Origin of the sequence: Mesorhizobium sp. M8A.F.Ca.ET.202.01.1.1 (genome assembly GCF_004791595.1) — a bacterium.
Taxonomy (GTDB): domain Bacteria; phylum Pseudomonadota; class Alphaproteobacteria; order Rhizobiales; family Rhizobiaceae; genus Mesorhizobium.
Map to the genome: position 1 here is coordinate 1 of NZ_SRUN01000011.1, position 56,690 is coordinate 56,690.

Annotated in this window: 54 protein-coding genes, 1 tRNA gene and 1 pseudogene (1 of these 56 running past the window's edge); 23 read left to right on the plus strand and 33 right to left on the minus strand. The window is 64.2% G+C overall.

Annotated elements, in window-relative coordinates:
- A pseudogene (locus tag EN845_RS22415) lies at positions 1-115 on the plus strand (IS630 family transposase); the annotation flags it as partial.
- 247 nt (positions 116-362) lie between these two features.
- Here the strand turns inward: EN845_RS22415 and EN845_RS22420 are convergent.
- Positions 363-1,742 (minus strand): MFS transporter, encoded by a 1,380-nt coding sequence (locus EN845_RS22420; RefSeq protein WP_127872902.1) that lies wholly within the window; start codon positions 1,740-1,742, stop codon positions 363-365.
- Positions 1,743-2,016: 274 nt separating this feature from the next.
- On the minus strand, positions 2,017-6,804 hold the full coding sequence (locus EN845_RS22430) for an NAD-glutamate dehydrogenase (protein ID WP_127872901.1): 4,788 nt from the start codon (positions 6,802-6,804) through the stop codon (positions 2,017-2,019).
- Between the two features lie 137 nt (positions 6,805-6,941).
- Here EN845_RS22430 and EN845_RS22435 point away from each other — a divergent pair, with 137 nt between their 5' ends.
- The 3 genes from EN845_RS22435 (at position 6,942) to EN845_RS22445 (ending at position 9,990) form a co-directional block, all read left to right on the plus strand.
- Positions 6,942-7,505 carry a peroxidase-related enzyme gene (locus EN845_RS22435; RefSeq protein ID WP_127872900.1) on the plus strand — a complete coding sequence of 188 codons (564 nt, stop codon included), beginning with the start codon at positions 6,942-6,944 and terminating at the stop codon, positions 7,503-7,505.
- Between the two features lie 139 nt (positions 7,506-7,644).
- Positions 7,645-9,465, plus strand: coding sequence for an aromatic amino acid ammonia-lyase (locus tag EN845_RS22440; protein WP_127872899.1), 1,821 nt, complete (start codon positions 7,645-7,647; stop codon positions 9,463-9,465).
- 198 nt (positions 9,466-9,663) lie between these two features.
- A complete protein-coding gene (locus EN845_RS22445) occupies positions 9,664-9,990 on the plus strand; it encodes a YciI family protein (protein ID WP_127872898.1) in 327 nt (108 codons plus the stop codon).
- A 9-nt stretch (positions 9,991-9,999) separates the two neighbouring features.
- On the opposite strand, the gene EN845_RS22450 is transcribed toward EN845_RS22445, so the two are convergent.
- Positions 10,000-10,614, minus strand: a complete 615-nt coding sequence (locus EN845_RS22450; RefSeq protein ID WP_127872897.1) for a LysE family translocator — start codon at positions 10,612-10,614, stop codon at positions 10,000-10,002.
- A gap of 400 nt (positions 10,615-11,014) precedes the next feature.
- On the opposite strand from EN845_RS22450, the gene EN845_RS22455 reads away from it, so the two are divergent.
- On the plus strand, positions 11,015-11,641 hold the full coding sequence (locus EN845_RS22455) for a DUF1062 domain-containing protein (protein ID WP_127872896.1): 627 nt from the start codon (positions 11,015-11,017) through the stop codon (positions 11,639-11,641).
- A 58-nt stretch (positions 11,642-11,699) separates the two neighbouring features.
- On the opposite strand, the gene typA is transcribed toward EN845_RS22455, so the two are convergent.
- Positions 11,700-13,529, minus strand: a complete 1,830-nt coding sequence (gene typA / locus EN845_RS22460) for a translational GTPase TypA (protein WP_027145159.1) — start codon at positions 13,527-13,529, stop codon at positions 11,700-11,702.
- 197 nt (positions 13,530-13,726) lie between these two features.
- Here typA and EN845_RS22465 point away from each other — a divergent pair, with 197 nt between their 5' ends.
- Positions 13,727-14,008 carry a hypothetical protein gene (locus EN845_RS22465; protein ID WP_245464393.1) on the plus strand — a complete coding sequence of 94 codons (282 nt, stop codon included), beginning with the start codon at positions 13,727-13,729 and terminating at the stop codon, positions 14,006-14,008.
- A gap of 69 nt (positions 14,009-14,077) precedes the next feature.
- Here the strand turns inward: EN845_RS22465 and EN845_RS22470 are convergent, their stop codons facing one another.
- Positions 14,078-15,361 (minus strand): MFS transporter, encoded by a 1,284-nt coding sequence (locus EN845_RS22470; RefSeq protein WP_167531439.1) that lies wholly within the window; start codon positions 15,359-15,361, stop codon positions 14,078-14,080.
- 74 nt (positions 15,362-15,435) lie between these two features.
- On the opposite strand from EN845_RS22470, the gene EN845_RS22475 reads away from it, so the two are divergent.
- The gene (locus EN845_RS22475; protein ID WP_127278722.1) at positions 15,436-16,053 is read left to right on the plus strand and encodes a TetR/AcrR family transcriptional regulator; all 618 of its coding nucleotides are present in this window, start codon (positions 15,436-15,438) and stop codon (positions 16,051-16,053) included.
- Between the two features lie 44 nt (positions 16,054-16,097).
- Positions 16,098-16,691, plus strand: coding sequence for a hypothetical protein (locus tag EN845_RS22480; protein WP_127278723.1), 594 nt, complete (start codon positions 16,098-16,100; stop codon positions 16,689-16,691).
- Positions 16,692-16,700: 9 nt separating this feature from the next.
- On the opposite strand, the gene ppa is transcribed toward EN845_RS22480, so the two are convergent.
- From ppa to EN845_RS22515, 6 genes are all read right to left on the minus strand, one after another.
- Positions 16,701-17,234 (minus strand): inorganic diphosphatase, encoded by a 534-nt coding sequence (ppa, locus tag EN845_RS22485; protein ID WP_127278724.1) that lies wholly within the window; start codon positions 17,232-17,234, stop codon positions 16,701-16,703.
- Positions 17,235-17,423: 189 nt separating this feature from the next.
- On the minus strand, positions 17,424-17,930 hold the full coding sequence (locus EN845_RS22490) for a GNAT family N-acetyltransferase (protein WP_127278725.1): 507 nt from the start codon (positions 17,928-17,930) through the stop codon (positions 17,424-17,426).
- A gap of 150 nt (positions 17,931-18,080) precedes the next feature.
- On the minus strand, positions 18,081-18,719 hold the full coding sequence (locus EN845_RS22495) for a TPM domain-containing protein (RefSeq protein WP_127278726.1): 639 nt from the start codon (positions 18,717-18,719) through the stop codon (positions 18,081-18,083).
- Between the two features lie 9 nt (positions 18,720-18,728).
- Positions 18,729-19,622, minus strand: coding sequence for a YgcG family protein (locus tag EN845_RS22500; RefSeq protein ID WP_127872895.1), 894 nt, complete (start codon positions 19,620-19,622; stop codon positions 18,729-18,731).
- Positions 19,623-19,625: 3 nt separating this feature from the next.
- The gene (locus EN845_RS22505) at positions 19,626-20,363 is read right to left on the minus strand and encodes a YgcG family protein (protein WP_335930843.1); all 738 of its coding nucleotides are present in this window, start codon (positions 20,361-20,363) and stop codon (positions 19,626-19,628) included.
- Between the two features lie 277 nt (positions 20,364-20,640).
- On the minus strand, positions 20,641-21,279 hold the full coding sequence (locus EN845_RS22515; protein WP_127872894.1) for a LemA family protein: 639 nt from the start codon (positions 21,277-21,279) through the stop codon (positions 20,641-20,643).
- 164 nt (positions 21,280-21,443) lie between these two features.
- Here EN845_RS22515 and EN845_RS22520 point away from each other — a divergent pair, with 164 nt between their 5' ends.
- From EN845_RS22520 to EN845_RS22545, 6 genes are all read left to right on the plus strand, one after another.
- Entirely contained in the window at positions 21,444-21,695 is a 252-nt protein-coding gene (locus EN845_RS22520; RefSeq protein ID WP_127280911.1) for a hypothetical protein, read from the plus strand.
- A 13-nt stretch (positions 21,696-21,708) separates the two neighbouring features.
- Positions 21,709-22,593, plus strand: a complete 885-nt coding sequence (pdxY, locus tag EN845_RS22525; protein ID WP_127872893.1) for a pyridoxal kinase PdxY — start codon at positions 21,709-21,711, stop codon at positions 22,591-22,593.
- Positions 22,590-23,378 carry a DUF429 domain-containing protein gene (locus tag EN845_RS22530; protein ID WP_127281197.1) on the plus strand — a complete coding sequence of 263 codons (789 nt, stop codon included), beginning with the start codon at positions 22,590-22,592 and terminating at the stop codon, positions 23,376-23,378. The genes pdxY and EN845_RS22530 overlap by 4 nt, the downstream gene beginning before the upstream one ends.
- Positions 23,379-23,585: 207 nt before the next feature.
- On the plus strand, positions 23,586-24,230 hold the full coding sequence (locus EN845_RS22535) for a carbonic anhydrase (protein ID WP_127872892.1): 645 nt from the start codon (positions 23,586-23,588) through the stop codon (positions 24,228-24,230).
- Positions 24,227-24,661 carry a nuclear transport factor 2 family protein gene (locus EN845_RS22540; RefSeq protein ID WP_127872891.1) on the plus strand — a complete coding sequence of 145 codons (435 nt, stop codon included), beginning with the start codon at positions 24,227-24,229 and terminating at the stop codon, positions 24,659-24,661. Before EN845_RS22535 ends, EN845_RS22540 begins: the two co-directional genes overlap by 4 nt.
- A gap of 89 nt (positions 24,662-24,750) precedes the next feature.
- A complete protein-coding gene (locus EN845_RS22545; RefSeq protein ID WP_127277068.1) occupies positions 24,751-26,805 on the plus strand; it encodes a M3 family metallopeptidase in 2,055 nt (684 codons plus the stop codon).
- 167 nt (positions 26,806-26,972) lie between these two features.
- On the opposite strand, the gene EN845_RS22550 is transcribed toward EN845_RS22545, so the two are convergent.
- The 4 genes from EN845_RS22550 to EN845_RS22570 all read right to left on the minus strand — a co-directional run bounded on the left by EN845_RS22550 (position 26,973) and on the right by EN845_RS22570 (position 31,828).
- Positions 26,973-28,448 (minus strand): M81 family metallopeptidase, encoded by a 1,476-nt coding sequence (locus EN845_RS22550; RefSeq protein WP_127277070.1) that lies wholly within the window; start codon positions 28,446-28,448, stop codon positions 26,973-26,975.
- A 78-nt stretch (positions 28,449-28,526) separates the two neighbouring features.
- The gene (locus EN845_RS22555; RefSeq protein WP_127277072.1) at positions 28,527-29,351 is read right to left on the minus strand and encodes a carbohydrate ABC transporter permease; all 825 of its coding nucleotides are present in this window, start codon (positions 29,349-29,351) and stop codon (positions 28,527-28,529) included.
- The gene (locus EN845_RS22560) at positions 29,348-30,217 is read right to left on the minus strand and encodes a sugar ABC transporter permease (protein ID WP_127277074.1); all 870 of its coding nucleotides are present in this window, start codon (positions 30,215-30,217) and stop codon (positions 29,348-29,350) included. The genes EN845_RS22555 and EN845_RS22560 overlap by 4 nt, the downstream gene beginning before the upstream one ends.
- A gap of 384 nt (positions 30,218-30,601) precedes the next feature.
- Positions 30,602-31,828, minus strand: coding sequence for a sugar ABC transporter substrate-binding protein (locus EN845_RS22570; protein WP_127872890.1), 1,227 nt, complete (start codon positions 31,826-31,828; stop codon positions 30,602-30,604).
- A 181-nt stretch (positions 31,829-32,009) separates the two neighbouring features.
- Between EN845_RS22570 and EN845_RS22575 the strand changes: the two genes are divergently transcribed.
- Genes EN845_RS22575 through EN845_RS22585 form a run of 3 tightly spaced genes read left to right on the plus strand, consistent with a single transcriptional unit; the run spans position 32,010 to position 34,751 of the window.
- Positions 32,010-32,780, plus strand: a complete 771-nt coding sequence (locus tag EN845_RS22575; protein ID WP_127872889.1) for an SDR family oxidoreductase — start codon at positions 32,010-32,012, stop codon at positions 32,778-32,780.
- Positions 32,781-32,782: 2 nt separating this feature from the next.
- Positions 32,783-33,853 (plus strand): ABC transporter ATP-binding protein, encoded by a 1,071-nt coding sequence (locus EN845_RS22580; RefSeq protein ID WP_127872888.1) that lies wholly within the window; start codon positions 32,783-32,785, stop codon positions 33,851-33,853.
- A 16-nt stretch (positions 33,854-33,869) separates the two neighbouring features.
- Positions 33,870-34,751 carry a MurR/RpiR family transcriptional regulator gene (locus tag EN845_RS22585; RefSeq protein ID WP_127277082.1) on the plus strand — a complete coding sequence of 294 codons (882 nt, stop codon included), beginning with the start codon at positions 33,870-33,872 and terminating at the stop codon, positions 34,749-34,751.
- Between the two features lie 3 nt (positions 34,752-34,754).
- On the opposite strand, the gene EN845_RS22590 is transcribed toward EN845_RS22585, so the two are convergent.
- Together EN845_RS22590 and EN845_RS22595 are read right to left on the minus strand one after the other, a co-directional pair.
- Entirely contained in the window at positions 34,755-35,078 is a 324-nt protein-coding gene (locus EN845_RS22590) for a DUF167 domain-containing protein (protein ID WP_127872887.1), read from the minus strand.
- A 7-nt stretch (positions 35,079-35,085) separates the two neighbouring features.
- The gene (locus EN845_RS22595; protein WP_015315112.1) at positions 35,086-35,379 is read right to left on the minus strand and encodes a YggT family protein; all 294 of its coding nucleotides are present in this window, start codon (positions 35,377-35,379) and stop codon (positions 35,086-35,088) included.
- A gap of 148 nt (positions 35,380-35,527) precedes the next feature.
- On the opposite strand from EN845_RS22595, the gene EN845_RS22600 reads away from it, so the two are divergent.
- The 3 genes from EN845_RS22600 to EN845_RS22610 all read left to right on the plus strand — a co-directional run bounded on the left by EN845_RS22600 (position 35,528) and on the right by EN845_RS22610 (position 37,213).
- Positions 35,528-35,603, plus strand: a tRNA-Ala gene (locus EN845_RS22600).
- A 310-nt stretch (positions 35,604-35,913) separates the two neighbouring features.
- On the plus strand, positions 35,914-36,663 hold the full coding sequence (locus tag EN845_RS22605; protein WP_127872886.1) for a helix-turn-helix transcriptional regulator: 750 nt from the start codon (positions 35,914-35,916) through the stop codon (positions 36,661-36,663).
- A gap of 298 nt (positions 36,664-36,961) precedes the next feature.
- Positions 36,962-37,213 (plus strand): hypothetical protein, encoded by a 252-nt coding sequence (locus EN845_RS22610; RefSeq protein WP_127277088.1) that lies wholly within the window; start codon positions 36,962-36,964, stop codon positions 37,211-37,213.
- Positions 37,214-37,228: 15 nt separating this feature from the next.
- Here the strand turns inward: EN845_RS22610 and EN845_RS22615 are convergent, their stop codons facing one another.
- The 3 genes from EN845_RS22615 to exbB are packed head-to-tail and all read right to left on the minus strand — an operon-like array spanning position 37,229 to position 39,592.
- Complete coding sequence (locus EN845_RS22615) at positions 37,229-38,167, minus strand: energy transducer TonB (protein WP_127872885.1); 939 nt, start codon at positions 38,165-38,167, stop codon at positions 37,229-37,231.
- Entirely contained in the window at positions 38,164-38,631 is a 468-nt protein-coding gene (gene exbD / locus EN845_RS22620) for a TonB system transport protein ExbD (protein WP_127872884.1), read from the minus strand. Before exbD ends, EN845_RS22615 begins: the two co-directional genes overlap by 4 nt.
- Before the next feature lie 13 nt (positions 38,632-38,644).
- Positions 38,645-39,592 (minus strand): tonB-system energizer ExbB, encoded by a 948-nt coding sequence (gene exbB, locus EN845_RS22625; protein WP_127872883.1) that lies wholly within the window; start codon positions 39,590-39,592, stop codon positions 38,645-38,647.
- A gap of 342 nt (positions 39,593-39,934) precedes the next feature.
- Between exbB and EN845_RS22630 the strand changes: the two genes are divergently transcribed.
- Positions 39,935-40,621: an isochorismatase family cysteine hydrolase gene (locus tag EN845_RS22630; protein WP_127872882.1), complete on the plus strand. Its 687-nt coding sequence runs from the start codon at positions 39,935-39,937 to the stop codon at positions 40,619-40,621.
- Between the two features lie 6 nt (positions 40,622-40,627).
- Here the strand turns inward: EN845_RS22630 and EN845_RS22635 are convergent, their stop codons facing one another.
- From EN845_RS22635 to EN845_RS22690, 9 genes are all read right to left on the minus strand, one after another.
- Entirely contained in the window at positions 40,628-41,569 is a 942-nt protein-coding gene (locus tag EN845_RS22635) for an LLM class flavin-dependent oxidoreductase (protein WP_127872881.1), read from the minus strand.
- 136 nt (positions 41,570-41,705) lie between these two features.
- Positions 41,706-41,861 carry a hypothetical protein gene (locus tag EN845_RS22640; protein WP_127279725.1) on the minus strand — a complete coding sequence of 52 codons (156 nt, stop codon included), beginning with the start codon at positions 41,859-41,861 and terminating at the stop codon, positions 41,706-41,708.
- Positions 41,862-42,048: 187 nt separating this feature from the next.
- Positions 42,049-42,993 carry an ABC transporter permease gene (locus EN845_RS22645; protein ID WP_127279726.1) on the minus strand — a complete coding sequence of 315 codons (945 nt, stop codon included), beginning with the start codon at positions 42,991-42,993 and terminating at the stop codon, positions 42,049-42,051.
- Positions 42,990-44,045, minus strand: a complete 1,056-nt coding sequence (locus EN845_RS22650) for an ABC transporter permease (protein ID WP_127872880.1) — start codon at positions 44,043-44,045, stop codon at positions 42,990-42,992. The genes EN845_RS22645 and EN845_RS22650 overlap by 4 nt, the downstream gene beginning before the upstream one ends.
- 258 nt (positions 44,046-44,303) lie before the next feature.
- Positions 44,304-45,815, minus strand: a complete 1,512-nt coding sequence (locus EN845_RS22660) for an ABC transporter ATP-binding protein (RefSeq protein ID WP_127872879.1) — start codon at positions 45,813-45,815, stop codon at positions 44,304-44,306.
- Positions 45,816-46,047: 232 nt separating this feature from the next.
- On the minus strand, positions 46,048-47,079 hold the full coding sequence (locus tag EN845_RS22670; RefSeq protein WP_127872878.1) for a BMP family protein: 1,032 nt from the start codon (positions 47,077-47,079) through the stop codon (positions 46,048-46,050).
- Positions 47,080-47,416: 337 nt separating this feature from the next.
- Positions 47,417-48,622, minus strand: a complete 1,206-nt coding sequence (gene pcaF / locus EN845_RS22680; RefSeq protein WP_127281051.1) for a 3-oxoadipyl-CoA thiolase — start codon at positions 48,620-48,622, stop codon at positions 47,417-47,419.
- A 1-nt stretch (position 48,623) separates the two neighbouring features.
- Complete coding sequence (locus tag EN845_RS22685; RefSeq protein WP_127872877.1) at positions 48,624-49,430, minus strand: CoA-transferase subunit beta; 807 nt, start codon at positions 49,428-49,430, stop codon at positions 48,624-48,626.
- Positions 49,427-50,284, minus strand: a complete 858-nt coding sequence (locus EN845_RS22690) for a CoA transferase subunit A (protein WP_127872876.1) — start codon at positions 50,282-50,284, stop codon at positions 49,427-49,429. The genes EN845_RS22685 and EN845_RS22690 overlap by 4 nt, the downstream gene beginning before the upstream one ends.
- Positions 50,285-50,406: 122 nt before the next feature.
- Between EN845_RS22690 and EN845_RS22695 the strand changes: the two genes are divergently transcribed.
- Positions 50,407-51,177, plus strand: a complete 771-nt coding sequence (locus tag EN845_RS22695) for an IclR family transcriptional regulator C-terminal domain-containing protein (RefSeq protein WP_127872875.1) — start codon at positions 50,407-50,409, stop codon at positions 51,175-51,177.
- 60 nt (positions 51,178-51,237) lie between these two features.
- On the opposite strand, the gene EN845_RS22700 is transcribed toward EN845_RS22695, so the two are convergent.
- From EN845_RS22700 to EN845_RS22715, 4 genes are read right to left on the minus strand one after another with little or no spacing between them, the layout of a single operon-like run.
- Entirely contained in the window at positions 51,238-52,536 is a 1,299-nt protein-coding gene (locus tag EN845_RS22700) for an FAD-binding oxidoreductase (RefSeq protein WP_167531441.1), read from the minus strand.
- A gap of 2 nt (positions 52,537-52,538) precedes the next feature.
- Complete coding sequence (locus EN845_RS22705) at positions 52,539-53,921, minus strand: glutamine synthetase family protein (RefSeq protein ID WP_127872874.1); 1,383 nt, start codon at positions 53,919-53,921, stop codon at positions 52,539-52,541.
- 5 nt (positions 53,922-53,926) lie between these two features.
- Positions 53,927-55,210, minus strand: coding sequence for a glycosyltransferase (locus tag EN845_RS22710; protein ID WP_127872873.1), 1,284 nt, complete (start codon positions 55,208-55,210; stop codon positions 53,927-53,929).
- Positions 55,211-55,221: 11 nt separating this feature from the next.
- Positions 55,222-56,160 carry a GntR family transcriptional regulator gene (locus tag EN845_RS22715; protein WP_127872872.1) on the minus strand — a complete coding sequence of 313 codons (939 nt, stop codon included), beginning with the start codon at positions 56,158-56,160 and terminating at the stop codon, positions 55,222-55,224.
- Between the two features lie 231 nt (positions 56,161-56,391).
- On the opposite strand from EN845_RS22715, the gene EN845_RS22720 reads away from it, so the two are divergent.
- Positions 56,392-56,690, plus strand: the 5' end (the start) of a protein-coding gene (locus EN845_RS22720; protein WP_127872871.1) for a spermidine/putrescine ABC transporter substrate-binding protein. It continues 766 nt past the right edge of the window; 299 of the gene's 1,065 nt are visible here — the first part of the coding sequence; it begins with the start codon at positions 56,392-56,394; its stop codon lies off the right edge, out of view.

Genomic DNA, 56,690 nt, shown 5'->3' on the forward strand with positions numbered 1-56,690 from the left:
GAAACGCACCGTCGAGGAAACTTGGCGCCACATCGGCCACCTCGTCGAAACCATCGAGGCAGCCGAATGCAAGAACTACTTCGAAAACGCCGGATACGCTTCCGTCAAAACATGAAACGCTCTAACGCACCAACTTGGACCGCCCATTCAGCATGTTCTAACAGTTTAAATGCAGCGATCAGAAAACAGTGCCGATTCACTTCAAACGTTCGTCGCGAGGTCTGAAGATTTTCTGGCGAGCCAGACAGGTCGACTAGAAATCGGTCACATTCGGCCGCGAAATGCACAGTTCCTGACGCCCAGGTACGTGTCCCTTCGAGGGCCATAAATCGCTGATCATCGATCTCCATCTATCTATCAGCTTATTCGCTTGCTCGATCCGCCGGATATGGCGTTCCAACCAGGATCGCCATGCCGATGCCGAGGAACAGGATGATCGCGGCCATGCCGAGCCGTGGCGAATCGCTGAGCGTGGTGATGGTCGCCACCATGAACGGCGCCAGGAAGCTGGTGGCCCGCCCGGCCAGCGCGTAGATGCCGAAATAGCGCCCGGATTCGGCGGCGGTGACGCTGCGCGCCATGTAGGAGCGCGACGAGGCCTGCACCGGACCGAAAGCCAGGCCGATCAGCAGGCCGTACAGGATGTAGGCCTTCTCGGCCGCCGTGCCGAACAGGCCTCCCGAGTCGGCGGTCGAAAGCTGGACCAGGCCAAGCAGTGTGAAGCCCGGTCCGGTCGAGACGACGCCGACGGTGGCGACCGAAAGCATGACCAGCGCAACCATCACGACGTGCTTCGAGCCGAGCGCGGTATCGAGCCGCGCCGCGATCCAGCAGCCGAAGATGGCGACGACGTTGAGGATGATGCCGAACAGGCCGATCTCGGTGATCGACCAGTGGAACATGCCGGCCGCGAACGTGCCGCCCAGCGCCAGCAGCGCGTTGACGCCGTCCTGATAGATCATCCGCGCCGCGAGGAAGCGCAGGATGCCGCTGCGGTTGCGCACTTCGGCGAGTGTCGACTTGAGTTCCGACAGGCCCTCGCGCACCGCCGGCCCGATCGGGATGCCCTTGACGGCGTCGGGCGTGAAGAAAAACATCGGCAGGATGAACAGGAAATACCAGCCGGCCGACATCGGTCCGGTGAAGCGCGCGTCCTCGCCAAGCTTCGGATCGAGCCCGAACAGCGGGTCGATGCCGATAAGCGTCTTGCCGGTCTCCAGATTGCCTGCCAGGAACAGGACGACGAAGATCAGCGCGATCATACCGCCGAGATAGCCAAGTCCCCAGGCCATGTTGGAGATCCTGCCGATCTCGGCCTTCGGCACCAGGCGCGGCATCATGGAATCGTTGAACACGGTCGAGAACTCGGCCGCCACCGAAGCCAGCGAGAACAACAGCACGACCAGGAACAGGTTCGAACCGGGCGCGGCGAACCACAGCAGGGTGAGGCTGACGATCTTGATCGTCGCGAAGAAGGCGATCCACGGCTTGCGCGGCCCGGTCTGGTCGGCGATCGAACCGAGGATGGGCGACAGGATCGCGATGACCAGCCCCGCCGCGGCGATACCATAACCCCAGGCCGCCTGTCCGGCGGTCGGGTCGCTCGCCATGCGCGAGACGAAATAGGGTCCGAAAATGAAGGTGGTGACGACGGTGAAGAACGGCTGCGCCGCCCAGTCGAAGAACATCCACCCCCAGATGCCGCGCCCCGACGCCCGCTGCACTGTCTCTACCGCCGCCATGCTGATTCCCCCGGCCCGCCCGCGTCGGGCGTCATGTCTGCATGTTTTTCATGGGCATGCAAACTGGCAAATGTTCGTGCCGCCCCTCACCTGCCTGCCGGCATCCTCTCCCCGTATAGAGACGGGGAGAGGGGCGCCGTCACTGCGGATTTCGCCAATCACCAGCGTCCCAAAAGAAGGCGCCGAGGCCGCGGCCAGCCCTTTCTCCCCGTCACTATGCGGGGAGAAATGCCCGGCAGGGCAATGAGGGGCGGCGCCGGCGTTTCGGAGATGCTCACATCCCGGTCAGATCGCTCATCAGTCCCGACGCGACCGACAGCCGGGACACGGTGATGTCGCCGCCTTCGGTCAGCGCCTGCAGCCGCTCGCGGATGCGCGCCACCCGCTCGCCGCCCGCTTCCAGCCAGGCCGCCACCGGATCCGCGGCCTTGGCATGGCCGGTGAGCGCGGCCACCGCGATGCCGCGCCGCGCCGCGCCGATCGTGTCGGTGGCGCGGGACAGAGCGAGTTGATCATAATAGTCCGATGGCGTGATCGAACGCGCCGCATCCTCGACGCGTGGGATGCGGAAGGCATCGCTGACGGCGAAGAATGCCTTGGCGGCCGCGACGATATCGGCACCGGCGGTGCGCGCTGTCAGCGCGATGTCCGGGATGAGCTCCGCCGCCTCGCTCATCGCCAGCTGCTCGGCGAGCTTTTCCGGAGCGCCCGCCTTGAACAGTCCGTGCCGCTTCTCCTCGATCCGCTCGCGCGAAAAAGCCGGCAGCAGCGATACCAGTTTGGGCTCCAGCGCCTTGCGTGCATCCTGCAACTCGGCGATGCGTTGGCCAAGCGATGCCGTGCCGGCATCGTTTTTCAGATACCAGCCGCTGCTCATATAGATAAGCCGGCTCACCATCTGGTAGAGATCGAGCTGCACCTGGCCGTCGATCTGGTTATCGAGCGCGTCGATCTCGCGATAGAGCGCCGGCAGCGCAAAGCCGTCGCGCACCAAGGCGAAGGTGCGCACCACGTCGGCGGCGGTGCGCCCCGTCGCTTCCTGCAGCCGGTTGACGAAGGATGGGCCGCCGCGATTGACCAGATCGTTGGCGACGACTCGGGCGATGATCTCGCGGCGCAGCCGATGGCCATGAATCTCGGAAGCGTATTTCTTCGCCATCCGGTCCGGGAAATAGCCCATCAGGTCGCGGTCGAAATGGGCATCATCCGGCACGTCGCTGGCGACGATGTCGGAAAACAGCACGATCTTGGCATAGGCGAGCAGCACGCCGAGTTCGGCCCGGGTCAGCGGCTCGCCGCGCGCCTCGCGCTCGGCAAGGGCCGCCGGCGACGGCAGCGTCTCGACCACGCGGTCGAGCAGGCCACGCGCCTCCAGCGCGGTCATGAAGCGGCTTTGATGCGCGATGTCGGCGAGGCCGCGCTTGCGGGCGATCGAAAGCGCCAGCGTCTGCTGGTAGTTGTTGGACAGCACCAGGCCGCCGACCTCGTCGGTCATCTCGGCCAGCAGCTTGTTGCGCGCCGGGCGCGTCAGCGATCCCCTGCGCATGGCCGACGCCAGCGCGATCTTGATGTTGACCTCGACGTCGGAGCAGTTGACGCCGCCCGAATTGTCGATAGCGTCGGAATTGCAGCGGCCGCCATTCATGCCGAACTCGATGCGTGCCCGCTGGGTGACGCCGAGATTGGCACCCTCGCCGATCACCTTGGCGCGGACGTCGAGCGCCGTGATGCGGATGGCATCGTTGGCGCGGTCGCCGACCTCGGCATTGGTTTCGGTCGATGCCCTGAGATAGGTGCCGATGCCGCCGAACCACAGGAGATCGACGGGCGCCTTGAGGATGGCGGTCATGATCTCGACCGGCGTGGCGGTCGTCTTGGCGAGGCCGATCGCGGTCGCCGCGGCAGCCGGCAAGGTGATCGACTTCTGGCTGCGCGAGACGATGACGCCGCCTTCCGACAGCTTGGTCTTGTCATAGTCCTGCCAGCTCGAACGCGGCAACGCGAACATCCGCTCGCGCTCGGCCATCGAGGCAGCCATGTCAGGATCGGGATCGATGAAGATGTCTCGATGGTCGAAAGCGGCGATCAGGCGCGTCTTCGGCGACAACAGCATGCCGTTGCCGAACACGTCGCCCGACATGTCGCCGACACCGACGACGGTGAAAGGCGAGGTCTGGATGTCGCGGTTCATCTCGCGGAAGTGCCGCTTGACCGCTTCCCAGGCGCCCTTGGCGGTGATGCCCATCTTCTTGTGGTCGTAGCCGGCCGAACCGCCGCTCGCGAAGGCATCATCGAGCCAGAAGCCATGCTTTTCCGAGATGGCGTTGGCGGTGTCGGAGAAGGTTGCCGTGCCCTTGTCGGCGGCGACGACGAAATAGGGATCGTCCTGGTCGCGGCGCACGACACCGGCCGGCGGAATGACACCGTCCAGCCCGATATTGTCGGTGATCGACAAAAGGCTGGAGACGAAGTTCTTGTAGGCGGAGGTGCCGGCCTCGAAGATGGCGTCGCGTCCGGCGCTCATCGGCAGTTTCTTGGGATAGAAGCCGCCCTTGGCACCGACCGGCACGATGACGGCGTTCTTGACCTGCTGCGCCTTGACCAGGCCGAGCACTTCGGTGCGATAGTCCTGCGCGCGGTCCGACCACCGCAGGCCGCCACGCGCGACCGGGCCGAAGCGCAGATGCAGGCCTTCGACCTCGGAGCCGTAGACGAAGATTTCCCGCCATGGCCGCGGCGCCGGCAATCCCTCGACCGCTTGCGACTCGAGCTTGATCGCCAGCGACTGGCCTTTCTCTTTCGTATCGGCAACGAAATGATTGGTGCGCAGCGAGGCTTCGATCAGGTTCAGGTAGCGCCGTATGATCGTGTCGTCGTCGATGTTGGGGACATCTTCGAGCGCATCCTTGATCTTGGCCTTGAGGTGCTTGGCCGCCACCACGCCTTCCGTTTCCGCCGTCGGGCCGAGGCGGGCGATGAACAGGTCATGCAGGCCGCGCGCGATTTCGGGATAGCGGTTGAGGGCGGCGGCGATGAAATCCTGGCTCTGCGGGATGCCGACCTGCTGCAAATAGCGGCCATAGGCCCGCAGGATGGTAATCTCGCCCGACCACAGGCCGGCGGTTTGCGCAAGGCCATTATAGCCATCATTGTCGACGTCGCCGCGCCACACCGACAGGAACGCGTCCTCGAACAGCGCGCCGCCATCGGCGAGGTCTATTCGCGCGCCGTAGCTGTTCTCCAGCTCCATGTCGTGGATGAAGACCATCCCGGAGGCCTCGTCGCCGACTGCGAAAGTCCGCTCGCTGATGACGCGGAAGCCGATGTTCTCCAGCACCGGAACGCGCCGCGACAACGCCACCGGACTGCCATGGTGATAGATTTTCAGCGCCGCCTGCTGCGGTTTCTGCCCGGTATGGCGGTAATAGTCGATGGCGATCGGATTGCTGGCGCTGATCTTGGCGATGCGCCCGGCATCGGCCAGCGCCACCGCCGCGCTGAACGAATCCCGGTAGCTTTCCGGCAGCCGCGCGGCGATGGCCTTCAACGCCGGATCGCTGCCGTCGGCTTCCGCGGCATCGGCAAGCGCATCTTCCCAGGTGCGCACGATGTCGCGTATCGCCGCTTCGATCGTCGCCTGCTCGACCTTCGGCGTCTTGCCGCCGGAGCGGCCGATGATGAAGTGCACACGCGCCAGCCCACCTTCCGGGAAGGCCGGGTAATAGGCCGACAGCCGGCCCTCGAACACGGTTTTCAGATAGGCGCCGATCTTCTCGCGCACGACGCTGTCGTAACGGTCGCGCGGCACGAAGACGAGGATCGATACGAAACGGTCGAACTGGTCGGCACGCACCAGCGCCCGCACGCGTGGCCGCTCGATCAGGCCGAGAATGGCAGCGGCATGCTTGCGCAGGATCGGCACCGGCACCTGGAACAGCTCGTCGCGCGGATAGCTTTCCAGCACGTTGATCAGCGCCTTGCCGGAGTGATCGTGCCGGTCGAAGCCCGACTTGGCGATGATGGTTTCGGCCTTGGACCTGAGATACGGGATCTTCATCACCGAGCGCGTGTAGGCGGTCGAGGTGAACAGGCCGACGATGCGCAGTTCGCCCGCCAAGGTGCCCTTGGCGGTGTAGGTCTTGACGCCGATATAGTCGAGATAGATGCGCCGGTGCACCAAGGACTTGGCATTGGCCTTGGTGACGATCAGCGGCTCCGGTCCGTGCAGGAAAGCACGGATTTCAGGCGTCGTCGTCACCGCCTCGGTGCCGCGCCTCAGCACCAGCACGTCCGGGTCGGTCAGGATGCCGAGGCCGGGTTTTTCGGAGCGCTCCAGATTGCCGCTTTCCTCGCCGCCGGTGTACTTGAATTCACGCATGCCGAGGAAGGTGAAATTGTCGTCGCGCAGCCACTCCAGGAAGGCGATGGCCTCGGCGACGCTCTTCTTGTCGAGCGGCACCGCAGAATAGCGGAATTCGGAGATGGCCTGATCGAGCCGGGCGAGCATCGGCCGCCAGTCCTTGACCGCGGCGTGGACCTGGCCAAGCATCTTGCGCAACCGCTCGGTCAAGCCATTTGCCTGTGCTGACGTCAACCGGGGAATGTGCACATGGATCACGCTCAGCCGGTCGTGGCTGCCGTCGTCCTTGGCGAAATTGCCGTCGCCGAGGATTTCGTCGACTCCCGTTTTGCCATGGCGAACCGTGATCACCGGATGGGTGACCAGGGTCGGTCCCCCTGATGTCTCCGTGACTTCGCCGAGGATGGAATCGAACAGGAACGGCATGTTGTCGTTGACGACCGTGATGACCGTCACCGGGCGGCCTTCGCGAACGACGCCCGAATCGGCTTCGACGGCGACGACGCACTCACCCTTTTTGTGGCCGGCGACCGCCTTGCCGGCGAGATCGGCGGCGCGCTCGAGGTCGGCCACGTCATAGGCGGCGATATCCTCAGCCGGCGCGCGGGCGAGCAGATAGTCGGCAAGCCTGGCCGGTCTGTCCTCCGTCTTCGCCGCAGTTGCCTTCTTCTTCGACTTAGCTGCGGACTTCACGCTGGCCATGACGCTTCTTCCCTCCCGTCGCATGCTTTTGCGACTATGGTAGCAGATGACCGCTGTTTGGCGACAAAGGTTTGACGGCTTGCCAAGAATTATCGGAATTCGGCGGCAAGGCATCGCCTGACGAGGAGGAATGATCCATGACCGGCAAAATCACCGCGCTTGACCTGGGCTCGGCAGAGCTGAGCGAACCGACAAAAACCTATTTCGCCAAATGCGAGGAGAAGCTCGGCCTCGTCCCCAACGTGCTCAGGGCCTATGCCTTCGACGACAAGAAGCTGCGCGCCTTTACCGACATGTACAATGATTTGATGCTGGGCGAATCCGGCCTGTCGAAACTGGAACGCGAGATGATCGCGGTCGCCGTCTCCTCCATCAACCACTGCTACTATTGCCTGACCGCGCATGGCGCGGCGGTGCGCCAGCTCTCGGGCGACCCCTTGCTTGGCGAGACGATGGTGATGAATTTCCGCGCCGCCGACCTTTCGCCGAAGCAAACGGCGATGCTCGAATTCGCCGTCAAGCTGACCGAAGAACCGGCCAGGATCGTCGAGGGCGACCGTGCGGCGCTGCGCCAGGCCGGATTCAGCGACCGCGACATCTGGGACATCGCCTCGACCGCGGCCTTCTTCAACATGTCGAACCGCGTCGCGGCGGCAATCGACATGCGGCCCAACGACGAATACCACGCCATGGCGCGATAGGGCCACGCGCGCTGCACCGTCAGTCCTGCTCTCATCAAGCGTTGACAGGCGAATGCAGCCAGTTAGTTTTCCGGGAAACAAAATTTCCGAGGGGTGAAACTTCGTGCCCGAGGCTAACGCTTCGAGAATAGGAGCCCTTATGCTTGAGCGAATTGCCCAACCCCGGATTCTTCTCTGCGCCCTGACCATGACGCTGGCGCTCGCCACCCCACCCGCTCATGCCTTCGAGGCAGCGACCACCTATCAGCCCATTTTCGAGACCGCGGCAGCCAAGACAGTAACGTTGACCGGGCATGACCTGACTATCGATCAGGTCATCGACATCGCCCGCAACGGCGCCAAGGTCGAGCTTAGCCCGGAAGCGCTGCAGCGCTCGGCGGATGCCTATGGCCTGCTGCTCGAGGGTGCGGCCGAAGGTATCGCGATCTACTGGTTCAACCGTGGCGCCGGCGATCAGCGCGAAACGGTGATCTTCTCCGGCGATCCGACGACGCCGGAAAACAGCAAGCTCCTCAAGGAGCAGCAGCTCGCCCGCTTCAAGGGCGGGGTCGACAGAGGCTACGGGCCGGAGCTGCAGGAAGAAGCGCTGGTGCGCGCGATCATGGCGATCCGCGCCAACACCATGTCCTACGAAGCCGCCAGCCCGCAGCTGACGCATATGCTTGTCGACATGCTGAACAAGCGGGTGACGCCGGTGGTGCAATCGCGCGGCACGCTCGGCGAAGGCGACCTCGCGACACTCGGCAATATCGGCGCGACGATGGTCGGCGAGGGCGAGGCCTATTTCAACGGCACACGCATGCCCGCCTCCCAGGCCCTCTCCCAGGCCGGCCTGAAGCCGCTCGAACCCTTCGCCGCCGACCAGGCCGCGCTGATCAGCACCAATGCCTATGCCCAGGCGCAAGCCGTGCTCTTGCTCGAGGACGCGCGAAAACTGCTGGAATGGACCGACCTCAGCTACGCCATGGGGCTCAACGGCATGAACTCCAGCGTGACGCCGATATCGGTGCCGGTGCAATCCATGCGGCCTTACCCGTGGCTGACATGGGACGCGGCGAGGATCATGGACATGATCAAGGGCAGCTATCTCTTCGACGAGGATCCGGCCCGCATCATCCAGGACCCGGAAAGCATGCGCGCCTCCAGCCAGCGCCAGGGCTCGGCCTGGCATGCCTGGGCGGATCTGCGCCAATCCGTGCTGCTTTCGATCAATTCGTCGGATCACAATCCGGCCATCCTGCCGGGCCTGACGCCGCAGAGCTCGCCGGAGCTGAGCACGCCGCAATTCATGAAATATTACATCAAGGGCGGGCCGCTGAGTAACGGCAAGTCCGGCTATATCTTCTCCAACGCCAACTGGGATCCCTATCCCATGGCCAATCAGGTCGAGGCTTTCACCATCTCGCTGACCAATCTTGGCGTCGCGGTGGCGCAGCGCATCGAGCGCTTCCGCAACCCCTTCTTCACCGTGGTCAAGCCGGCCGATGTGCTGAAGCCCGAAGAGCGCAAGGACATCCCGACCTTCGACGGCTATCTGCCGACCGATCTCTGGCAGGAGCTGGCCGACCTCGGCACCCCGGTGACGCCGAATGGCCAAGCGATCGTCGCCACCGTCGAGGACCTGGAAGCGCAAACCCGCATCAAGACGCAACGCGCCCGTGAGGCGGTCGACGTGTCGTTCCACCTGCTGGCGCAGGACCTGTTGACGGCAAGCTATTGGATGGAAATCCGCAAGGCGCAGAACCCGCAGCGGAAATTCGGCGCAGCGCCAACCGCGGCACTCGAGGCGCTGCGCCAGGTAATCCCCTGGCATCAGGCGGCATCGGAACGGCAAAAGCGGCCGCTCGGCATGGTCGCCTACGATTTCATGCAGGAGAACCCGGCTTCGAAATTCTATTCCGGCGGGCCGCTGGCCCCGAAGAGTGCTTCACTTCCGGCGGCCGGCGTTCTGCCCAACTGATGAGCTTGCCGCAAGGCGGTATTCCAGGAGCCGGCGCGCCACCCTTCAGAATGGCAGGAGGGCGCAAGGCGATCACCTCGCGGCAGCACGAATATTAGCGATTGCGTATTTTCGTTGCCCACTCGTCATTTTGGTCCGATGATCGGCATGCGGCATGACCGCATGCCGGTTCGATGCCGCTCATCAAGGGAGGAGAACATGGCGAAGTTTCTCTACGTCTATCACGGCTCCGGCAAGATGCCGACGAGCGACTCCGAGCGAAAGGCGATGACCGGCGCCTGGACAGACTGGTTCGGAAAACTCGGCTCGGCCGTGGTCGAGCGCGGCAATCCTGTCGGCATGTCGAAGACGGTGCTGCCCGGCGGCAAGGTCGAAAACAATGGCGGCAGCAACCCGACCGGCGGCTACTCGATCATCGAGGCCAGGGATATCGACGAAGCCGCCGAGAAGGCCAAGGGCTGCCCGATGCTGGCCATGCCAAACTGCAACGTCGAGATCGCACCCATCATCAACATGATGGGCTGACGGGTCGCCTCAAGAGCGCGCCGCGATGGCCGCCGCGGCACCGGCCATCGTCGTGGCGCTGACGCGGTTGGCGATCTTCATGGCGCGCTTGCTCCTGAGCAGTTTGCGTGCCTGCGAGGCGGCGAGCACCCAGGCGAGATCGATGGCGATCAGCACCACCGCCATGGTCGCCGTCAGTTCGACCCAGCCGACGAGACTGACCGAAGCGAGGTCGATGATGGTCGGCAACAGCGCCAGGTAGAACATCATGATCTTGGGATTGCCGAGCGTGACAGCCATGCCGGCGAAGAAAAGCTTCGCCGGCGAGTCTTCACGCGGCATCTCGCCCTCCTTGGCGTCGACGGGCGCCATCCACATCTTCCAGGCGAGGTAGGCCAGATAGGCGACGCCAGCCCATTTCACCGCGACGAAAGCGAGATGGAAGGTCTGCGCCACCACGGCGAGCCCGAACACCGCCAGCGAAAGCCAGATGCCTTCGCCGATCCACATGGCAAGCAGGAACGGGAACACGTCGCGAAAGCCCTTCGAAATGACGCGTGCGACGAGCGCCGCGATCGATGGACCGGGCGAACCGGCGGCCACGAACAAGGCGGCGGCGAAGATCAGGAGCGAGGCGAGGTGCATGGCGAGGGTCTCTGTCTGGCAACCTTTGAAACCTGACACTAGCGCAAGCGATCGAGCCGCGGTAGCGCCAACAAAATGACGCTTGTCCGCGCGGCGCCACGCCGCTAGAAGGGCCGCCGCGAAACAACTTCGAGCTTCACTTTGCCTCAGTAACCGCCGGTCTCGCCAACTCCCCCGACACACCTGCATGGCGCCGCATCAGCAGTGCCTGTTTCATTTTTCATGTGTTCCTCTGGGCGGCGGTTCGAGACCGGTTTGGCACTGCTGAACCGCTGTCGCGCGCTTTTCGCCCAGCGACACCTGACTTCACGATCTCCGCAGCCACCCGCCACGCCGCGCCCGCACGGGCATCTCGACATCGCCGACCGGATGAACTTCCCGACGGGAAGGACTTACCGGCATGTCTTCTATCCTGCGCATCCACTGGACGATCGCGCCTGAAATCGCACCGCGCCCATTGATCAACTGCAATCGCTGCGGCGGCGTGAAAGCCTATCACTGCAGCGGGAAATTCCGCGTCAACGCCAATGGCAAGCGCATCGACGTCTGGCTGATCTATCGTTGCGTCGACTGCGACAATTCCTGGAATTTCGGCATTTTCGAACGCTGCAACCGCCGTGACATCGAGCCGGCGCTGCTCGCGGCGCTCGAGAGCAACGATCCGGAGCTGGCACGTCGCCATGCCTTCGACATCGTCGCCCTGCGCGACCAGGTTGGGCGCGTCGAGGAATTCCCTGATGCCGCCGTGCGCAAACAGGTGATCGGCGGGATGAAGCAGGGCGCGACGGCGCTGGAACTCCGGCTGGGTTTGGAAGTGCCGATATCGCTGAGGCTCGACCGCTTGCTGGCCAGCGAATTCGGCATCTCGCGATCGCGGCTCCAGGCGCTGGAGGAGCGACGGCTGCTGGTCGTTGATCCCGAGGGGAGCAAAGCCCTTCGCAAGCCAGCCCGCGAGGGGACGACGATCCGCGTCAATCTTGCCAGCGAACCAGATCGGCAGGCCATCATCCTGGCCGCTGGGGGATGAAAAAGGGGTGAGGCACCGATGTGCCTCACCCCTTCCGTCAGTTCCGTAAAATGGAAAATTACGCCGCGCCGACCGCCTTCGACGACTTCTCGAAGCGCTTGCGCTCGTTCGGGTCGAGATAGAGCTTGCGCAGGCGAATAGTCTTCGGCGTCACCTCGACCAGCTCGTCGTCCTGGATCCAGGCCAGCGCGCGCTCCAGCGTCATGCGGATCGGCGGGGTGAGCTTGACCGCTTCATCCTTGCCGGCGGCGCGGATGTTGGTCAGCTTCTTGCCCTTCAGCACGTTCACTTCGAGGTCGTTGTCCCTGCTGTGGATGCCGATGATCATGCCCTGATAGACCTTGACGCCCGGATCGATGACCATCGGGCCACGGTCTTCCAGGTTCCACATGGCGTAGGCGACCGACTCGCCCTGCTCGTTGGAGATCAGCACGCCGTTGGTGCGGCCGGGCAATTCGCCCTTGTAGGGCTCGTAGGCATGGAACAGCCGGTTCATCACGGCGGTGCCGCGCGTGTCGGTCAACAATTCCGACTGGTAACCGATCAGGCCGCGCGTCGGCGCGTGGAAGACGATGCGCTGGCGGTTGCCGCCCGAGGGCCGCAGCTCGACCATTTCGGCCTTGCGCTCCGACATCTTCTGCACGACGACGCCGGCATGCTCCTCGTCGACGTCGATGACGACTTCCTCGACCGGCTCCAGCAATTCGCCGTTCTCGCCCTTCTGCATGACGACGCGTGGACGCGAGACGGCGATTTCGAAGCCTTCGCGGCGCATGGTCTCGATCAGCACGGCGAGCTGCAATTCGCCACGTCCGGAGACGAAGAACGAATCCTTGTCGGGCGATTCCTCGATCTTCAGCGCGACATTGCCTTCGGCCTCGCGCAGCAGCCGGTCGCGGATGACGCGGCTGGTCACCTTGTCGCCTTCGGTACCGGCGAGCGGGCTGTCGTTGACGAGGAAGGACATGGTCACGGTCGGCGGGTCGATCGGCTGCGCATGCAGCGCCTCGGTCACCGCCAGGTCGCAGAACGTGTCGGCGACGGTCCCCTTGGACAGGCCGGCAATGGCAACGATGTCACCTGCCTGCGCCTCTTCGATCGGCTGGCGCTCGAGGCCCCGGAAAGCAAGGATCTTCGAAATGCGGCCGGTTTCGATCTGGGTGCCATCATTGTGCAGCACCTTGACCGCCTGGTTCGACTTCAGCGTGCCGCTCTCGATGCGGCCGGTGATGATGCGGCCGAGGAACGGGTTGGCTTCCAGGATGGTGCCGATCATGCGGAACGGGCCGGGATGAACGGTCGGCGCCGGGACATGCTTGATGACGAGGTCGAACAGCGGCGCAAGCTGCTGGTCCTTCGGGCCTTCGGGATTTTCCGACACCCAGCCGTCGCGGCCCGAACCATAGAGGATCGGGAAGTCGAGCTGCTCGTCGGTGGCATCGAGCGCGGCGAACAGGTCGAACACCTCGTTGACCACCTCGACATGGCGGGCGTCGGGACGGTCGATCTTGTTGATGACGACGATCGGCTTCAAACCGACCTTCAGCGCCTTGCCGACGACGAACTTGGTCTGCGGCATCGGCCCTTCGGCGGCGTCGACCAGCACGATGGCCGAATCCACCATCGAGAGGATGCGCTCGACCTCACCGCCGAAATCGGCGTGGCCGGGGGTGTCGACGATGTTGATGCGGGTGTCCTTCCAGTCGACCGAGGTCGCCTTGGCCAGGATGGTGATGCCGCGTTCCTTTTCGAGGTCGTTGGAATCCATGGCGCGCTCGGCGACGCGCTGGTTGTCTCGGAAAGACCCGGATTGCTTCAAAAGCTGGTCGACCAGGGTGGTCTTTCCATGGTCGACGTGCGCGATGATCGCGATATTACGGAGGTTCATGATTCTGGTCTCGGAAGCGTTGCAGGCAGCAGGCCAAAGGCGCTGCCTCTTTCGGTTGCGCGGCTCATACAGGGTTTTTCGCAGTTGCGAAAGGGGAAGCGCGACGCCAAATACTCATCAAATCTTAAGCATCTGCGTGTGAAATGATTTTGTTAACCAAGGCGGGAACCTTTGAGGGCCCGGACAGTTCGAACGTCATGACCGATAAACTCAACCGATTTTGGCCGCTGATCGCGTCCGCCGCCTTTGCCGTCCTGCTGGCGGCCAATGCCGCGCAATCAGCCGCGACGCTGAAGGAAGCGCGTGCCGTCCTGCCGGCTGACGCGCCTTCCGCGCAACAGGCCTTTGCCGACGCACCCGATGGCGTCGACCCGGTGGTGACCGGCCCGGTCAGCGCCGCCTTCAAGCAGAGACAGGCCAGCGCCAATTGTGATGCGGCGGTTTGGCCCAACATTCCGATGGTCTGCTATCCCGACTGAAAGTTCGCGCCGTTCCGCGAAGCTGGCGATCTCCCCCTCGTGGGAAGATCGGCCATTCTGCCTGCCGCCTCAAGCCGGCTGCGGTTCCGGATCGAAAGCCGGCCGGCTGGTGTTGATCAGGAGCGAAATACAGGCGGCGGCGATCGCCGTCATGCCGGCAATCAGGAACGCCAGTTCGTAATTGCCCTGCAGTTCGCGCATCGTACCGCCGAAGGCGGCGGCGGTGGCGGCACCCACCTGGTGACCGGCGACGATCCAGCCGAACACGATCGGCCCGCTACGGTCGCCGAAGGCTTCGTTGGCGAGCCGCAGCGTCGGCGGCACGGTGGCGATCCAGTCGAGACCGTAGAGCACCGCGAAGATGATCAGGCTGGTCGCCGAGAAGCCGGAATAGGGCAGGTAGATGAGCGAGAGACCACGCACCGCGTAGTAGACGCCAAGCAGTTTGCGCGGGTCGTAACGGTCGGTGAGCCATCCTGACAGCGTCGTGCCGATCAGGTCGAAAATGCCCATCATCGACAACAGGCCGGCCGCTTGCACCTCCCCGATGCCCATGTCGCCGCAGAACGCGATCAGATGTGTGCCGACGAGACCGTTGGTGGTGAAGCCACAGACGAAGAAGGTGGCGAACAGGTACCAGAACACCCGCGTGCCGGCGGCCCGGCGCAACGTGTTGAGCGTATGCGCCAGGAAGTTGCCTTGTGACGCGGGCGAAGTCGGCGGCACATCATCCGCCTCTGCGCCATAACGCACCATGCCGATCGAGGCCGGGCGCTCCGGCACCAGCAGCCAGACCAGAGGGATCAACGCCGCGGTCGCGATCGCGACGGCGATGACGACAGGCTGCCAGCCGCCTGCCTGCGCAAGCGAGGCGATCAGCGGCAGGAAAATCAGCATGCCGGTGGCACTGGAGGCCGACATCAGCCCCATGACAAGGCCGCGATTGGTCTTGAACCAGCGGTTGACGATGGTGGCACCCAGCACGCTGGCGACGGCGCCGGATCCGATGCCGGAAAAAACGCCCCAGGTGATGAACAGATGCCAGGGCTTGGTCATCAGCAGGCTGAGCCCGGTCGAAGCCGACATCACCACCAGCGACGCAAGCAGCGTGCGGCGCAGCCCGATGCGTTCCATCAGCGCCGCGGCGAACGGACCGGTCAGCCCATAGAGCAGGATGCCTACGCCTGCGGCCAATGAAATGACGTCGCGCCGCCAGCCGAAGCTGTTTTCCAGCGGCAGCATCATGACGGACGGCGCGGAGCGCAGGCCGGCCGCGATCAGCAGGCAGAGGAAGATGACGCCAACCACGACGAAAGCGTAGCGCTGGCCAAACGGACGGGATTGAGCTATCATGTTACTGACCGGTACGTTGCAAGGTGGGAGTATGTATACGTACCGATCGGTAACATTGTCAATCGAGTCCCATGATGCCAAGCGACAAAAATATTGAACTGACCATCAGCGACGGTCATGCGTCGGCGCCACCCAAGGCCGCCAAGAAGATCCTCGACGTGGCCTATGACCTGTTCTACCGGCGAGGTATCAGGGCGATCGGTGTCGACGAGATCGTCAAGCGCGCCGGCGTCACCAAGCCGAGCCTCTATCGCAGCTTTCCCTCCAAGGACGAACTGGCCGCCTCCTACCTCAGGCAATACGATCTTGAATACTGGGAGCGTTTCGATGAGGCGGTTGCCGCCAATCCCGGGGACCCTCGTGCGCAGATCAAGGCTTTCCTGACCCGCATCGGCAAGCGAACGCAGGTGGCGGACTATCGCGGCTGCGGCATGACCAATGCGGCGGTCGAATATCCCGACCACAGCCATCCGGCCCGCGTCGTCAGCGAGGCCAACAAGCAGGAATTGCGCCGCCGCCTGCGCGCCATGGCGGCTGCGATGGGCGCGCATGATCCTGACACGCTGGGCGACGGGCTGCTGCTGCTCATCGAAGGCGCCTATATCAGCGGCCAGCTGTTCGGCCTCGGCGGACCGGCACAGTCGGTCGCCCGCAACGCCGACCTGCTGATCGAGGCGAGCTTGAAGAAATAGCGATTGGCGATACGCTGGGACGACCGCCAACGGAGATCCCCGCGATGCGCAGCCTGTTGATCCCGCTCATCCTCGCCGGCCTCTGCCAGGCGGCACAAGCCGGCGAGATATCCAGCGCCTACACCGACCTCGACTGGAAGAAGGACTGCGTGACCTATGCGCAGGCCGAGCAGGGCGACGGCGATTGGGCCGACCTCGCCTGCTCCGGCTATCGCGGCTATTCCGTGCTGATCGGATATGACGACGCCCGCGAATCGCTGTTCTACGGTTTTCCGCCCGGCGGCGACATGACGTCCGCCTGGGAAAGTTTTTCGGCCTTCAATTCGTCCGGGGCCAAGGTCGAGTGGCGCATCGAAACCAATGGCGACAAGGCGGTGCCATTCGCGGTCATCCACCGCCGCTCGATCAGCAATCCCGAGGACGAGACCAGGAAGACCGAGGTGCTGCTCGTCGCCAAGGTCGCCCAGATGGACGCCCGTGACGGCTGCACCGTCGGCCTGGTGCTGGCCACCGGCAACCCTACCGCCAACGACCAGGCGCGCAAGATCGCCGACGAGAAGGCGAAAGGCTTCGCCTGCGGCAAGGACAAGCGCGTGGTGATCGGCGACGTGCCGGCTTTCGGCCGGGTTGATAACTGACCGCTCGAGCTACTTGCTCGCCTTTGCCCGTGCAACCGCGTCGATGATCATCCTCTTGGCGTATTTGGAATCGTGCCAGCCTTCGATCTTGACCCATTTGCCGGGCTCGAGATCCTTGTAGTGCTCGAAGAAGTGTTGCACCTGCTGGCGCGTGATGTCGGGCAGCTGCGTGTATTCGGTGATGTTCTCGTAGCGCAGTGTGAGCTTCGGTGACGGCACCGCGATGATCTTCTCGTCCTGGCCGGCATTGTCTTCCATGATCAGCACGCCGATCGGCCGCACATTGATGACGCAGCCCGGCACCAGCGCACGCGTGTTGCAAACCAGCACGTCGATCGGGTCGCCGTCGCCCGACAGCGTGTGCGGCACGAAGCCGTAATTGCCGGGGTAGCGCATCGAGGTGTGCAGGAAGCGGTCGACGAACAGCGTGCCGGCCTCCTTGTCCATCTCGTACTTGATCGGCTCGCCGCCGATCGGCACCTCGATGATGACGTTGACGTCCTCAGGCGGATTCTTTCCAGTGGCTATGGCTTCGATGCGCATGGCTTTTGTCCCTCTCTCGATTGGCAGGAGATAGCGGGCGGCGCAAAATGGTGCAATGCGGCGAATGGTGCTTACATGCATCCGGCGGGACGCGATGGCGTTCGGCGCGTTCAATCATCGGCACAAGATGTTTCAGCGTCGTGATTTACGTGAGCCCGGGACTTCGCCTTCCGCGATCGTGCCCGGCAGTCACTCCCAGACGAAGGCGACCTTCTTCAGCGCCTTCTGCTCGAAAATCTCGACCCCTTCGGCGATGTCGCGTCCGCCGGCACCTGCGTAGAAGGCGAGTGCGTTCTGGTTGTCTTCCAGCGCCCACACCACCATGCCCTTCAGCCCATGGTCGGCAAGCCGCGCCCTGGCCGCTGAAAACAGCCGCCTGCCCAGCCCGATGCCCTGATATTCCGGGCGCAGGTACAATTCGTAGATCTCGCCTTGCTGCTTGAGCTCCTTGGCGCGGTTCTTGCCGATCGTCGCATAGCCGGCAATCGTGCCGCCGATCTCGACGACCAGCACGGTCGCCGCGCGGCGGATGGCATTCGCCCACCAGTCGGTTCCCCGGCGGTTGATCATCGACGTCAGCGTGCGGTGCGGGATGATGCCGCTATAGGCGCCGCGCCAGGCTTCCAGGTGCACCTCGGCAATGGCGCCGGCATCGCGCGGGTCTGCCTTCCGAATATCGATCGTCAGCGTATTCATGATTTGTTAACCATAAACCCGCATCGGCCGATTGCAAGAGTCCGGGGCGGCCCGCCAACCGCTTTCTACATCCGATCCTGACATTGCCGAAATTGGATAAGCCCCGTCCCGAAATGGGCCGGATCGGCAGGGTGGCGTCTGCCGGCAGACTCAGATTTCGACCAGATGGTCGTCCAGTTCGTTGGTATCGCCCGGCGTAACAGGGAAATGCTCGGCCAGCACCGCCCCCACCTGCTCGATCGCCTTGACGAAGCCGTCGGCGAGCCGGTCGTCCCCGGCATGGGCGGTCAGGTCACGCACCACTCCGTCCCAGACTTGTTGGCCGACCTTGGCGTCGATGCCTGAATCGGCCACCACCTCGGCGTAGCGCTCGGCGATCGAGACGAAGATCAGCACGCCGGTGCGCGCCGTGGTGCGGTGAACGTTGCGGGCGAGAAACTGTTTGACCGCATTGGCGTGCGCTGCCTGATAGCGCAGCCGGCGTGGCACCATGTGGATGCGCAGGCCGGGCAGCGTCCACAGCAGGGCCAGCACGCAGGCCAGCGCCAGCAACTCGGCAATGACGAAATGCGGCAGGCGGATGGTGAGCCACCAGGCTTCCAGCCCATAGGCGACGGCAAGGCTGACGATCAGCATGCCGAGGGTCGCCATCAGCGCGGCGGGGGCGAAATAACCGTCGCTGGCATGCGCCACGACGCAATAGATCTCGCCATCGGTTTGCGCTTCGGCGGCACGGATCGCAGCGGCGATGCGCTCATGATCCTGCGGGCTGATCGGTCGTGTTGCCATGATCTTGTCTCACCAGCTTCCTGAAGAACCGCCACCGCCGGACGAGCCGCCGCCGCCCGAAAACCCGCCGCCGCCGCTGCTTGACCCCGAGGACCACCCGCCGCCGGAACTGCCCGAGGACCAGCCGCCGCCCGACGACCCCGTCGTCCAGCCGCTGCTGCCCGTGGATCCGCCCGCTCCCTGGCCATAGCGAAACGTCATCCCCAGCCATCTATACACGCCCGGCGACAGCTTCGTGCCGAACATCGGCGGCAGGAATGCCATTGCCAGGCCACCGAAGAACATCGTCGCCCACAGGATCAGGAACACGGCGACGATCGGGTCCATGGAAGTGCTGCTGTCGGCGGGATTGCGGCGGCCGCGCGCCTCCAGTTCCTCGGGATTGCCTTCCAGCACCATGACCATGTCGTCGACGGCCTTGGAGATGCCGCCGGAGAAATCGCCGGCACGGAACGCCGGCACCATGTCGTTCTCGATGATCAGCCTGGTATGCAGATCGGTCAGCGTGCCTTCCAGCCCATAGCCGACCTCGATGCGCATCTTGCGGTCGTTTGGCGCGACCAGGAGCAGGACGCCGTTGTTCTCCTTGGCCTGGCCGAGCTTCCAGAAACGGAACAGCCGGTTGGCGTAGGGTTCGATCTCCTCGCCGTCGAGACTGGGGATGGTGGCGACGACGATCTGATCCGAGCCCTTGGTTTCGAAGTCCGCCAGCTTCTGCGTCAGCGCGGCCTTGGTCGCGGCATCGATAATGCCGGCATTGTCGACCACACGGCCGGTGAGAGCCGGAAGATCGGCGGCCACGGCGGCGATCGAGGCAAGCAGCAATGACGCCAGTGTGATTAAGGCCAGGCGCAATCCCGTGGCGCATCGGCCGGGCATCGATGGGACGGCGGCTCTTACCATGGCCTACCAGCTTCCCGAGGAGCCGCCGCCGCCGGACGAACCGCCGCCGCCCGAAAAGCCGCCACCGCCGCCACCCGAAGACCAGCCGCCGCCGGAGCTTCCGGACGACCAGCCGCCCCCGGATGAGGACCGCCGGTGCGGCTCGAAGGTCATGCCGAGCCAGCGATAGCGTCCGGGCCCGAGCTTCTGGCCGAAGATCGGCGGCAGGACCGAGGCCGCGATGCTGCCGAAGAAAATGATCGCCCAGATGCTGATGAAGACGGCGAAGAACAGGTCGTCGGCATTGAACGGCGCCTGCTCGTTGCGCTTGCCGCGCGCCTCCAACTCCTCCGGATTGCCCTCCAACACCATGATCATGTCGTCGACGGCCTTGGAGATACCGCCCGGGAAATCGCCGGCACGGAACGCCGGCACCATGTCGTTCTCGATGATCAGCTTGGTATGCAGATCGGTCAGCGTGCCTTCCAGCCCATAGCCGACCTCGATGCGCATCTTGCGATCGTTCGGCGCGACCAGGAGCAGGACGCCGTTGTTCTCCTTGGCCTGGCCGAGCTTCCAGAAGCGGAACAGCCGGTTGGCGTAGGGTTCGATCTCCTCGCCGTCGAGGCTGGGGATGGTGGCGACGACGATCTGGTCCGAGCCCTTGGTTTCGAAGGCGGCGAGTTTTTGGGTCAGCGCCGCACGTGTGCCGGCATCGATGATGCCGGCATTGTCGACCACGCGGCCGGTGAGCGCCGGCAGATCGGCGGCGAAGGCGCTTAGGGGTAGGAGAAGGAAACCGAGAAGAAACCCAAGAAGAGTGAGGTACGCGCGAGGCGCCCCTCTCTGTCCTGCCGGACATCTCCCCCACGAGGGGGGAGATTGGCGGCTTGACCGCCGGCTCTCCCTTTTAGGCGTTGGAGATTGGCGAAAGCCAACGCGACATGTGATCTCCCCACTCGTGGGGGAGATGTCCGGCAGGACAGAGGGGGGCGCCACGGAACGCAATGCTTTCAGGCCCCGCGAAACAATGGCCCGTTCACCCGCCCTGCTTCGTGCCGAAGTCGACCTTCGGCGGCTGCATCTTGTCTTCGTCGACGGTGAAGTTGGCGAACGGCTCGTTGCCACGGAACCAGAAGGTCGCCCACAGCACCGACGGGAAGGTCTTCAGCGTCAGATTGTAGTCCCTGACGGCCTGGATGTAGTCGCGCCGCGCCACCGCGATGCGGTTCTCGGTGCCTTCGAGCTGTGCCTGCAGCGCCAGGAAATTCTGGTTGGCCTTGAGGTCGGGATAGGCCTCCGACACCGCGATCAGCCGCGACAGCGCGCTGGTCAGCCCTGCCTGGGCATCCTGGAACTTCTTGAGCGCTTCCGGATCCTTCAGCGTTTCCGGCGTCACCATGATCTGCGTCGCCTTGGCGCGCGCCTCGACCACCGCGTCGAGCGTGTCCTTTTCATGCGAAGCATAGCCTTTGACCGTCTCGACCAGATTGGGAATGAGATCGGCGCGGCGTTGATACTGATTCAACACCTCGCTCCATGCCGCCCTGGCGTTTTCTTCCGCTGTCGGGATGGTGTTGTAGCCACAGCCAGCAAGCAGCGGCAGCACGATTGCCATCATCAGGAAGGCGGGCAGCGTGCGGAATGTCGATGGTCGAGCAAGGCGCTGGGCAAGCATGATGGGGTTCCCTCGATAGAAGTTGCAGGCGAAGCATTACCACAATCGGCGCGCAAGAAAACGGCCTCGACCTCTGGAACAGGCTCTGCGTGAATCGGGCCCGCGCAAGGCCCTGTGATTGGGTCCGCGAACGCGATAAGGTCCGATCAGAACGGGACATCAACATGGCGCAACGCCAGAACAGCGACAGCGAATCGCGCCGTATCCTCCAGCGCGTCGCGCAGGAGACCGATCCGGCCGGCAACTCTTTCGTGGCACGGACGACGAAAGGCATGCGCGACCACGTCTCCGCGGCCGACGCCGATCGCACGGATCCGATCGAAGTCTGGGGCACGCGCGTTGGCCGGATACTCGGACTGCTTCTGGCGCTGGGCCTGATGGTCTGGCTCGTGCTTTTCCTCACCCGGGGCAGCTAGGAATCAAGAAACAATGAGCGCCGAAAAAGCCGACGCGCCGCGCGCGGTCATCGTCATTTCCAGCCATGTCGCCCGTGGCTCCGTCGGCAACCGCGCCGCCGTCTTCGCGCTGGAGACCTTGGGCTTTCCGGTGTGGGCGGTGCCGACAATCATCCTGCCCTGGCATCCCGGACATGGCCGCGCCACCCGCATCGTGCCGCCGCTCGACCAGTTCAAGGCGCTGATGGCCGATCTGGAGCGCGCGCCGTGGCTGGGTGAAGTCGGCGCCGTGCTCTCCGGTTACCTCGGCGAGGCCGGCCAGGCCGAGGCGGTCGCCTCGCTGGTCGCCGCGGTCAAGGCCAGGACGCCTGACGCCGTCTATATCTGCGATCCGGTGATGGGTGATTCCGGCGGCCTCTATGTGCCCGAGCCCACCGCCGCCGCCATGCGCGACCGCCTGATGCCGATCGCCGACATCGCCACCCCCAACCGCTATGAGCTGGAATGGATGGCCGGCGCGCCGCTACCCGACCTGAAATCGGTGATCTCGGCGGCGCTCCATGCCGGACCGCCGACCATGCTGGTCACCTCGGCACCGTCGATGATTTCAGGCGGCACCGGCAATTTGCTGCTCGACGGCACCCAGGCGCTGCTCGCCGAACACCGCCTGATCGACAAGCCGCCGAATGGGCTGGGCGACCTGACGGCCGCCGTCTACCTGGCGCGCATCCTGTCCGGCCAGCCGGCGATCAAGGCGCTGCAGTCGACCACGGCGGCGGTCTACGAGATCCTGGCGCGCACGGCCAAGCGCGGCGGCGACGAATTGCAGCTCGAAACCGATGCGCAGAGCCTGTCGCACCCGATGGCCATGGTCCAGCTTCGCCACCTGACGCATCCGGGGCGGGACCGCCGGGCGTGACCCCCGAAATCGTGCTCGTCGGCGCCGATGGCTGCAAGGCCGGCTGGATCGCCGTGCTGCACGAACCCGGTTCGACACCTCGTGACGCCAGCCCCGCGCCTTCGGTCGATGTCTTCCCCACCTTCGCCGCCCTGCTGGCGGCGATCCCCGATGACGCGATCGTCGCCGTCGACATGCCGATCGGCTTGCCGGAATTTTCGCAAAAGGGCGGGCGCGGACCGGAAGCGCTGGTGCGGCCGCTGCTCGGCGCGCGCCAGTCCAGCGTCTTCTCGATCCCGTCCCGCGCCGCGCTCTATGCCGACACCTGCGGCTTCACCACGATCGAAGCCTGGTACGCCGCGCATCGCAGCGCAAGCGAGGTGGCCAGGACCACATCCGATCCACCGCGCGGCGTTTCCATCCAGACCTTCGGCATCTTCTCCAAGATCCGTGAAATAGACGCGTTGCTGATCGCGCAGCCCGAACTGCGCGGCCGCGTCTTCGAATCGCATCCGGAAGTCGCCTTCTGCCGCCTGAATGGCGACCAGGCCATGCTGTTGCCGAAGAAGATCAAGGGCAGTGTCAACCCGGCCGGCATGGCGGAGCGCAAGGCACTGCTTTGCCGGCATGGCTATGAAATGGATTTCCTCGACCAGCCGCCGCCACGTGGTGCGGCCGCCGACGATTTCCTCGATGCGGCGGCGATGGCGCTGATCGCCGGCCGCATCGCCAGCGGCAAAGCAAAACCGTTTCCCGACCCGCCGCTCGCTGACGGTTTTGGCATACCGGTCGCCATCTGGGCATGACAATGTCGGCGGGCGTCACGCTTTTGGCGCATGGCATTTATGGCCAGCCCCTACAATTCTGCATTGCTCGTAGCGGGCTTTTGCCGTTAGAGCCTTTCCTCGACCGCAACGTATCGGCCCGAAAGCCGGAATCGGCTTTCGGAAAGCACGATGCGTAAACAAAATAGCAGAGCTGCCGCCTCCAACCCGGAAAGGCCTTAGCCGCCCATGCCTCATCTTCCCGAACACCTCCTCGCCGGCTACCGCAATTTCATGAACGGCCGCTACCTCACCGAGAGCGGCCGCTATCGCGAGCTCGCCCGCGAAGGCCAGGCGCCCGAGACCATGATCGTCGCCTGTTGTGACTCGCGATCCGCGCCCGAGGCGATCTTCGACGCCGGCCCCGGCGAGCTCTTCGTGCTGCGCAATGTCGGCAACCTGGTGCCGCCTTACGAGCCGGACGGCGAGTTCCATTCGACTTCGGCGGCGCTCGAATTCGCGGTGCAGAGTCTCAAGGTCAAGAACATCGTCGTCATGGGCCACGGCCGCTGCGGCGGTATCCGCGCCGCGCTCGACAGCAACGCCGCGCCGCTGTCTCCCGGCGACTTCATCGGCAAGTGGATGAGCCTGATCGCGCCCGCCGCCGAGACGGTGTCGGCCAGCACCTTCATGACGGCGACGGAGCGCCAGACGGCACTCGAGCGCATCTCGATTCGCTATTCCCTCGCCAACCTCAGGACCTTTCCCTGCGTCTCGATCCTCGAGGGCAAGGGGCGGCTGTCGCTGCACGGAGCCTGGTTCGACATTTCGACCGGCGAGCTCTGGGTGATGAACAAGGAAACCGGCGATTTCGAGCGCCCGGTGCTGGAATGACCGGTACGGCGCGGCAGGCGATGAGCGTCCGGCCGGTCGTTTTCGCGGCGGCCGCGCTGCTGATAGCGATCGTTGCCGCTCGCGCCGATGACCGCGCCATCATCAGCCGCTGGTATTCGGCGCTGCTGGTCGCCGATCGCACCGAGCTGTCAGACCTGCTCGCCGACGACGTCCGCATCAAGCTCGACGACCTCGGCGTCGTCCAGAGCAAGCAGGAATTCATCGCTTCGCTCGACGAATGGAAAGGCGCGGTTGCCGGTGCTGCTATCCGGCACCGCATCGAGAAGAGCGAGGGCGGGGTCACCACCGTGATCGCCTGCTACGATTTCCCCGACAATGACATGCTGATGCAGGAAACCTTCGCGGTGAACAACAACCGCATCACCGCCAGCTCGCAAGCCGCGATCGCCGAAAACTGCGAGGGCTACTGAGGCGGATCGGCCAACTGGCATATTGCGGGCCCGCGGGCCACGCCCTACATCGGTGACACCCTCCTTCTGATGCCAGCGAAAGACCCTCCATGCCCTCTCCGAAAGCCGTCGATCTCGCCGCCCATCCGTTGACCGCGTGGCGAGGACCGCTCGGCCTGCCCGATTTTGCCCATATTGGCGACGGTGATTTCTCCCCTGTCTTCGACGCCGCGCTGAAGGCGCATGAGGCCGAGATCGACGCGATCGCCACCAACAAGGATGCGCCGACCATCGACAACACGCTTGCCGCGCTGGAACTGGGCGGCGAGGCGCTCGATCACGTCTCGTCGATCTTCTGGTGCCGTGCCGGCGCCTACACCAACGAGACGATCCAGGCGCTGGAGCGCGACATTTCGCCGAAGATGTCGAGGCACTTCTCGGCGATCTCGATGAACGAAAAATTGTTTGCCCGCATCGACGACCTCTACCAACGCCGCGAGAGCCTGAAGCTCGATCCCGAGACGCTGCGCGTCCTGGAGAAGACCTGGAAAGGCTTCGTCCGTTCCGGCGCCAAGCTCGATGCCGACGGCAAGAAGCGGTTGGCGAAAATCAGCGAGGAGCTGTCGTCGCTCGGCACGACTTTCGGTCAGAACGTGCTTGCCGACGAGCGCGACTGGGCGCTGTTCCTCGACGAGGCCGACCTTGCCGGCCTGCCGAACTTCGTAAAAAGCTCGATGGCCGAGGCCGCCGAGATACGTGGTCAGAAGGGCCGCTACGCCGTCACACTGTCGCGCTCGATCTACGAGCCGTTCACCACCTTCTCCGAGCGCCGCGACCTGCGCGAGATCGTCTTTCGCGCCTTCACCATGCGCGGCCAGAACGGCGGTGCGTCCGACAACACGACCGTGGTGCGCGACATGCTGAAGCTGCGGGCCGAGAAGGCGAAGCTGCTCGGCTATGCCTCCTTCGCCGCGCTCAAGCTCGACGACACCATGGCCAAGACACCGAAGGCGGTGCATGCGCTGCTCGACCCGGTCTGGGAAAAGGCGGTGGAAAGGGCCGCCGCCGACCAGAAAGAACTGGAGCGGCTGGCGGCCGAAGCCGGCAGCAACGAGAAATTCGCCGCCTGGGACTGGCGCTTCTATCAGGAGAAGCTGCGCGCGGAAAAGTTCGCTTTCGATGAGGCGGAGCTGAAACCCTATCTGCAGCTCGATCGCGTCATCGACGCCTGCTTCGACGTGGCGACGCGGCTGTTCGGCATCACGTTCGAGGAGAAGAAGGGTATTGCCGCCTGGCACCCGGACGCGCGTGTCTTCGTGGTGAAAAACGCCGACGGCAGCGAGCGCGGCCTGTTCCTGGCCGACTATTTCGCCCGACCCTCGAAACGCTCCGGCGCCTGGATGAGCGCGCTGAAGTCCGGGTATAAGCTCGGCCACGGCGCGAAGCCGGTGATCTACAACGTCATGAACTTCGCCAAGCCGCCGGCGGGCGAGCCGGCCCTGCTGTCGGTCGACGAGGCGAAGACCTTGTTCCACGAATTCGGCCATGCGCTGCATGGCATGCTGACCGACGTCACCTGGCCATCGGTTTCCGGAACCTCGGTCAGCCGCGACTTCGTCGAACTTCCCTCGCAGCTCTACGAGCACTGGTTGACGGTGCCGGCGGTGCTGGAAAAGCACGCGCTTCATGTCAAGACCGGCAAGCCGATGCCCAAGGCGCTGCTCGACAAGATGCTGGCCGCGCGCACTTTCGGCGCCGGCTTCGCCACTGTCGAGTTCACCGCCTCCGCCTTGATCGACATGGCCTACCATGCACGGCCCGACGCGCCGGAACAGCCGCTTCGTTTCGAGGGCGAAACATTGGAAAAGCTCGACATGCCCGACACGATCGCGATGCGCCATCGCACCCCGCATTTCGGCCACGTCTTCTCGGGCGACGGTTACTCGGCCGGCTATTATTCCTACATGTGGTCGGAGGTGCTCGACGCCGATGCCTTCGCCGCCTTCGAGGAGACCGGAGACCCCTTCAACCCGGCGCTTGCCGAGCGGCTGAGGAAGAACATCTACGCCGCCGGCGGCTCGAAGGATCCCGAAGAGCTCTACACGGCGTTTCGCGGCAAGATGCCTACGGCAGATGCGATGATGGTCAAGCGGGGGCTGGTGTAGCGCCAGCTAATCTCCCCCCTTTGAGGGGGAGATGGCCGCGAAGCGGCCAGAGGGGGTCGGTCCGACCGGACGCGGCCTCCTGCGGATGAAGGTTGGCGCTTCACGTGAGGCGACCCCCTCTGTCGCCTTTGGCGACATCTCCCCCTCAAGGGGGGAGATCGGCAGCGTCACACCTTCCACGGATCCTTCACCCTCGGCCACACCGGCCGTGTCAGCTTCCTGTAATCGGTCACCGCAGGATTGCTCGGATAGGAACTCGGCGCCGAGACATAGATGATCTCGGCGCCGATCGGTTCGAAGCCGGCATAAAAGTGGTTGGTCGACTTGATCAGCAGCATGTCCTTGGCCAGCGGATCGACGCCGATGTTGGAGAAAATGTCCGGCTCGAAAGTCTGCGTGCGATTGGTGTTGAGGATCACGTCGACCTCGGTGCCTTCGATGCGCACCACCGCTGACGGTCCCAATGTCACGCGGCTCGGCCCGAAACTCTGCCAGCTTTCGCTGACAGCCTTCAGCACCTTGACGCGCGCGTCGATCGGCTCACCCGCTTGAGGCCCGGCCTTGCCGCCGAAACGCAGGTCTATGACAGCGCCCTCGCCGGCTGCCAGGCAGAAGGTCACCGCTATCGGATCCCAGATCGTCGCCACGCCAAGCTTGTCGAGGCCGCGCGCCAGCATCTGGCGCAGCACGAAGGTGCCGTCGCCGGGAACGCCGCCGCCGGGATTGTCCCAGACGTCGGCGATGACCACGGGCTTGCCGGGATTCCCGGCACGTACGGCCAGCGCCCGGTCGATGCCGTCGGCGGCATCAAACATCGTCATCGCTGTCTTTTCGCGCATGGAATAGAGCTCGCGTCCGAGTTGTTCCGCCAGCGCGTCGCCCCTGGCCTTGTCATTGTCGGTGACGACGAGGATGCGCGTGCCCATTTCCGGCACGTCGGCGGCCATGAAGCCGTGGATGACGGAGACCGACAGAACGCCGTCCTTGCCGTGCAGCGCCTTGATGCGGTCGACGAAGGAGCGCATCGGCTCGCGGCTGGTCGGCAGCACCTGGATCATGCGGCAGTCGAAGGTCGAGATGACAGGCTTGATCTCGCCACGCGCCGCGGCAAGCCCGAGTTCGACGACGTGTTCGCCGCGCTCGTAGAAATCGGTGTGCGGGAATTCGAGGAAATAGGCCATGATGTCGGACGCCGCCACGCGCTTGGGCGTCAGATGGCTGTGCGGATCGAACTCGCAGGCGATCACCACGCCAGGCCCGACGATGCCGCGCACGCGCTCCAGCAGATCGCCCTCGCAGTCGTCATAGCCTTGCGCCACCATGGCGCCATGCAGGCCCAGCATGACGGCATCGACCGGCAAGGCGGCCTTGAGCTGGCCAAGTATTTCGTCGCGCAGCGCCTCATAGGTCTGCCGCTGCACGAGACCGCCGGGCTCGGCCCAGGTCGCGGTGCCTTCGATCACGGTGAGACCTTCCGCGGCCGCGCGGCGGCGCAGCGCCACGATCGGCGAAGAGCACAGCGTCGGCGTTTCCGGATGCTTGCCCGGACCGGCATAGAAAGCCATCTCGAACGAGGCCCGGTCTGTCGGCACCGGCGAGAAGGTGTTGGTTTCCGTCGCCAGCGAGGCGGTGAAGATACGCATGAAAGCTCCGTGGACTTCTTGTTTTTTCGCAATTCCGCGCGGAAAACCGCTGGGAACTTTTCCTGAATTGCTGGAATGCTATTTGACCGCCCCGAGCGCCAGCCCCCGGACGAGATAACGCTGCAGCCAAATGAACAGAATCGCCACCGGCAAGGTGGCCAACAGCGTCGCTGCCATGACGTGATGCCATTCGATCGTGTAGCGGCCAGCGACCAGCGAGAACACCTGGATCGGCAGCGTGTAGCTCTCCTGGCTGCGCAGCATGGTCAGCGCCACGACGAACTCGTTCCAGGCGTTGATGAAGGTGAAGATCGCCGTCACCGCGATCGCCGGCAGGCAAAGCGGCAGGAACACTTTTCGCAAGGTCAGCCAGCGCCCGGCCCCTTCCATCCAGGCCGCCTCCTCGAGGTCACGCGGAATGGTGTCGAAATAGCTCTGCAGCATCCACACGGTGAAGGCGACGTTGAAGGCCATGTAGATGAAGCCGAGCGCCGTGGTCGATTCGACGAGCCCCCAGGCGGCCATCAGCCGGAACAGGCCGAGCACCAGCACGATCGGTGAAATCATCTGCGAGATCAGCAGGAACTGGCGGAAGGCGCCGTAGCCGGCGAAGCGGAAGCGCGACATCGCGTAAGCCGCGGGCACCGAGATCAAGATGGCGCCGACGGTAGCGATCACCGAGACGTAGAGCGAATTGGCCAGCGCCTGGCCGAAGCCGGTCGCCACCCACATGTCGGAAAAATTCGACCAGCGGAACTCGCTCGGCCACCAGGTGGGTGTCAGCACTTCGGTCCGAGGCTTCACCGCTGTCAGGAACATCACCGCGAAGGGGAAGATCGTCACCACGATCAAAGGCGCCAGCAGCAGCCACGCGATGGCGGTACGCTTCAGTTTGCTGCTCATGCGCGCTGCTCCCGCATGGCGAGGCGCACATAGATCATGGTGAAGACCAGCAATATGGCGAACATCACCAGCGACACCGCCGACGCCTCGCCCAGCTTGCCGATGCGGAAGGCGAGCTTGTAGAGGTGGGTCACCAGGATGTCGGTCGAATTGGCCGGCCCGCCCTGCGTCATCACCCAGATGATTGGGAACGAATTGAAGACGTAGATCGTGTTGAGCACGATGGCGATGTTGATGAACGGTTTCAGCAGCGGAAAGGTGATCTCGCGGAACTGCTGCAGCGGCGTTGCCCCCTCCAAGGCGGCCGCCTCGTAGAGATCGTCCGGGATCGACGACAGGCCGCCGAGGAAGATCGTCGTGGTGAACGGCACCGTCACCAATATGCCGATCAGCACCTGCATCGGAAAGGCGGTTCCGGCCTGTGCCAGCCATTGGATGTTGTGGTCGATCAGGCCGAGCCCGATCAGCGCCGAATTCAGCATGCCGCTTTCGCCGCTCAGCGCCCAGCGCCAGACCACCGCCGTCATGGTCAACGACACCGCCCAGGGCAGCATGATGATGACGCGCGCAAGGCCACGGCCATAGAAATCGGTGTTGAGGATCATCGCCACCGGGATCGAGACCAGCAGCGCGCCGCCGACCACCAGCACCGTCCACAGCCCGGTACGCCAGAGGGCCGCGATGAAATCGGGATCGGCGGTGAGCGCGGCGAAATTGGTCAGGCCGCTGAACTCCCGCAACTGGCCAAACCGATTGACGTCGTGCGTCGCGATCTGGATCAGGTCCCAGACCGGCCAGAAAATGACCACCGCAGCCAGGAACAGGCTGGGCAGGGTCAGGAGATAGGGCAGGAAGCGATTTTGCATCGGCTGGTTTGTACCGCTTTGCGAGGCATCAGTAGCGCTGGTTGGCCAACAGACCTGTTCTTCCCAGGCGCCCGGTTTCGAACTCTTTCCCGACGTCGGCGCCGCCCCTCACCTGCCTGCCGGCATCCTCTCCCCGTAAAGTGACGGGGAGAGGGGGTGCTTTCGTCACCGCTTTCGCCAGTCACCAGCGTCCAAGAAGGGCGCCGAGATTGCGACCAGCCCTTTCTCCCCGTCACTATACGGGGAGAAATGCCCGGCAGGGCAATGAGGGGCGGCGCTGACATTGGAGAGCAGCCGAACACTTCTAGAAGTGTGGCGCGCCCCGCCTGAGTCGGGGGCGCGCCACGGGCGCAGGGAGATACGCCCTATTTCTTGAACACGGCCCTACTTCTTCAGCACCGCATTGGCCTTAGCTGCCGCGTCCTTCAAGCCTGCCTCGGGGTCGCCGCCGAGATAGATCTTCTGCATGGCGTCCGACGTGATCTGGGCGACTTCTTCCCAGCCCGGGATGATCGGCGCGAAACGGGCATCCGGCAGCAGCGCGGTAAAGGCGGCGAGATCGGCGTTGTTGACGTAATAGTCCATCTTGGCCTCTTCCTTGTTCACCGGGAGGAAGCCTTCGCCTTGCGTGAACTTGGCGCGCTGCTCCGTGGTGAACAGGAAGTCCATCAGCTTCCAGGCCTCATCCTTGTTCTTGGAGTTCTTGAACATGATCATGGAATCGGTGACGCCATAGGTGCCGCGCGCGCCGGTCGGCCCGGCCGGAATGGCGGCCACGCCGTATTTGAGGCTCGGCGCCTCATCCTTGATCTGGTTGGACAGGAAGGGCGCGGTGATCATCATGCCGACCTTGCCCTGCTTGAACAGGTTCTGCACGTCCTCACGGTTGTTGGAGGTGACGCCGGGCTCCGTCAGCCCCTCGTCGATCATCGACTTGTAGAGCTTGGCGGCTTCGAGCGCGCCCGGCGTGCCGAGGCCCGACGTGCCGTCCTTGTTGAGGATCTCGGTGCCCTGCGACCACATGGCGTAGTAGTAGTAGACGTCGGTCTCGATCTCCTTGCCCTGCAGGCCGAAACCGAAGGCACCCTGCGCCTTGATCTTGCGGGCATCCTCCTGCAGTTCGGTCCAGGTTGCCGGCGGCTTGGCGATGCCGGCCTTCTCGAACAGCTCCTTGTTGTAATACATGGCGCGCGCCGAAGCGGCGATCGGCAACCCATAGGTCTTGCCGCCCATGATCGAGGGCGACAGGAAGGTGTCGATGAAGCGGCCCTTGAATTCGGGCGTGATATAGCTGTCGAGCGGCTCGGCGACATCCTGCTGGACGAAGTCGATCAGCCAGCGCGTGCCGATGATGGAGAGATCAGCATTGGTGCCGGCGGTGATGTCGGTGGTCAGCTTCTGCAGGAGCACATCCCACGGCACCACCTCGAACTTGACGGTGATCCCGGGATTCTTCGCCTCGAACTCTTTCTTGACCTCTTCGAAGTAGGGGCCGGTCTTGGCGCTGTATTCGGCGACGGTAACCCGCACTTCGCCAGCTTCTGCCTGCGCCGCGAAGGCCAGAATGCCCATTCCGGCCATCAGGCCGGCAGTCCATTTCGCAAGGTTCATCTGATCTCTCCCATTTGGTCCACGCTTTTGCGCTCCCTGTGCCGGTGCTGACACAAGATTTATGTGACTTTCCTACATTATCGATGAATTTGCCGCATGCAAGCGGATTATGATGTTGCTTAATTACATTCCATTCTTTAGCCTGCCGGCATCTGCCTGACCTGCCGGAGGAGCAAGCGCCGTGGTTTCGAGAGCCGAATTCGAAGGCAGGACGGTCGTCATCACCGGCGCCGGTGGCGGCCTTGGCTCCGCGATCGCCGCACTGCTGGCCGGCAGGGGCGCATGGGTGGTCGGCTGCGACCAGTCCGACGAGGCGCTGGCGAGCCCGCACCTTGCCTCGCGCCATGTCTTCGATCTTCTCGACCGGGCCTCGGTCGAAGCCGCGGTCGCCGCAGTGCTCGCAAAGGACGGCGTCCCCGACATTCTGATCAACAATGCCGGCTGGACGCGCGCCGAGACGCTCGATGCGCTGACGGCGGACAGGATCGAGCATGAACTCGACCTCAACCTGACCGGCGTGATGATTTTCGCCGATCCCATTGCCAAGGCGATGGCCGCGCGCGGTTCGGGCAGCGTCGTCTTCATTTCGTCCGTCAACGCCATCGCGCATTTCGGCAACCCCGCCTATGCCGCTGCCAAGGCCGGCATCAACGCCTATGCCAAATCGATCGCCGTCGAGCTCGGCCGCAGCGGCGTGCGCGCCAATGTGGTCTGCCCCGGATCGATCCGCACCGCCGCCTGGGACCATCGCCTCGCCAAGAACCCCGACATAATCGGCAAGCTGCAGCGGCTCTATCCGCTCGGCCGCATCGTCAACGCCTCGGAAGTGGCCGAAGCGGTGGCTTTCCTTGCCTCCGACCGGGCCTCGGGCGTAACAGGCGTGGTGATGCCGGTGGATGCGGGATTGACCGCCGGCTGCCTGCCGTTCATCGACGACATATTGGGAGCGTGACCATGACCGACGTCGAGTTTCGCAACCTGTCGAAATCCTTCGGCCAGCACAAGATACTCGAGAACATCAGCCTCGACATCACGAGCGGCGAATTCGTGGTGCTGGTCGGCCCGTCCGGCTGCGGCAAGTCGACCTTGCTGCGCATGCTGGCGGGCCTGGAGACCATCAGTTCCGGCGATCTCCTGATCGGCGGCACACGCGCCAACGACCTGCCGCCACAGCAGCGCAACATCGCCATGGTGTTCCAGTCCTATGCGCTGTTTCCTCACCTCAAGGCCTCGGACAATATCGGCTTCGGTCCGAAGATCCGGGGCGAGGACCGCACCGCCATCGACCAGAAGGTCAAGAAGGCGTCCGGCGTCCTCAACCTGTTCTCCTACCTCGACCGTTATCCCCGCCAGCTCTCCGGCGGCCAGCGCCAGCGCGTCGCCATGGGCCGCGCCATCGTGCGTGAACCCTCCGTCTTCCTGTTCGATGAGCCGCTCAGCAATCTCGACGCGCAGCTGCGCGTGCAGATGCGCACCGAGATCAAGGCACTGCACCAGCGGCTGAAATCGACCATCGTCTACGTCACCCACGACCAGATCGAGGCCATGACCATGGCCGACCGCATCGTGGTGATGGATCGCGGCAGGATCCAGCAGGTCGGAGCGCCGCTGGAGCTCTATGACAGGCCGGCCAACAAATTCGTCGCCGGCTTCCTCGGCTCGCCGTCGATGAGCTTTGTTTCCGGGGCGCTCAAGACGACGCCCGAGAGAACCTGGTTCGAGTCGACCGGCGGCGGACGGCTTGCGCTCGCCGGCAAACCGGTGCCGGCAGGCAGTGCCGTGGAGGCCGGCATCCGGCCCGAACATTTCATCGTCGGCGAGGCCACTGATGCCATGGCGCTCAAGGTTGATGTCGTCGAGCCGACCGGTTCCGAAACCCATGTCTACGGCACCATTGGCGCCGACACTGTGCGCGCCGTGTTCCGCGACCGGGTGCCGGTCCGGCCTGGCGACCTGCTGCCGGTCTCGGTCGCCCCCGGCAACATCCATCTGTTCGACACGGCGACGGGCCTGCCGCTGAGATGACGACGGAAACTCGAATATGAAGACGCCGGCCGACATCATCACGCGGCTGCAACTGATGTCGCAGGACGGCACCAAGTCGGATCGCCGGCTGGCAAGCCTCGTTCTGTCCGATCTCGACTTCGCCTCCAAGGCAGCAATCTCGGAAATTGCCGCGCGCGTCGGCGTCAGTGAGCCGACAGTCACCCGTTTCTGCCGCAACCTCGGCTGCGAGGGCCTGCGCGACTTCAAGTTCTATCTGGCGCAGGCCATTGCCATCGGCGGCCAGTATCTGTCGCCGGAGCCGCTGAGCCGCGATGCCCGCGAACAGCGCATCGCATCGGCCATCACCGAAGCCGCGATCGCCTCCATCCAGCGCGTCAGCGAAAACCTCGACATGACGACACTGGTCGACGTCGCCGCGCGCCTCGCGGCGTCAGGCAATGTTCTGTGCATCGGTTCGGGTGGCATTTCCTCGATGATGGCGACCGAGATGCAGAACCGGCTGTTCAGGCTGGGCCTGCCGGTCCTGGCGCAGATCGACGGCCAGTTGCAGCGCATGTACGCCGCCGTTGCCACGCCGGACACCACCGTCGTCGCCTTCTCGGTCTCCGGCTATGCGCGCTCGGTCATCGAGGCGGTGCAGGTCGCCCAGCAATATGGCGCCGCCACGGTGGCCGTCACTGCGCCCGACTCCGCGCTGGCCAAGGTCGCCGACACGGTCATCCACCTGCAGCCGCTCGAGGACGGCAACATCTACAAGCCGACATCGTCGCGCTACGCGCTGCTGGCGATCGTCGACATGATCGTCACATCGGTCGCCGAGACCCGCGGCCCGAAGGTGCTGGAGAACCTGCGCCGCATCAAGCAGAGCGTGAACACGCTGAAGGTCGACGATCCGCGTTTGCCGCTGGGGGATTGAACTTCAGGTAGAGGATAGACGGCAGAGCGCATCGACACTTCTTGCCAGCGCCGCCGGTTCGCCTGAAATGCGCAGCGTCTTGAGACGGGCCGTGCCGCCGGCAACGACCGAAACCGAAGATGCCGGCACGCCCAGCGCCTTGGCGACCAGCCTCTCCAGCGCTTGATTGGCGGCGCCATTTTCCGGCACGGCGCGGACCCGCGCCTTCAAATGGCTTCGTCCGTCCGCCGATGTTTCGACGCCTTCCAGCCGGTCCACGGAAGACTTCGGCGTCAGCCGGACGAACAGATCAACGCCGTTCTCGCGAATGCGGTACGGCGCGCTCATGCGATCGTCAGGCCAGCAACAGCGGCGCCACCGTGGTGAGAATGAACTGCCTGAGGAAGAACAGGATCAAAAGCAGGATGATCGGCGAGATGTCGATGCCGCCAAGGTCGGGCATGAAGCGGCGGATCGGCCGCAGCGCCGGCTCGGTCAACCTGTAGAGCATGTTGCCGATGCTGCCGACGAACTGATTGCGCGAGTTGACGACGTTGAAGGCATAGAGCCAGGAAAAGATCGCCGAAGCGATGATGACCCACCAATAGAGGTCGAGCGCCATGACGATGGTTTGAATGAGGGCGAGCATGCCGGTCTCCAATTGTTGCCGACATGTAGCCACTACGCGCCGAACCGGCAAGGGCAGGGTTCAGCCACGCGACCGGCGGGCGGGTTTTTGGTGAAGCGCCGCCTTGACAGGAAACCGCGTCGCCCGATAAATGCGCCATCCGCTGGACGGGGCTGTAGCTCAGCTGGGAGAGCGCGTCGTTCGCAATGACGAGGTCAGGAGTTCGATCCTCCTCAGCTCCACCAGCGGAATAATCCTTTCGCGCGCGGTAACGCCCAAGCATCATCCGATACGTCGCGATGCGTCACACGGCGTCAATGCCCCCAAAAATGGCCAGATGCGATTTCGCCTTCGCAAGGCGAAATGGTTGTCAATTGGACTTATGGCGATGGCCGCAGTCCGATCGGCGCTATTTTTTTTGGAAGCCGCCCCATTAGACTGGCGTTCTCAAATCAGTTTTTCTGTGTGTTGTGACAAGGCGTTTCGGCGGGGGCGACCGAAGGCGCTATACGGATTCCGAGTCGAAATGAAGAAGCCGCCCGCGGAAGCAAAAAAGTGTCCATTCGCGACAATCTCGCTGCAAATCTCAGGCGGCTCTGCAAGGACCATGCTTCCGTCAGCGCGGTGTGCCGCGAACTGGGCATCAACCGCACGCAGTTCGAGCGTTACCTGCAGGGGCAGACCGTCCCCAACAAGGCCACCGCCAAGCTGATCTGCGACTACTTCCGAATCGACGAGGCCGAACTGTACCGGGACCCCGGCACCCCCGAGCCCACGGCTCCCGGCCTGCCGCCGATCTCCGAAAGCCTGTTCACCCAGATGATCCGCCCGCCCGCCCCGTCGATCGCGGGCGGCACCTATTTCACCTATTTTTCGATCCCGACCCGCGCCGACCTCCTGATGCGGTCGGTGACCTTCGTGCGTCGCGAGGCCGAACTGGTCACATTCCGCTGGGTCACCGGATGGTCGGAGCGCCGCGGCTCGACATGGGCGCGGGCGCGCGGCAACCATTATGGCGTGGCGATCTCGCGCCTCAACTGGATCTATTTCAGCGGCGTCAACCGCCGCCAGACAGGCGAGCCATCGCTGATCTCGGTGCAATGGGCGCCTATCTCCGAACCGGTTCTGAGAGGCAAGGCCATGCTTCTGACCGAAACCGGGCCGGCATTCGTGTCGGTCATCATGCGGCAGGACATGTCCAATATCCCGCCCAGGCATGCGATCCGCATGGCGCATGTCGTCAGGCTCGATGATCCCTGCGTCGATCAGCTCGTCGTCAGCCTTGCCCGGGACGGGCTGGATTAGCAACTTGCTTACGCTAAATAAGAACAAGAATATCCCGAAAAAGCGTATGCTAGCGATTGCCTACTCCATATCTGAGTAAAATCGATTTTTTTAGACTTTACAGCCAGGAAAGATATTTTAGATCATATTTGATTTACTACAATTTTAACAAATCATTAACTCTCCGGACCTTACCTTTCTACTCGCGGGTACGAACTTGGCCCGCATTCGGCGGGCTCGACCATCAATTGGCCGACTCGACATGTCCAGTGTAGCCCATACGCATTCCTAGAGTTCCATCCGATGACAGGAGCAGCAGGTGTCAAATCAGTCACTACGTCAGTCAGAGCTCGATAGTCTGCAATATATCGCGACGATGACCAACGAACTGGTGCAGATGGCCGAAGCAAGCCGTTTTCCCATGATCTCCTATCTGCTCGGCATGGCCTATGCCGAGGCCTTCGATGTCTTGCGCGGCGCACGCCCGGCCAGACATGCGCAGCTCAGCGGCAACCCGATGCATCCCAAGGCACACGCGAAAGACAACCACGCTCAACCAAGAACAGCGTAGCGCGACGGGGCGGCGCTAGTCCTGTAGACTGAACACGAATGGCGCCGTACGGATGACGCGCGAGCCGAGTTCCGGCGGCGGCGCCGGCACGGTGGCGCCCTGCAGCACCGCGAGCGCTGCGCGGTCGAGCTCGGCATCACCGGACGAACGCACGACCCGCGCCGACAGCACCCGGCCGGACGGGTCCATGGTGAAAGTCACATTCACATTGCCTTGCGCGCGACGGGATTTCGCGGCACTCGGGTAGCGCTTATGGCGATTGATCCACGCCGTCAGCCGCGATTCCCATTTGGCCGGGCTGACACCCGAAAACCCGGCCGCCGAACTCGGCGCCGCTGCCTTGGCGGCGGGCCTGGCTTCGGCGCTCGCGGCACTTGCCGTCTTCAGTGGTTCGGCCTTTTCCTTCTTCGGCCTTGGCTTGAGCTTGTCGGCAGGCCTTTTGACCTTGGCTTCGGCAGGCTTCTTGTCCTTGCGTCTTTCGGCCGGCTTTGACCGCGGCATCGGGACGACAACCTCCGGCGCGACCGCCTCGACAATATCGGGGACGACCTCGTCCAAGGGCGGCTGGACGACCGGTTCGACCTCTATCATCTCCATGGGTTCGTCCGGCGGCACCGTCTCCAGCTCGGCAGCAGGTTCGGCTTGCTCGACTACCTTGTCGGGCTCGGCGGTCTTCTCCGTCTCCTCGACCGGCTCGGTCTGGTCGGGAATCGCTACATCGAGCATCGCCGCCTGTTCGGGTGCCGCCGGCGTCATCATCATCGGCGCCATTTCGATCACCGGCGCCGGCGGCGGCCCGCTATCCGACGGTTCGACTGGACTGAAATTCTGCACAGCATAAGCGACGGCGACATGCGCCCCAAGCATCAGCACGGCCGCACATGCCCATAGGGCAAGGTCGCGCCAGCCGAAGCGCGACAGCCCCATCGTGGGCGAGGCGGCCGATCGTGTCATGGGGCAGCCGTTCCGCCTGGCACCGGTGCGGCGGCATCACCGGCGGGCGCCGCCTCCAGGCCGACCAGGGCGACCTTCAGATAGCCGGCGGCACGCAGCAGGTTCATCGTCTCCATCAGGTCGCCATAGGCCACCGCCTTGTCGGCGCGCAGGAAGATTCGCGTCTGCTTGTCGCCCTTGGTGCGGCTGTCGAGCGTGGCGGCAAAAGCCGGGCGCGGCACGGTGTCGTTGCCGATCGCGAGCGTGAGATCATCCTTCAATGTCAGGAAAATCGGCGTTTCTGGCCGCGGCGCCGGCATCGCGGTCGAGCCGGGCAGGTCGACATTGACATCCACCGTCGCCAGCGGCGCTGCGACCATGAAGATGATCAACAGCACCAGGATGACATCGATGAACGGCGTGACATTGATCTCGTGGCTCTCCTCGAGATCGTCGTCCATGGTCTGTCGAAGCCTGCTTCCCACGGCACCGCCCCCTCTACTCTGCCGCCAGCACCGCCGCGGGTGCTATCGCGCGGAAATCGAGGTCGCGGCTGACCAGCCGTTCGACGCCCGCCGAGGCGTCGGCCAGTGTCTGCCGGTAGCCGGCTATCGAGCGGGCAAAGACGTTGTAAATCACAACCGCCGGAATTGCCGCGACCAGCCCCATCGCGGTGGCCAGCAACGCCTCGGCGATGCTCGGCGCCACCACGGCGAGATTGGTGGTCTGCGCCTGCGAAATGCCGATGAAGGCGTTCATGATGCCCCAGACTGTGCCGAACAGGCCGACGAAAGGCGCCGTGGACCCGATCGTCGCCAGCAGGCCGGCGCCGCGCGACATGCGCCGCGACGCTGCCGCCTCGATGCGCGACAGGCGCGAGGCGACCCGTTCCTTCAGTCCCTCCCCGCCGACATGGTCGAGCGCGCCGGCCGAAAGCGCGGTCTCTTCCTCGGCGGCCCGCACCAGGAGCGCGCCGGGACCGCCACTGCGGTCGAGCGCCCGGCTCGCCTGCTTCAACGTCGCGGCATCGCCGATCGCGCGGACGGCATGGCGGACACGCAGCTTGCCGGCGAAAATTTCCAGCGACTTGGCCAGCCATATCGTCCAGGTGACGAGCGACGCGAACGCCAATCCGATCATCACCGCCTTCACGATGATGTCGGCGGCCATGAACATGCCCCATGGCGACAGGTCGTGCGGCAGGTTCAGCTCCATCGTCCCCGCAAGGCCCGTCCCCGCCGGCTGCGGCTGCGCAGGCATCGCTGGTACTTCAGCCGCCGGTGGGGCGGGTGCCGGTACAGCTGGAGCAGCTTGTGCCGCTTCTGCCGGCGCGGCAGGGGCCCCGACTACTGCTGCAGCGACGGCCGGTTGCTCCTGGGCCACCGCGCCGGTCGCCGCCAGGATCACCGATGCGACCAACGCCGCCAACAAACCATGTCTCGACACGAGCTTCTTCCTTGCTCTCACGGCGGCCAGAATGCGGTCTGGGTATCGGCTTCGGCCCCGGCCATGGCATTTCTCCAGCGCGGCCGCCGTTTTCCAATCCTGGTTACGGCAGGCAGGTGCCCGGGTTGACTATAAAACATGAACTTACTAGTCAACATTGAAGATGACAACGGCACTCAACAACTCTTGGGAATGTGCCGGTCAAAACCCTGAAGCGCCGTGACGGCTTGTTACCGATTATGGGCGATCCGCGCCGGCGATATCCACCGCACGATACCGGACTTCCGGTGTCGCGGCATCGATGCGAAGTCGCTAGAATGATCCGGCGGCAAGGAGCTCGGGATGATCAAGGCAATACCCTTCGACTACCCTTATGATGGCAGGCTGGTGGCCCAAAACACTGCGTTGATCGTCATCGACCTGCAACAGGATTTCCTGTCGACAACGGGCTATTTCGCCAGGAAGGGATATGACCCCTCGCCGCTGCGGGCGATCCTGCCCACGGTGAACCGCCTGATCGCGGCCGCGCGCAGGGCCGGGCTCACCATCGTCCACACCAGGCAGGGTTACCGCGCCGACATGGCCGACATGACGCCCTATGAGAAATGGCGCCGCAAGCGCGCCGGTCTCGACGGCACCGACGTCCTGCTGCGCTCGGGCGCGGGGTTCCAGATCGTTCCGGAGATCGATGTCGCACCGCACGACATCATCGTAGACAAGACCTGCAACAGCGCCTTCACCTATACGGATTTCGAGCTCGTGCTGCGCGCGCGAGGCATCACGCATCTGATGTTTTCCGGATGCACGACGGATGTCTGCGTTCACACCACGCTGCGCGAGGCCTGTGACCGCAATTTGCAGTGCCTGACCATTTCGGACGCCTGCGCCAGCGGTGATCAAAAGGCGCATGAAGCGGCGTTGCACATGGTGACGGTCGAGGACGGCGTCTTCGGCGTGCTGGCCGATTCGGACGCCGTCATCGATGGCCTGTCGCGGCTTGCCGGCAGACATCATGCAACAGAAGATTGACGGGCCTCAGCCCACTGCTCGCGTCTCCAGCCCAGCGCCAGGCGCATAAGCTCCGTGGTGGAATTCGTTAGCCTCCCGGCGCGCCAGGGAGTTGCGCAGCAACGCAATGGTTTCCCGGCCAGCCGTCGCGATCTCGTGTGGCGTGTCGACGCCGATGACCATGAACTCATCGATGCCGAGAGCCGCATAGGCAAGCAGCGACAGCGCGACCTGGGCCGGAGGCCCGGAGAGGTCGACCGTCTTTTGGCCGGCGACGGAAACACCTTGGTGGATCCTGACCGGAAGCGCGAAGCGCAGTTTGCCGGCGCGGCCATGTTCGGCCGCGGCGCGACGCGCCCGCTCCATCAATTGCCTGATATCGTCGATCGGACCCGGCGCCAGTTCGAAGACATCGGCATGCCGGCCTGCCACCTTCAGCGCAGTTCCGGATTGCCCGCCCATACGGATCACGAGGTCGGCGCCATGCGGACCCTTGCGCTCGATATAACCACCCTTGATGCTGTAGAACGCACCTTCGTGGTCGAAGGGCCGGTCGTTCGACCACAGCCGCTTCAACAGCACCAGATATTCGTCGATCCGCTGCCAGACGACGCCATGTCCGACCGGCCGTGTCTCGGCATCGTCGTCGTTCAACGGCTCGCTGATCATCCTGAGGGCCAGCCGTCCGCCGCTCCCCCTGTCGATGGACGCCAACTGGCGGGCAGCCACCGTCGGTTCGATCACGCCGGCCCAATGGGTGAGCACCACTTCCAGCGAAGCAGTGCGGTTGAGCACCTGGGCGGCAAGATCCATGTTGGTCAGCACTCCGGCCGAATCGTCGACGACGATCTTCTGGAAACCGCCGTCCTCGATCAGCCCGAGTTTGGTCGCGGTCTCTGCGAAGTCATAGAAAAAGGGAACCGTCGCGTCGGCGGTCTTGCCGGGAACATGCGTGAATTCGATCGGCATTGTCATCTCCTCCATCACTGGAATCACTGATGCTGTGAAATGCGAATCCACAGGCGCGAAAGCGCTCCGGGATCCGGTTCATTCAACTCCGATTGCCTGACAACTGTGGGGCAGCTACCCCTGCCGATCTGGTGCCTTAGGGAATAAGGCCCAGCACGACTGCCCCGGTGAACACGAACGCAAGGGCAAAGACGAGATAGGCGAAAGCGCCGGCATAGGCCGGGCGAAAGCCCTGGGCATTGGCCAGCCTCTGGCCGCTGCTGTCGGTCTGGGCGTTCTGGATATAGGACATATCGACCTCCGTCTCGCCGGTTAATCTATAAAACTTGTAGACTTTGTCGATTGCTATTTTTCGATCATCGGCAGAATTATTTTCTCATCGATCGCCAAAAATTGGTGTGAAATTGCTGTTGAAGCCGATCTGAGCGATCGACTGACGCAGCATGGCGGCATCCCTAGCGATGCAGGAAGGTTCTTGCCTACCGCTCTTCTCGTCGAAACGGCTTCAGCAGCGCCGAAGGTGCCACCGCGTTGCGCGACATGACCGCCATGGCGACAATCGTAAAGATGAAGGGCAGCATCAGGAACGCCTCGTAAGGGATATGCCCGAGCCCGCTCGCTTGCATGCGCAGCTGGAGCGCATCGACGAAGGCAAACAGCAGCGCCGCACCCGCCGAGCGCCACGGATCCCAGCGGCCGAACACGACCAGCGCGATCGCCACCCAGCCGCGTCCGGACACCACGCCGAAGGTGAAGGCGTTGAACTGCGCCATCGACAGGAAGGCGCCGGCGAGCCCCATCAGTGCACCGCCAAGGATGACGGCCTGGAAGCGCGTGGCAATGACGCTGACGCCGGCGGAATCGGCGGCACGCGGGTTCTCGCCGACCATGCGCACCGACAGGCCCCATGGCGTGCGGTAGAGCACGAAGGCAGCGAGCGGGATGGCCAGGATCGCCATGTAGACCAGCGCGAACTGGTTGAACACCGCCGGCCCGAGCACCGGAATATCGGACAGAACCGGGATCGGCAGCGTCTGAAAACCCTTGATGCTTGGCGGCAGCGATTGCTGGCCGAAGATCAGCCGGTAGAGGAAATAGGCAAGCCCCGATGAGAACAGCGTCACGCCGATGCCGCAGACATGCTGGCTGAGGCCGAGCGCCACCGTGAACAGCGCATGCAGCGCGCCCATCAGCATGCCGGTCAGCACCGCCACCAGCACGCCAAGCCACAGGCTGCCACTGAGGCTGGTGGCGGTGAAGCCGGTCATGGCGCATAGCAGCATGATGCCTTCGATGCCGAGATTGAGCACGCCGGCCCGTTCGGAGAACATTTCGCCGAGCGTGGCAAAGGCCAGCGGCGTGGCGATGCGGATGATGGCGGCGAGAAAGCCGACCTGAAAAATCTGTTCCAGCACGGCGCTCATCGGGCGACCCCGACGCGGCGGATGCGATAGGCGGTGAACAGCAGCGCGACCAGCATGGCGAGCAGAGCCGTGCCCTGGATGACGTCGCTGAGGAACGCCGGCACGCCGGTCGCGCGCGACATCGCTTCCGCACCGGTCATCACGGCGGCCAGGAAGATCGCCGCCGGCACCACGCCGAGCGGGTTGAGCCGCGCCAGCATGGCGACGACGATGCCGGAATAGCCGTAGCCCGGCGAAATATCGCTCATCACCTGGAAGTGCACGCCGCCGACCTCGCCGACACCGGCGAGGCCGGCCAGCGCGCCGGAAAGCAATGCTGTCGAGATCAGCACCCGCTCGACATGGATGCCGCCATATCTGGCGGCTTCCGGGTTTTCACCGGTGACGCGGATGCGGAAACCGAGCGTCGTGCGCACGATCAGGAACCAGATCAGCGGCGCCGCGACCAGCGCCACGATGACGCCGAGATGCAGCCGCGTGCCTTCGATCAGCACCGGAAAATTGGCCGAATCCTCGATCGGCGGCGAGATCGGGTAGCCGCTGAAGCTATCCTTCCACGGCACTTCGATCAGCGCCATCAACGCGTAGTAGATGACCGAGTTGAGGAGCAGCGAACTGACGACGTCGTCGACCTTGAATTTGACCCGTAGCGCCGCGGGGACAAGCGCCACCGCCGCACCGGCAGCAGCACCGGCGATTGCCATCAGCAGCATGGCGAGTGGCCCCGGCATCGGGATCGCGCCGACGAAGCAACTGGCCACCGCGCCGGCCAGCAATTGCCCCTCGGCGCCGATGTTCCAGAACTTGGCCCGGAAGGCGACGGCGACCGCCAGCCCGGTGAAGATCATCGGTGCGGCGCGCACCAGCGTTTCGGTGATGGCATAGCTGTCGCCGAGCGAAGCGGTGAACATGACGCCATAGGATTCGAACACACCAGCCCCGGCCAGCGCGATCAGGCCGCTGCACGAGACGAGCGTGGCAGCGATCGCCAGCAACGGCAGTGCCAGGTTGAACCAGGCTGGCGTGGAGGTCCGGACTTCGAGGCGAAACATCAGCCTTGGCCCTCCGCTCTTGGACTAGCCGCGGAACGTTGGCGCCGCCCCTCATCCGCCTGCCGGCACCTTCTCCCCGTACAGTGACGGGAAGAAGGGGACTGGCGGCAACGTCGGCGACTGTTTTCGCGACCTTGATGGTTGGCGAAACCATCGACGAGAGCGCCCCTCTCCCCGTCACTATACGGGGAGAGGATGCCGGCAGGCAGGTGAGGGGCGGCGGCGACCTCCCAAGCGAAACGTCGAGGCAAACCCATGCTACGCCTTCCCCTCCGCGCCGGTCATCAGCAGGCCGAGTCGCGCAACACTCGCATCGGAGCTGTCGAGCGTGCCGGCGATGCGGCCCTCATACATCACCGCGATGCGGTCGCAGAGCACCATCAGTTCCTCCAGATCCTCGCCGATGACGACGATGCCGCAGCCCTTGGCGCGCATGTCGAGGAATTTCTCGTGGATGAAACGGGCCGCGCCAATGTCGAGGCCGCGCGTCGGCTGTGAGACGATCAGAACCTTTGGGTCAAAGGCAAGCTCGCGCGCCAGCAGCGCCTTCTGCAGATTACCGCCGGACAGCGCGCCGGCCCGCGTCATCGGCCCGGGACATCTGATATCATAGGCCTTGATCTGCGCCTCGGCGAAAGCGCGGATCGCATCCGGCTTGAGCAGCCCCCTGGCGGAGAAAGCTGATGTGCCGATGCGCGGCAGCACCATCGAATCGGCGAGCGGCAGATTGGTGACCAGCCCCGTCGTCATGCGGTCTTCCGGGATGCGGCCAAGGCCCAGCGCCTGCACCTCGCGCGGCGAGAAGTGCACGACCTGTTTGCCGGCTATCGTCATTTGGCCGTTGTCGGGCGCGCGCACGCCCGAGATCACCTCCGCCAGCGCTCGCTGGCCATTGCCCGAGACTCCGGCAATGCCGAGAATCTCGCCAGCACGCACCACAAGCGACACATCGCGCAACGCGGTGCCCGAATGCCGTGAGGTCGAAATGCGGTCGAGGATCAGCACATCGGCGCCCGGTGTCGATGGCCCACGCGCCGGCGGCACGATTTCATGGCCGCACATCAATTGCGCCATTGCAGCCGACGTCGTGTTTGCCGGATCATCGACACGGCCGGCGACGCGGCCATGCCGCAGCACGGTGCAGCGATGCGTCAGCGCCCGCACCTCGTTGAGCTTGTGCGAGATGAAGATGATGCCGAGCCCCTGCGCCGCCATCGACCGCAACGCCGAAAACAGCCCGCCGACCTCGCTCGGCGCCAGCACCGCGGTCGGCTCGTCGAGGATCAAGAGCCTTGCGCCGCGAAACAGCGCCTTGACGATTTCGAGCCGCTGCTGCTCGCCCACCGACAGCGCGGAGACCGGCAGGTTGGGGTCGAGTGTCAGCCCATGCTGGCTGCTGATTTCGGCGAGCCGCACCAGCCCGCCGGCGCGATCGATCCGCCCCGCCTTGCCCGGAATGCCGATGAGCAGGTTTTCCAGCACGGTCAGCCGTGGCGCCAGATGAAAATGTTGATGCACCATGCCGATGCCGGCGGCCAGCGCATCCGCCGAACTGGTGATCCGCGCCGGCCGGCCCTGGATCAGGATCTCGCCGGCATCCGGCGCATAGGCGCCGAACAGCACGTTCATCAATGTGGTCTTGCCGGCGCCGTTCTCGCCGAGCAAACCGAGGATTTCTCCTGGCGCCACGCTGAGATCGACAGCCTCGTTCGCCTTGACGGCGCCGAAGCTCTTGGTGATGCCGCGCATTTCGATGAGTGGGGCGGGCAAGGGTGCTCCTGACTTGCGATCCGGTGACTAACCGCAGAGGGCAACGCTGCACCCCCTCTGGCCTGCCGGCCATCTCCCCCTCAAGGGGGGAGATCAGATGTCATCGGCGCTTTCGCCAATCTTCCACGTCGGAGGAAAGGCGCAAAGACCGAAGCTGCCAATCTCCCCCCTTGAGGGGGAGATGTCCGGCAGGACAGAGGGGCGCCTAGCACCAACCCCTAAAGATCAGAACTCAATCCGAAACCGGCGTATTCTCGTCGACATCCACCCGGAAATTGCCTTCCAGGATCTCGGCCTTCTTCTTCTCGACCAGATCCTTGACCTCGGCGGGCAAGGCCTTGTCGAACTTGTGGAAGGGCGCGAGATAGGAGCCGCCCTTGGCCATGCGCGAGAAATCGCCGTAGTCCTGCGCCGTGTAGACGCCGGCCTTGACCAGCTTGATCGCTTGCTCGACCGTCGGGTACATGTCCCAGACCGGGCCGGTGATGACCGTATCGGGGCCGAGGCTCGACTGGTCGGACATGTTGGAGATGGCGAGGATCTTCTTCTCGACCGCCGCCTCGATGACGCCGAAGCGTTCCGCATAGATGACGTCGACGCCGGCGTCGATCTGCGCCACCGCCGCTTCCTTGGCCTTGGGCGGATCGAAGAAGGAACCGATGAAGGCGACCTTCTTCTTGACGTTCGGATTGACCTCCTTGGCGCCGGCGAAGAAGGCATTGACCAGCCGGTTCACTTCCGGAATGCCCATCGCCGCCACCGCGCCGACCGTACCCGACTTCGACATCTTGCCGGCGATCATGCCGGAGAGATAAGCAGGCTCGTGGATCCAGTTGTCGAAGACGCCGAAATTGGGTTCGGCCGGCCCCGCGCCTGAGCCGAACAGAAATGCGGTCTTGGGGAACTGCTTGGCCGTGCGGCGCGATTCACGCTCGGCGGCGAAGGCGTCGCCCAGCACCAGCTGGTACCCGCCCTGCGCATATTCGCGCATGACGCGGCTGAAGTCGGCGGTCTGCACCTTCTCGGACCATTTGTATTCGATGCCGAGTTCCTTTTCGGCCTTCTGCAGTGCGACGTGGATCTGGTTGTCCCAGGGTTCCTCGATCGGCGTGGCGAAGATAGCCGCCACCTTCAGTTTCTTGCCCGCCGCGAAGGCCGCACCCGGCAGCATCGCCGCAGCGAAACCCAGCGCGCCGAGTTCGAGCACGTTGCGCCGCGAGAGCCCTTCGCGGATCAAATGAGATTTGTTCTTCCGGTTTTCCATTGAAGTGCCCCTCTGTTCGACAGCCGTGTCGAGCCGGCTGTTCCCTAAGAATGTCAGACGAGGAACTATGGAACGGGTCTAGACTTTTGTCCACATGGTCAAATTTGAGAGCGGCCAATCGCTTCAGGTTGCCGCCGCCCCTCACCTGCCTGCCGGCATCCTCTCCCCGTATAGTGACGGGGAGAGGGGCCTGTCATTGCCGGTTTCGCCAATCACCGGCGTTCAAAGGAGGGCGCCGGCATTGCCGCCAGCTTCCTTCTCCCCGTCACTATACGGGGAGAAGTGCCCGGCAGGGCGATGAGGGGCGGCGCCAACCCTGGCAATTTGCAGTCTCCGATCAGGCCCGTTCGAGCGCGATGGCGATGCCCTGGCCGACGCCGATGCACATGGTGGCCAGCGCATAGCGGCCGCCGCGTTCCCGCAGCTCCAGCGCAGCCGTGCCGGAGATGCGGGCGCCCGACATGCCCAGGGGATGGCCGAGCGCGATGGCGCCGCCATTCGGATTGACGTGTTCGGCATCTTCCGCGATGCCGAGCTGGCGCAGCACGGCGATGCCTTGCGAGGCAAAGGCTTCGTTGAGTTCGATGACATCGAATTGTTTCGGCGTCAGGCCGAGCCGCGCGCAGAGCTTTTGCGTTGCCGGCGCCGGACCGATGCCCATGATGCGCGGCGCGACCCCGGCGGCGGCACCGCCAAGGATGCGCGCGATCGGCGTCAGCCCGTATTTCCTCACCGCTGCCTCGGAAGCAACGACCAGCGCCGCCGCGCCGTCATTGACGCCGGAGGCATTGCCGGCCGTCACCGTGCCGCCTTGCCGGAACGGCGTCGGCAGTTTGGCCAGCGCTTCGACCGTGGTGCCGGCGCGGGGATGCTCGTCCTTCGACACGACGACCGCATCGCCCTTGCGCTGCGGGATCGCCACCGGAGTGATCTCCTTCGCCAGCCGGCCATTGGCTTGTGCCGCGACCGCCTTGTCCTGGCTGCGTGCCGCGAAAGCGTCCTGGTCGGTGCGTGACACGGCGAAATCCTCGGCGACGTTCTCGCCGGTCTCCGGCATGGAATCGACGCCATACTGCTTCTTCATCTGCGGGTTGACGAAGCGCCAGCCGATGGTGGTGTCGTAAATCTCGGCATTGCGCGAAAAAGCAGCGTCGGCTTTCGGCATGACGAAGGGCGCCCGGCTCATCGATTCCACGCCGCCTGCAATCAGCAGTTCCGCCTCGCCGGCCTTGATGGCGCGCGCAGCGATGGTCAGCGCGTCCATGCCCGAGCCGCACAGCCGGTTGACGGTGGAGCCCGGAATCTCCTGCGGCAGGCCGGCCAGCAGCAGCGCCATGCGCGCCACGTTGCGGTTGTCCTCGCCGGCCTGGTTGGCGCAGCCATAGACGACGTCGTCCACCGCCTGCCAGTCGATCCCGGGATTGCGCTCAAGCAAAGCCTTCAACGGGATGGCGCCAAGGTCATCGGTACGTACCGAGGACAGCGAACCGCCGAAGCGGCCGATCGGCGTGCGGATATAGTCGCAAATATAGGCCTCGGCCATGTCAGGCAGCTTTCCCTTTTCCGGTCCCCTCATGCGCCGCCTTGGTGCGGGCCTGCAGGTCGCGCAATGTCTTGAGTTCGAGTTCGCTTGGGGCCGGCGTTTCGTCAAGCGCCTCGGCGAACTTAACCACCCAGCCACAGCTCTCCTGCACCTGCTGGCGGGTGACGCCAGGATGCAGCGAGACAACGGTGAATTCCTTGGTGACCCGGTCCGGCTTCCAGATGGCGAGATCGGTGATCAGCAAGGTCGGGCCAGCGGTGTCGATGCCCAGCCGCTGGCGATGATCGCCGCCCTCGCCATGGCCGAACGAGGTGAAGAAGTCGATCTTTTCGACCATGCCGCGCTTGGTCTGCGCCATGGTGATGTAGATTTCCTTTGACGACGTCGCGATCTCCGGCGCGCCGCCGCCACCCGGCAGCCTGGTCTTGGGATGAAAATAGTCGCCGATGACCGTGGTGTTGATGTTGCCGAACTTGTCGAGTTGCGCCGCACCGAGAAAGCCGATCGAAATGCGGCCGCCCTGCAGCCAGTAGCGGAACATCTCCGGCACCGCGACGGTGGTGACCGCTGTTTCGCACAATTCGCCGTCGCCGATCGACAGCGGCAGCACGTCGGGCGCCGTACCGATCGTGCCGCTCTCATAGATCAGCGTGATGTCGGGCGCACGCGTCAGCCGCGCCACATTGCAGGCAGCGGACGGCGCCCCGATGCCGACGAAGCAGACGTCGTCGTTCCCCAGGGCCCGGCTGGCCGCGATCGTCATCATCTCGTTTGATGTAAAGCCCAAGGGGTTCTGGTTGTCGCTCATCTCGCTTTCCTCAGATGTTCGACGCGGCCCGCGAAATCGTCGGCGGTTCTTTCGATGACGTTGGCCTGCATCCACGCTTGGAATTTTTCCCGGTCGGCGGCGATCTCGTCCCATTCGAGATAGGCGGCATTGTCGCGCGCATAATAGCCATGCGCATAGGACGGATGCGAGCCACCCGGCACTACCGAGATCGCCGCGATGGTCCAGCGCGGCAGCACGGTGAGGTTCGGGTGCAGGTCGTCGAAATTGTCGACCACTTCCTCGACCGTGACCACGGCGCGCCTGGCCGCCAGCACCGCTTCCTTCTGGATGCCGATAATGCCTTCGACCAGCACATTGCCCTTATTGTCGGCCTTCTGCGCATGGATGAAGGTGACATCGGGCCGGATCGACGGAACCGCCGCCAGCACCTCGCCGGTGAACGGACAGGTGACCGATTTGATGTTCGGATTGACTGCGGCCAGCCCGGCGCCGCGATAGCCACGGAACACCGCGCAAGGCAGGCCGGCCGCGCCCGCCTCATAGGCGTTGGCCATTCCGGCATGGCTGTGCTCCTCGACCTCGATCGACCGGGGAAAAGCGTTCTCGATCGCATCGCGGGCGCGCCGCAGCAGGCCGACACCAGGATTGCCGACATAGGAGAAGACGATTTTCTTCGCCATGCCCATGCCGATCATCTGGTCGTAGATCAGATCGGGTGTCATGCGGATCAGGGTCAGGTCGCGAAACCCCTGGCGGATCGCCTCATGCGCGGCAGCTGTCGGGATCAGATGGGTGAAGCCTTCGAAGGCGACGGAGTCGCCATTATTCAGGCTCTCCGCGACAGCCTGTTTAAGCGGCAGGAACTTCACCATCGCGGCGCCCTCACAATTAGAAAAAGTTCGTATTGCGAACAAAAGTATTATATGGGATACTTTCTAGCGCCTGCTCCGAGGCGGAGTCAATGCTGGCTAAATCGCTTTTGTCAGAGGATGAGATGGACGAAGAGACCGTTTCCCGCGATCACGTTGGCTCGCTCGGGCGCGGACTTGCCGTCATGGAAATCCTGGCCCGGCATCCCGCGGGCATGACCCTGACCGAAATGGCCGAGACAGCCGGCCTGACTCGCGCCGCCGCCCGCCGCTTCCTGCTGACCTTGGTCGCCACCGACTACGCGACTCAATCCGGGCGTGTGTTCTCCCTGTCGCCACGCCTGCTGACCATCGCCCGCACCTGGCTCGGCGGCGGCTCGCTGTGGAGCTTCGCCGCGCCGATCATGCGCGCGGTGGCGGCGCAGCTGAACGAAGCTTGCTCGGCGGCGATCCTGTCGGGCGATGATGTCGTCTATGTCGCCCGCATTCCCGGGCGCCGTATCCTGAGCGTCTCGCTCGATGTCGGCACCAGGCTGCCCGCCTATTGCACCTCGATGGGCCGGATGCTGCTCGCCGGGCTGACGCCAGAGGAACTCGACGCATTTCTTAGCCACGCAACCATCGAACGCCGGACGCCGAAGACGATTGTTGAAAGGCCGTTGCTGGCGAAGGCCATCGGCAAGGCTGGAACGGATGGCTTCGCCATCGTCGACGAGGAACTGGAACTCGGCCTGCGCTCCATCGCCGTGCCGATCCGCGACAGGGCTGGACGCACGGTCGCGGCGATCAATGTCTCGACCCAGTCGGCACGGTTTTCGGTCGAGGAGATGGAGCGCGAAATCCTGCCGGCGCTGCTGGATGCCAGGCAGCGTATCGAGGATTTTTTTGTGGTGTAAGAGGCTTTGCTGGGCCTTCCGACGTCGGCGGGACAGCGCCCCCCTCTGATCGTTAGCCCCTCAATGCTTCATCCGATCCCGCATCGCGTACCACAACATCCCCAGCACATAGAGTGGCCCGCGCAGCGCCGTGCCGCCCGGGAACGGCATCGGGGTCAGCGTCGAGAACAGGTCGAGCCGCGACGCATCGCCGGTGATCGCTTCGGCGAGCAGCTTGCCCGACAGTGTCGACAGGATGACGCCCTTGCCGGAATAGCCATGCGCGAAATAGACCTCGCCATAGTGCCCGACATGCGGCAGCCGCGACGTCGTCACCGACACCAGCCCGCCCCAGGCATGATCGATGCGGCATCCCTTGAGCTGCGGGAACGTGCCTTCCATGTGCGGCCGCACGAAGCCGGCTATATCGGCCGGCGGTGACGGCGTGTAGCGCTCGCCGCCGCCGAACAACAGCCGCCCGTCCGCGGACATCCTGTAATAGTTGACGACGAAGCGCGTGTCGGACACCGCGACATTGGCCGGGATGACGTTGCGTTTGCCCTCCAGCGGCTCGGTGGCGACGATGTAGTTACCTACCGGCATGATGCGGCTGTTGACGCGCGGCTCCAACCCGTTGAGCAGCGCGTCGCCCGCCAGCACGACATGTCTGGCTCGCACCGACCCCTTTGCCGTCGAGACGCGGATCGAAGGCTCGCGCTCCAGTTTCACCGCCACCGAATTCTCGTGGATGGTGACGCCGGCCGCGACAGCCGCGCGGGCAAGCCCGAGCGTATAGTTGAGTGGATGCATGTGGCCGCCGAGCGGCTCATACATCGCGCCCTGATAAGGCGTGTCGACCTTGGCCCGCGCGTCCGCCGCCGACAGGATCTCGACGTCGCGGAATTTCATCACGCTCTTGAGGCATTTGGCCTCTTCCTCGAGATCCCTGAGGTCGGAGCCGTTGACCGCGCCGACCAGATGGCCGGTCAGCCTGAGGTCGCAGTCGATGGCATGGCGCTCGATGATGCCGAGCACCAGGCCGCGTGCCTCGAAGGCGAGGTCGAACAGCACCTTCGCCCGCTCGGGTCCGTAGAGCTTGACCAGACCCTTGGCGCCCTTGCGCAGGCCGGGGATCATCTGGCCGCCATTGCGGCCCGACGCGCCCCAGCCGATCTTGCCGCCTTCGAGCAGCACCACCTTCAGCCCGCGCTCGGCCGCGTGAAGGGCGGCCGACAGGCCGGTGCAGCCGCCGCCGACGACGACCAGATCCGCCTCGACACCGCCCGCAAGGGCCGCGTGTTCCGGCGCCGGATTGGCGGTCGCGACATAATAGGATTTGCCGATATCGAGACCGGAATTGAAACCCGTCGAAGATGCCATGATCACACCTTCAGCAAGAGGTGGTCGCGTTCCCAGCTCGTCACCACGCTCTGGAACAGGTCGAGCTCGACGCTCTTGACGCGCAGATAGGTCTGGAAGAAGTCCTCGCCCAGCAATGCCCGCACCGGGTCGCACGCGGTGAAGCGGTCGAGCGCCTCCTCCATGGTCTTCGGCAGCGTGCTCTTGATCTTGTAGGCATTGCCCGACGCCTCGGCCGAGCGCGCCTGCTTCTGCTCGACACCGAGATAGCCGGCAAGCAGCGAACCGGCGATCGCCAGATAGGGATTGGAATCGGCACCCGGCAGCCGGTTCTCCACCCGCCGCGCCATGCGCCCGCCGGCCGGCACGCGCAGGCCGCAGGAGCGGTTGTCATGCGACCACTCGATGTTGGCCGGCGCGCTGTGGTTCGGCCTGATGCGGCGGAACGAGTTCACGTTCGGCGCGAACAGCGGCATGATTTCGGGAATGTACTTCTGCAGGCCGCCGATGAAATGGCCGAACATCCCGGTGTCGGCATCGTCGCTGCCGGCGAAAAGCGCGTTGCCGGCCTCGTCGACAACGGACATGTGCAGATGCATCGAGCTGCCCGCCTGGGCCGCGATCGGCTTGGCCATGAAGGTCGCATGCATGCCGCATTGCTGCGCGGCCTGGCGCGTAAACCGCTTGAACAAAAGCACCTGGTCGGCCAGCGGCAGGGCATCGCCATGCAGCAGATTGATTTCGAGCTGCGCCGTGCCCGATTCATGGATCAGCGTATCGAGCGGCAGTCCGGCTGCCGCTGAATAGTCATAGATACGCCGGATCACTGGCTCGAATTCTTCCAGCGCCGCCATGTCATAGGGATGCTGCACGCCCTCGGCGCGGCCATTGGCTCCGACCGGCGCGGTCAGCGGCTTGTCCGGATCGGGATTGGGCGCGGTAAGGTAGAATTCGAGCTCGGGTGCGACCACCGCGCGCCAGCCGCGCTGGCGATAGAGATCGAGCACGGCGCGCAGCACATGACGCGGCGAAGCCATCCACGGCCTGCCATCCATATGAAAGGCATCGGCAAAAACATAGGCCTTCCCCGCCCCGGCGCCCGGCGCCAGGCACAGCGTCGAGACATCGGGCACCATGCGCATGTCGGGGTCCGAATAGGCAAAACCCTCGTCGATCGAGCCGGAATAACGGCCGTCGATGCTGACCAGGAAGGCGCTGCTCGGCAGGTAGAGCGCGCGGTCTTCCAGCGCCTTGAGGAATTTGGCGGTCGGCAGCGCCTTTCCGCGCAGGACGCCGTTCATGTCGGGCACCAGGCACTCGATCTCGGTGATGCCGTGCTGCGTAAGCCAGGCCTTGGGGTCGTTGCCATTGAAGAGGTTTGCGGTATTCGTGTTCTTATCGAGCATTTCGTTCAAGTCCGTATCAGGGAGAGAATGGCTTGCGCGGCCACGTCCGTTCCGGGTTTCAGCGCCATCTCGGCTGCATTGTCCCTGAGGCGGGCGCGCATGGCGTCATCGGTCAGCAGGCCGAGAATGGCTCTCTCCAATCCCCCTTCGGTCCAGCCGTCACGGCCGATATGGTCACCGACGCCGGTTTCGCCGGCGCGTTGCGCATTGTCGTGCCCGTCCCAGCAATAGGGCATGATCAGCGACGGCACGCCGAAGCGCAGCGCTTCGCAAAAGCTATTGTTGCCGCCGTGATGGATGAAAAGGTCCGACTTCGCCACCACGGAGGGCTGCGGAAACCAGGCGTCGAGATAGACATTGTCGGGCACAGCGCGGTAGGCATCGCGCAGGCCACCGACATTGACGATGAAGCGGGCCGGCAACTTGTCGAAGACTGCAAGCATGCGCTCGATCAGGCCGACATCCATGGCGCCGAGACTGCCGAAGCTGACATAGACCAGCGGCCCGCCATTGCGCGGGAAAACCGGCACCTCGAATGGCCCTTCCGACCGCACGCAGCCTTCGAGATAGACGAAGCGCTCGGGGTCGAGCGGCTCGGCGCGTTCGCGGCGCACGATCGCCGGCGTCAAGAGCAGATTGAGATCGGGTGAGGTTTCAAGAAACAGGCCCTTCGGCAGCGGCGCTAGGCCGCAATCGGCGCGAAAGCGGTTGAAGCGGTCATGCGCCGGCGCCGAGGCTGCGAGATATCGCGCCTCGAACGCCGCGCGTTGCGGATCGCCAGCGCCGAGGCCCGAGAGATAGGGCGGCACTTCAGCGTCAGGCAGCTCCGTCTCGGCGCAGGAAACGACGCGCGCCCACGGGCAGCCGGCTGCCGCTATCGCCGGGAACATGATGACATTGTCGAGCACCACCGCGTCGGGCTTCAGCCGCGCCAGCAATTGGCGCAGCGGCGCCTCGGCATTGACCGCCGTGTCGACGATCGCCTGCCAGGTCGGCGCGACATAGGTTTCGAGCTGGTCGATCGGGCTCAGCCTGAAATGCGGCAGATGCCGGCGCACGAACGCCTGCCAGTAGCTCTGGCGCTCGCTGTCGCTCAGCGGCTCCTCGGTCGGCAGCTGGTATTCCTGGAAACCATAGTCGGCAAAGACGCCGGAGAAGCCGGCATGGCAGATGAACACCGGCCGCGCGCCCTTCGCGCGCAGCGCCTGCGCGATGCCGACGCAATTCAACGCCGCCCCGAAACTGGCCTCGGGAAACAGCGCGATGGTCGGGCTCGCTCTACGCGTCAATTAAATCCTCTTCATTCCGGCCGGCTGATCATGCCGAACAGCGCGGGAGCGCCGCGGCTGGCCGCCTGCGGCCGCTGGCTGCGCGACAGCCGCAGGTGAATGCGCAGCAGATCGGCAGCAACCTCATACTGCCGGCTTTCAAGATGGTCGAGTATGTTCAGGTGTTCGCGCAACGATTGCTTCAGCCGGAAGACGTTGACGCCCGCATAGATGCCCGGAAGCCGCCGCAGCCTGAGGTGATCGGCCAGCGCGTCGGCGACGAAGCGGTTGGCGCTGCCTTCGGCGATCATGCCGTGGAAATCGATGTCGAGCCGCTGGAACTCGCGTGTATCGAACGCGGCGTCGGGCAGCGCCGATAGCGCCTCCATGCCCTGGCGCAACATCGCGGCGCGCGCGCCGTCGAGCCGGAAGCCGGGCGTCAGGATGGCGGCGGGCTCCAAAAGCAGCCGGAACTCGTAGCTCTCGCCTTGCGCCTCCGGGTCATCAGGGGCGCGCCGGAACAACCAGGACTGACCTGGTGCGCGATCGAGAAGATTCTCCTCTGTCAGTCTGTTCAGAGATTTTAGTACCGTTTTCCGTTCGGCACTGTACCGCCGCATCAGCCCTGCGACGGTCACTGTCTGGTCGAGGCGCCGCGCCGAACGGTCGCGCAGGATGGCTTCGGCAAGCTCGTCTTCCTCGGCGGCGGGCAATTCGGCTGATATCGCCGGCTGCGCGGCGAGGTCGATCGCCAGGTGATATCCGGTGTCCGCCTCCCAGCAAACGACACCCTGCTCCGCGAGCAGGCTGAGCGCCGCCCGGACCGGAGTGCGCGAGACATTGCACAGCGAGGCGATCTGTTGCTCGGGCAGGCGTGCGCCGGGCGCGAAGCCACGCTGCCGCGCCACATCCAGGATGCGCTGGGCCAGATCGAGATGGTTGGTGCGAGGTCGTCGGGTTGCGGCTTGCATGACATTCTCGTGGAACGGACGTGACCTCGTTGATTTGACCCATCACCGGCGTGGACGCAATCGGCCAGATTCCGAGGCCGGTTTTCAAATTATGGATTGACGTACTTTTTTCTGCAATAGTACTGTCGGTGCAATCGGCGACAAAAGACCGAGGGAACAGGATCGATGCAGCGGCGCATGTCGCGCGGGTCCAGCACGAATTCGACGAACCAACCGGAATGGGAGCCTGCCATGACTGCTACCAGCCTGCGGCGCCGTGCGCTGAGAATGCCTTCGATCGCCCTCGGGCTTGTCGTGGCGCTGTCCGCGCCGTCGATGGCCGCCGACCTCGTCATTTCCAATTGGGACGGCTACATGGCGCCCGACGCCATGGCCGCCTTCAAGACCGCGACGGGCGTTTCCGGCGAAGTCGTGGTGCACGCCACCAATGAAGAGATCATGGGCAAGCTGATTGCCGCCGGCGGCAAGGGCTATGACGTGGTTTTCGTCTCCTCGCCCTTCGCCGAGGTTCTGAACAAGCTCGGCCTGAC

Coding starts and splice junctions, on each gene's coding strand:
- EN845_RS22420 (WP_127872902.1), bottom strand. CDS start 1,742: ATGGCGGCGGTAGAGACAGTGCAGCGGGCGTCGGGGCGCGGCATCTGG.
- EN845_RS22430 (WP_127872901.1), bottom strand. CDS start 6,804: ATGGCCAGCGTGAAGTCCGCAGCTAAGTCGAAGAAGAAGGCAACTGCG.
- EN845_RS22435 (WP_127872900.1), top strand. CDS start 6,942: ATGACCGGCAAAATCACCGCGCTTGACCTGGGCTCGGCAGAGCTGAGC.
- EN845_RS22440 (WP_127872899.1), top strand. CDS start 7,645: ATGCTTGAGCGAATTGCCCAACCCCGGATTCTTCTCTGCGCCCTGACC.
- EN845_RS22445 (WP_127872898.1), top strand. CDS start 9,664: ATGGCGAAGTTTCTCTACGTCTATCACGGCTCCGGCAAGATGCCGACG.
- EN845_RS22450 (WP_127872897.1), bottom strand. CDS start 10,614: ATGCACCTCGCCTCGCTCCTGATCTTCGCCGCCGCCTTGTTCGTGGCC.
- EN845_RS22455 (WP_127872896.1), top strand. CDS start 11,015: ATGTCTTCTATCCTGCGCATCCACTGGACGATCGCGCCTGAAATCGCA.
- typA (WP_027145159.1), bottom strand. CDS start 13,529: ATGAACCTCCGTAATATCGCGATCATCGCGCACGTCGACCATGGAAAG.
- EN845_RS22465 (WP_245464393.1), top strand. CDS start 13,727: ATGACCGATAAACTCAACCGATTTTGGCCGCTGATCGCGTCCGCCGCC.
- EN845_RS22470 (WP_167531439.1), bottom strand. CDS start 15,361: ATGATAGCTCAATCCCGTCCGTTTGGCCAGCGCTACGCTTTCGTCGTG.
- EN845_RS22475 (WP_127278722.1), top strand. CDS start 15,436: ATGCCAAGCGACAAAAATATTGAACTGACCATCAGCGACGGTCATGCG.
- EN845_RS22480 (WP_127278723.1), top strand. CDS start 16,098: ATGCGCAGCCTGTTGATCCCGCTCATCCTCGCCGGCCTCTGCCAGGCG.
- ppa (WP_127278724.1), bottom strand. CDS start 17,234: ATGCGCATCGAAGCCATAGCCACTGGAAAGAATCCGCCTGAGGACGTC.
- EN845_RS22490 (WP_127278725.1), bottom strand. CDS start 17,930: ATGAATACGCTGACGATCGATATTCGGAAGGCAGACCCGCGCGATGCC.
- EN845_RS22495 (WP_127278726.1), bottom strand. CDS start 18,719: ATGGCAACACGACCGATCAGCCCGCAGGATCATGAGCGCATCGCCGCT.
- EN845_RS22500 (WP_127872895.1), bottom strand. CDS start 19,622: ATGGTAAGAGCCGCCGTCCCATCGATGCCCGGCCGATGCGCCACGGGA.
- EN845_RS22515 (WP_127872894.1), bottom strand. CDS start 21,279: ATGCTTGCCCAGCGCCTTGCTCGACCATCGACATTCCGCACGCTGCCC.
- EN845_RS22520 (WP_127280911.1), top strand. CDS start 21,444: ATGGCGCAACGCCAGAACAGCGACAGCGAATCGCGCCGTATCCTCCAG.
- pdxY (WP_127872893.1), top strand. CDS start 21,709: ATGAGCGCCGAAAAAGCCGACGCGCCGCGCGCGGTCATCGTCATTTCC.
- EN845_RS22535 (WP_127872892.1), top strand. CDS start 23,586: ATGCCTCATCTTCCCGAACACCTCCTCGCCGGCTACCGCAATTTCATG.
- EN845_RS22540 (WP_127872891.1), top strand. CDS start 24,227: ATGACCGGTACGGCGCGGCAGGCGATGAGCGTCCGGCCGGTCGTTTTC.
- EN845_RS22545 (WP_127277068.1), top strand. CDS start 24,751: ATGCCCTCTCCGAAAGCCGTCGATCTCGCCGCCCATCCGTTGACCGCG.
- EN845_RS22550 (WP_127277070.1), bottom strand. CDS start 28,448: ATGCGTATCTTCACCGCCTCGCTGGCGACGGAAACCAACACCTTCTCG.
- EN845_RS22555 (WP_127277072.1), bottom strand. CDS start 29,351: ATGAGCAGCAAACTGAAGCGTACCGCCATCGCGTGGCTGCTGCTGGCG.
- EN845_RS22560 (WP_127277074.1), bottom strand. CDS start 30,217: ATGCAAAATCGCTTCCTGCCCTATCTCCTGACCCTGCCCAGCCTGTTC.
- EN845_RS22570 (WP_127872890.1), bottom strand. CDS start 31,828: ATGAACCTTGCGAAATGGACTGCCGGCCTGATGGCCGGAATGGGCATT.
- EN845_RS22580 (WP_127872888.1), top strand. CDS start 32,783: ATGACCGACGTCGAGTTTCGCAACCTGTCGAAATCCTTCGGCCAGCAC.
- EN845_RS22585 (WP_127277082.1), top strand. CDS start 33,870: ATGAAGACGCCGGCCGACATCATCACGCGGCTGCAACTGATGTCGCAG.
- EN845_RS22590 (WP_127872887.1), bottom strand. CDS start 35,078: ATGAGCGCGCCGTACCGCATTCGCGAGAACGGCGTTGATCTGTTCGTC.
- EN845_RS22595 (WP_015315112.1), bottom strand. CDS start 35,379: ATGCTCGCCCTCATTCAAACCATCGTCATGGCGCTCGACCTCTATTGG.
- EN845_RS22615 (WP_127872885.1), bottom strand. CDS start 38,167: ATGACACGATCGGCCGCCTCGCCCACGATGGGGCTGTCGCGCTTCGGC.
- EN845_RS22630 (WP_127872882.1), top strand. CDS start 39,935: ATGATCAAGGCAATACCCTTCGACTACCCTTATGATGGCAGGCTGGTG.
- EN845_RS22635 (WP_127872881.1), bottom strand. CDS start 41,569: ATGCCGATCGAATTCACGCATGTTCCCGGCAAGACCGCCGACGCGACG.
- EN845_RS22640 (WP_127279725.1), bottom strand. CDS start 41,861: ATGTCCTATATCCAGAACGCCCAGACCGACAGCAGCGGCCAGAGGCTG.
- EN845_RS22645 (WP_127279726.1), bottom strand. CDS start 42,993: ATGAGCGCCGTGCTGGAACAGATTTTTCAGGTCGGCTTTCTCGCCGCC.
- EN845_RS22650 (WP_127872880.1), bottom strand. CDS start 44,045: ATGTTTCGCCTCGAAGTCCGGACCTCCACGCCAGCCTGGTTCAACCTG.
- EN845_RS22670 (WP_127872878.1), bottom strand. CDS start 47,079: ATGGAAAACCGGAAGAACAAATCTCATTTGATCCGCGAAGGGCTCTCG.
- pcaF (WP_127281051.1), bottom strand. CDS start 48,622: ATGGCCGAGGCCTATATTTGCGACTATATCCGCACGCCGATCGGCCGC.
- EN845_RS22685 (WP_127872877.1), bottom strand. CDS start 49,430: ATGAGCGACAACCAGAACCCCTTGGGCTTTACATCAAACGAGATGATG.
- EN845_RS22690 (WP_127872876.1), bottom strand. CDS start 50,284: ATGGTGAAGTTCCTGCCGCTTAAACAGGCTGTCGCGGAGAGCCTGAAT.
- EN845_RS22695 (WP_127872875.1), top strand. CDS start 50,407: ATGGACGAAGAGACCGTTTCCCGCGATCACGTTGGCTCGCTCGGGCGC.
- EN845_RS22700 (WP_167531441.1), bottom strand. CDS start 52,536: ATGGCATCTTCGACGGGTTTCAATTCCGGTCTCGATATCGGCAAATCC.
- EN845_RS22705 (WP_127872874.1), bottom strand. CDS start 53,921: ATGCTCGATAAGAACACGAATACCGCAAACCTCTTCAATGGCAACGAC.
- EN845_RS22715 (WP_127872872.1), bottom strand. CDS start 56,160: ATGCAAGCCGCAACCCGACGACCTCGCACCAACCATCTCGATCTGGCC.